Source organism: Alteribacillus sp. JSM 102045 (assembly GCF_041949975.1).
In the GTDB taxonomy this organism is placed as follows: domain Bacteria; phylum Bacillota; class Bacilli; order Bacillales; family Marinococcaceae; genus Alteribacillus.
The window spans coordinates 115,344-172,482 of record NZ_JBHFQG010000001.1 but is presented as its reverse complement, the minus strand read 5'-3'; the positions used below and the strand labels follow the sequence as shown (position 1 = coordinate 172,482).

General features: G+C 40.8%; 60 protein-coding genes and 3 pseudogenes (2 of these 63 only partly in view). 27 read left to right on the top strand and 36 right to left on the bottom strand.

Annotation, left to right across the window (positions count from 1 at the left end):
* Positions 1-87, top strand: partial view of a hypothetical protein gene (locus tag ACE1TI_RS00830; protein WP_375005671.1) — the end only. The gene continues 183 nt to the left of window position 1, outside the view; only the last 87 of its 270 coding nucleotides appear in the window; its start codon lies off the left edge, out of view; the stop codon is at positions 85-87.
* A gap of 332 nt (positions 88-419) precedes the next feature.
* On the opposite strand, the gene ACE1TI_RS00825 is transcribed toward ACE1TI_RS00830, so the two are convergent.
* The 7 genes from ACE1TI_RS00825 to ACE1TI_RS00795 all read right to left on the bottom strand — a co-directional run bounded on the left by ACE1TI_RS00825 (position 420) and on the right by ACE1TI_RS00795 (position 8,277).
* Complete coding sequence (locus ACE1TI_RS00825; protein ID WP_375005670.1) at positions 420-629, bottom strand: hypothetical protein; 210 nt, start codon at positions 627-629, stop codon at positions 420-422.
* A gap of 235 nt (positions 630-864) precedes the next feature.
* Entirely contained in the window at positions 865-2,208 is a 1,344-nt protein-coding gene (locus tag ACE1TI_RS00820; protein ID WP_375005669.1) for a short-chain fatty acid transporter, read from the bottom strand.
* A 74-nt stretch (positions 2,209-2,282) separates the two neighbouring features.
* On the bottom strand, positions 2,283-4,208 hold the full coding sequence (locus ACE1TI_RS00815) for an FAD-dependent oxidoreductase (protein ID WP_375005668.1): 1,926 nt from the start codon (positions 4,206-4,208) through the stop codon (positions 2,283-2,285).
* Between the two features lie 36 nt (positions 4,209-4,244).
* Positions 4,245-5,129, bottom strand: a complete 885-nt coding sequence (locus ACE1TI_RS00810) for a cyclase family protein (RefSeq protein ID WP_375005667.1) — start codon at positions 5,127-5,129, stop codon at positions 4,245-4,247.
* 6 nt (positions 5,130-5,135) lie between these two features.
* The gene (locus tag ACE1TI_RS00805; RefSeq protein ID WP_375005666.1) at positions 5,136-5,561 is read right to left on the bottom strand and encodes a Zn-ribbon domain-containing OB-fold protein; all 426 of its coding nucleotides are present in this window, start codon (positions 5,559-5,561) and stop codon (positions 5,136-5,138) included.
* Positions 5,561-6,715 carry a thiolase C-terminal domain-containing protein gene (locus tag ACE1TI_RS00800; protein ID WP_375005665.1) on the bottom strand — a complete coding sequence of 385 codons (1,155 nt, stop codon included), beginning with the start codon at positions 6,713-6,715 and terminating at the stop codon, positions 5,561-5,563. Before ACE1TI_RS00800 ends, ACE1TI_RS00805 begins: the two co-directional genes overlap by 1 nt.
* Complete coding sequence (locus tag ACE1TI_RS00795) at positions 6,712-8,277, bottom strand: class I adenylate-forming enzyme family protein (protein WP_375005664.1); 1,566 nt, start codon at positions 8,275-8,277, stop codon at positions 6,712-6,714. Before ACE1TI_RS00795 ends, ACE1TI_RS00800 begins: the two co-directional genes overlap by 4 nt.
* Before the next feature lie 156 nt (positions 8,278-8,433).
* On the opposite strand from ACE1TI_RS00795, the gene ACE1TI_RS00790 reads away from it, so the two are divergent.
* From ACE1TI_RS00790 to ACE1TI_RS00780, 3 genes are all read left to right on the top strand, one after another.
* Positions 8,434-9,042 (top strand): TetR/AcrR family transcriptional regulator, encoded by a 609-nt coding sequence (locus ACE1TI_RS00790; protein WP_375005663.1) that lies wholly within the window; start codon positions 8,434-8,436, stop codon positions 9,040-9,042.
* 135 nt (positions 9,043-9,177) lie between these two features.
* A complete protein-coding gene (locus ACE1TI_RS00785) occupies positions 9,178-9,639 on the top strand; it encodes a flavin reductase family protein (protein ID WP_375005662.1) in 462 nt (153 codons plus the stop codon).
* A gap of 37 nt (positions 9,640-9,676) precedes the next feature.
* Positions 9,677-11,476: a XylR N-terminal domain-containing protein gene (locus ACE1TI_RS00780; RefSeq protein ID WP_375005661.1), complete on the top strand. Its 1,800-nt coding sequence runs from the start codon at positions 9,677-9,679 to the stop codon at positions 11,474-11,476.
* 302 nt (positions 11,477-11,778) lie between these two features.
* Here ACE1TI_RS00780 and ACE1TI_RS00775 read toward each other — a convergent pair whose 3' ends face one another.
* A complete protein-coding gene (locus tag ACE1TI_RS00775; RefSeq protein ID WP_375005660.1) occupies positions 11,779-11,916 on the bottom strand; it encodes a hypothetical protein in 138 nt (45 codons plus the stop codon).
* Between the two features lie 67 nt (positions 11,917-11,983).
* On the bottom strand, positions 11,984-12,655 hold the full coding sequence (locus ACE1TI_RS00770; protein WP_375005659.1) for a histidine phosphatase family protein: 672 nt from the start codon (positions 12,653-12,655) through the stop codon (positions 11,984-11,986).
* Positions 12,656-13,587: 932 nt separating this feature from the next.
* Here ACE1TI_RS00770 and ACE1TI_RS00765 point away from each other — a divergent pair.
* On the top strand, positions 13,588-14,661 hold the full coding sequence (locus ACE1TI_RS00765) for a M14 family zinc carboxypeptidase (RefSeq protein WP_375005658.1): 1,074 nt from the start codon (positions 13,588-13,590) through the stop codon (positions 14,659-14,661).
* 33 nt (positions 14,662-14,694) lie between these two features.
* On the opposite strand, the gene ACE1TI_RS00760 is transcribed toward ACE1TI_RS00765, so the two are convergent.
* Entirely contained in the window at positions 14,695-16,149 is a 1,455-nt protein-coding gene (locus ACE1TI_RS00760) for an MDR family MFS transporter (RefSeq protein ID WP_375005657.1), read from the bottom strand.
* Positions 16,150-16,685: 536 nt separating this feature from the next.
* On the opposite strand from ACE1TI_RS00760, the gene ACE1TI_RS00755 reads away from it, so the two are divergent.
* The 9 genes and pseudogenes from ACE1TI_RS00755 to ACE1TI_RS00715 all read left to right on the top strand — a co-directional run bounded on the left by ACE1TI_RS00755 (position 16,686) and on the right by ACE1TI_RS00715 (position 22,438).
* On the top strand, positions 16,686-18,230 hold the full coding sequence (locus tag ACE1TI_RS00755) for a 4-hydroxyphenylacetate 3-hydroxylase N-terminal domain-containing protein (RefSeq protein WP_375005656.1): 1,545 nt from the start codon (positions 16,686-16,688) through the stop codon (positions 18,228-18,230).
* Positions 18,231-18,259: 29 nt separating this feature from the next.
* Positions 18,260-18,808, top strand: a complete 549-nt coding sequence (locus tag ACE1TI_RS00750) for an adenylyltransferase/cytidyltransferase family protein (protein ID WP_375005655.1) — start codon at positions 18,260-18,262, stop codon at positions 18,806-18,808.
* Positions 18,809-18,828: 20 nt separating this feature from the next.
* Entirely contained in the window at positions 18,829-19,611 is a 783-nt protein-coding gene (locus ACE1TI_RS00745; protein WP_375005654.1) for a dioxygenase family protein, read from the top strand.
* Positions 19,612-19,693: 82 nt separating this feature from the next.
* Entirely contained in the window at positions 19,694-19,828 is a 135-nt protein-coding gene (locus ACE1TI_RS00740; RefSeq protein ID WP_375005653.1) for a hypothetical protein, read from the top strand.
* Positions 19,829-19,871: 43 nt separating this feature from the next.
* On the top strand, positions 19,872-20,318 hold the full coding sequence (locus ACE1TI_RS00735) for an enolase C-terminal domain-like protein (RefSeq protein ID WP_375005652.1): 447 nt from the start codon (positions 19,872-19,874) through the stop codon (positions 20,316-20,318).
* Positions 20,315-20,732, top strand: a pseudogene (locus ACE1TI_RS00730) (enolase C-terminal domain-like protein). The gene ACE1TI_RS00735 and the pseudogene ACE1TI_RS00730 overlap by 4 nt, the downstream one beginning before the upstream one ends.
* A gap of 287 nt (positions 20,733-21,019) precedes the next feature.
* Positions 21,020-21,448, top strand: coding sequence for a DUF3237 domain-containing protein (locus tag ACE1TI_RS00725; RefSeq protein WP_375005799.1), 429 nt, complete (start codon positions 21,020-21,022; stop codon positions 21,446-21,448).
* A 21-nt stretch (positions 21,449-21,469) separates the two neighbouring features.
* The gene (locus ACE1TI_RS00720) at positions 21,470-21,601 is read left to right on the top strand and encodes a hypothetical protein (protein WP_375005651.1); all 132 of its coding nucleotides are present in this window, start codon (positions 21,470-21,472) and stop codon (positions 21,599-21,601) included.
* Positions 21,602-21,829: 228 nt separating this feature from the next.
* Positions 21,830-22,438 carry a flavin reductase family protein gene (locus ACE1TI_RS00715; RefSeq protein ID WP_375005650.1) on the top strand — a complete coding sequence of 203 codons (609 nt, stop codon included), beginning with the start codon at positions 21,830-21,832 and terminating at the stop codon, positions 22,436-22,438.
* A 60-nt stretch (positions 22,439-22,498) separates the two neighbouring features.
* On the opposite strand, the gene ACE1TI_RS00710 is transcribed toward ACE1TI_RS00715, so the two are convergent.
* On the bottom strand, positions 22,499-24,277 hold the full coding sequence (locus ACE1TI_RS00710) for a glycoside hydrolase family 3 protein (RefSeq protein WP_375005649.1): 1,779 nt from the start codon (positions 24,275-24,277) through the stop codon (positions 22,499-22,501).
* A 383-nt stretch (positions 24,278-24,660) separates the two neighbouring features.
* Here ACE1TI_RS00710 and ACE1TI_RS00705 point away from each other — a divergent pair, with 383 nt between their 5' ends.
* The 3 genes from ACE1TI_RS00705 to ACE1TI_RS00695 are packed head-to-tail and all read left to right on the top strand — an operon-like array spanning position 24,661 to position 25,981.
* Complete coding sequence (locus ACE1TI_RS00705) at positions 24,661-25,035, top strand: CidA/LrgA family protein (protein WP_375005648.1); 375 nt, start codon at positions 24,661-24,663, stop codon at positions 25,033-25,035.
* Entirely contained in the window at positions 25,025-25,711 is a 687-nt protein-coding gene (locus tag ACE1TI_RS00700) for an LrgB family protein (RefSeq protein ID WP_375005647.1), read from the top strand. Before ACE1TI_RS00705 ends, ACE1TI_RS00700 begins: the two co-directional genes overlap by 11 nt.
* A gap of 30 nt (positions 25,712-25,741) precedes the next feature.
* On the top strand, positions 25,742-25,981 hold the full coding sequence (locus ACE1TI_RS00695) for an HPr family phosphocarrier protein (RefSeq protein WP_375005646.1): 240 nt from the start codon (positions 25,742-25,744) through the stop codon (positions 25,979-25,981).
* Between the two features lie 707 nt (positions 25,982-26,688).
* Here the strand turns inward: ACE1TI_RS00695 and cysQ are convergent.
* Both cysQ and ACE1TI_RS00685 read right to left on the bottom strand, forming a co-directional pair.
* Positions 26,689-27,480, bottom strand: coding sequence for a 3'(2'),5'-bisphosphate nucleotidase CysQ (gene cysQ, locus ACE1TI_RS00690; protein WP_375005645.1), 792 nt, complete (start codon positions 27,478-27,480; stop codon positions 26,689-26,691).
* Positions 27,481-27,733: 253 nt separating this feature from the next.
* Positions 27,734-28,021, bottom strand: coding sequence for a hypothetical protein (locus ACE1TI_RS00685; protein ID WP_375005644.1), 288 nt, complete (start codon positions 28,019-28,021; stop codon positions 27,734-27,736).
* Between the two features lie 175 nt (positions 28,022-28,196).
* Here ACE1TI_RS00685 and ACE1TI_RS00680 point away from each other — a divergent pair, with 175 nt between their 5' ends.
* On the top strand, positions 28,197-28,829 hold the full coding sequence (locus tag ACE1TI_RS00680) for a YkoP family protein (RefSeq protein WP_375005798.1): 633 nt from the start codon (positions 28,197-28,199) through the stop codon (positions 28,827-28,829).
* 35 nt (positions 28,830-28,864) lie between these two features.
* Here ACE1TI_RS00680 and ACE1TI_RS00675 read toward each other — a convergent pair whose 3' ends face one another.
* On the bottom strand, positions 28,865-29,710 hold the full coding sequence (locus ACE1TI_RS00675; RefSeq protein ID WP_375005643.1) for a metallophosphoesterase: 846 nt from the start codon (positions 29,708-29,710) through the stop codon (positions 28,865-28,867).
* A gap of 105 nt (positions 29,711-29,815) precedes the next feature.
* On the opposite strand from ACE1TI_RS00675, the gene ACE1TI_RS00670 reads away from it, so the two are divergent.
* Positions 29,816-30,532, top strand: a complete 717-nt coding sequence (locus tag ACE1TI_RS00670; protein ID WP_375005642.1) for an aspartate/glutamate racemase family protein — start codon at positions 29,816-29,818, stop codon at positions 30,530-30,532.
* Positions 30,533-30,620: 88 nt separating this feature from the next.
* On the opposite strand, the gene ACE1TI_RS00665 is transcribed toward ACE1TI_RS00670, so the two are convergent.
* Positions 30,621-31,199, bottom strand: coding sequence for a class I SAM-dependent methyltransferase (locus ACE1TI_RS00665; RefSeq protein WP_375005641.1), 579 nt, complete (start codon positions 31,197-31,199; stop codon positions 30,621-30,623).
* 484 nt (positions 31,200-31,683) lie between these two features.
* Between ACE1TI_RS00665 and ACE1TI_RS00660 the strand changes: the two genes are divergently transcribed.
* On the top strand, positions 31,684-32,526 hold the full coding sequence (locus ACE1TI_RS00660) for a glycerophosphodiester phosphodiesterase (RefSeq protein WP_375005640.1): 843 nt from the start codon (positions 31,684-31,686) through the stop codon (positions 32,524-32,526).
* 75 nt (positions 32,527-32,601) lie between these two features.
* Here the strand turns inward: ACE1TI_RS00660 and ACE1TI_RS00655 are convergent, their stop codons facing one another.
* Complete coding sequence (locus ACE1TI_RS00655; RefSeq protein WP_375005639.1) at positions 32,602-33,693, bottom strand: LLM class flavin-dependent oxidoreductase; 1,092 nt, start codon at positions 33,691-33,693, stop codon at positions 32,602-32,604.
* 321 nt (positions 33,694-34,014) lie between these two features.
* Between ACE1TI_RS00655 and fbpA the strand changes: the two genes are divergently transcribed.
* The 3 genes from fbpA to ACE1TI_RS00640 all read left to right on the top strand — a co-directional run bounded on the left by fbpA (position 34,015) and on the right by ACE1TI_RS00640 (position 35,738).
* On the top strand, positions 34,015-34,176 hold the full coding sequence (gene fbpA, locus ACE1TI_RS00650) for a Fur-regulated basic protein FbpA (protein ID WP_375005638.1): 162 nt from the start codon (positions 34,015-34,017) through the stop codon (positions 34,174-34,176).
* Between the two features lie 149 nt (positions 34,177-34,325).
* Positions 34,326-35,048, top strand: coding sequence for a poly-gamma-glutamate hydrolase family protein (locus ACE1TI_RS00645; protein WP_375005637.1), 723 nt, complete (start codon positions 34,326-34,328; stop codon positions 35,046-35,048).
* A gap of 78 nt (positions 35,049-35,126) precedes the next feature.
* The gene (locus tag ACE1TI_RS00640) at positions 35,127-35,738 is read left to right on the top strand and encodes a protein kinase family protein (RefSeq protein ID WP_375005636.1); all 612 of its coding nucleotides are present in this window, start codon (positions 35,127-35,129) and stop codon (positions 35,736-35,738) included.
* Between the two features lie 292 nt (positions 35,739-36,030).
* On the opposite strand, the gene ACE1TI_RS00635 is transcribed toward ACE1TI_RS00640, so the two are convergent.
* On the bottom strand, positions 36,031-36,516 hold the full coding sequence (locus tag ACE1TI_RS00635; protein ID WP_375005635.1) for a CvpA family protein: 486 nt from the start codon (positions 36,514-36,516) through the stop codon (positions 36,031-36,033).
* A 107-nt stretch (positions 36,517-36,623) separates the two neighbouring features.
* Here ACE1TI_RS00635 and ACE1TI_RS00630 point away from each other — a divergent pair, with 107 nt between their 5' ends.
* Complete coding sequence (locus tag ACE1TI_RS00630) at positions 36,624-36,893, top strand: hypothetical protein (protein ID WP_375005634.1); 270 nt, start codon at positions 36,624-36,626, stop codon at positions 36,891-36,893.
* 214 nt (positions 36,894-37,107) lie between these two features.
* Here ACE1TI_RS00630 and ACE1TI_RS00625 read toward each other — a convergent pair whose 3' ends face one another.
* Positions 37,108-37,323 carry a hypothetical protein gene (locus tag ACE1TI_RS00625; RefSeq protein ID WP_375005633.1) on the bottom strand — a complete coding sequence of 72 codons (216 nt, stop codon included), beginning with the start codon at positions 37,321-37,323 and terminating at the stop codon, positions 37,108-37,110.
* Positions 37,324-37,784: 461 nt separating this feature from the next.
* On the opposite strand from ACE1TI_RS00625, the gene ACE1TI_RS00620 reads away from it, so the two are divergent.
* The gene (locus ACE1TI_RS00620; RefSeq protein ID WP_375005632.1) at positions 37,785-37,910 is read left to right on the top strand and encodes a hypothetical protein; all 126 of its coding nucleotides are present in this window, start codon (positions 37,785-37,787) and stop codon (positions 37,908-37,910) included.
* A gap of 17 nt (positions 37,911-37,927) precedes the next feature.
* Positions 37,928-38,107, top strand: a complete 180-nt coding sequence (locus tag ACE1TI_RS00615) for an H-type small acid-soluble spore protein (RefSeq protein WP_375005631.1) — start codon at positions 37,928-37,930, stop codon at positions 38,105-38,107.
* A gap of 611 nt (positions 38,108-38,718) precedes the next feature.
* On the opposite strand, the gene ACE1TI_RS00610 is transcribed toward ACE1TI_RS00615, so the two are convergent.
* The 3 genes from ACE1TI_RS00610 to ACE1TI_RS00600 all read right to left on the bottom strand — a co-directional run bounded on the left by ACE1TI_RS00610 (position 38,719) and on the right by ACE1TI_RS00600 (position 40,779).
* On the bottom strand, positions 38,719-38,919 hold the full coding sequence (locus tag ACE1TI_RS00610; protein WP_375005630.1) for a hypothetical protein: 201 nt from the start codon (positions 38,917-38,919) through the stop codon (positions 38,719-38,721).
* A gap of 106 nt (positions 38,920-39,025) precedes the next feature.
* On the bottom strand, positions 39,026-40,219 hold the full coding sequence (locus ACE1TI_RS00605; protein ID WP_375005629.1) for a copper resistance D family protein: 1,194 nt from the start codon (positions 40,217-40,219) through the stop codon (positions 39,026-39,028).
* Positions 40,216-40,779 carry a copper resistance CopC family protein gene (locus tag ACE1TI_RS00600; RefSeq protein WP_375005628.1) on the bottom strand — a complete coding sequence of 188 codons (564 nt, stop codon included), beginning with the start codon at positions 40,777-40,779 and terminating at the stop codon, positions 40,216-40,218. Before ACE1TI_RS00600 ends, ACE1TI_RS00605 begins: the two co-directional genes overlap by 4 nt.
* An 828-nt stretch (positions 40,780-41,607) precedes the next feature.
* Here ACE1TI_RS00600 and ACE1TI_RS00595 point away from each other — a divergent pair.
* A pseudogene (locus tag ACE1TI_RS00595) lies at positions 41,608-42,969 on the top strand (PepSY-associated TM helix domain-containing protein).
* A 61-nt stretch (positions 42,970-43,030) separates the two neighbouring features.
* On the opposite strand, the gene ACE1TI_RS00590 reads toward ACE1TI_RS00595, so the two are convergent.
* The 15 genes and pseudogenes from ACE1TI_RS00590 to nikB form a co-directional block, all read right to left on the bottom strand.
* Positions 43,031-43,597, bottom strand: coding sequence for a nitroreductase family protein (locus ACE1TI_RS00590; protein ID WP_375005627.1), 567 nt, complete (start codon positions 43,595-43,597; stop codon positions 43,031-43,033).
* A 1,051-nt stretch (positions 43,598-44,648) separates the two neighbouring features.
* Positions 44,649-45,416 carry a LamB/YcsF family protein gene (locus ACE1TI_RS00585; RefSeq protein WP_375005626.1) on the bottom strand — a complete coding sequence of 256 codons (768 nt, stop codon included), beginning with the start codon at positions 45,414-45,416 and terminating at the stop codon, positions 44,649-44,651.
* Positions 45,413-46,774 carry an acetyl-CoA carboxylase biotin carboxylase subunit gene (locus ACE1TI_RS00580; protein WP_375005625.1) on the bottom strand — a complete coding sequence of 454 codons (1,362 nt, stop codon included), beginning with the start codon at positions 46,772-46,774 and terminating at the stop codon, positions 45,413-45,415. Before ACE1TI_RS00580 ends, ACE1TI_RS00585 begins: the two co-directional genes overlap by 4 nt.
* Positions 46,775-46,795: 21 nt before the next feature.
* Positions 46,796-47,029 (bottom strand): acetyl-CoA carboxylase, encoded by a 234-nt coding sequence (locus tag ACE1TI_RS00575; protein WP_375005624.1) that lies wholly within the window; start codon positions 47,027-47,029, stop codon positions 46,796-46,798.
* A 23-nt stretch (positions 47,030-47,052) separates the two neighbouring features.
* Positions 47,053-48,030: a 5-oxoprolinase subunit C family protein gene (locus ACE1TI_RS00570; RefSeq protein WP_375005623.1), complete on the bottom strand. Its 978-nt coding sequence runs from the start codon at positions 48,028-48,030 to the stop codon at positions 47,053-47,055.
* Entirely contained in the window at positions 48,023-48,913 is an 891-nt protein-coding gene (locus ACE1TI_RS00565; protein WP_375005622.1) for a 5-oxoprolinase subunit B family protein, read from the bottom strand. The genes ACE1TI_RS00570 and ACE1TI_RS00565 overlap by 8 nt, the downstream gene beginning before the upstream one ends.
* A gap of 54 nt (positions 48,914-48,967) precedes the next feature.
* Positions 48,968-49,129: pseudogene (locus ACE1TI_RS00560) on the bottom strand (aldehyde dehydrogenase family protein); the annotation flags it as partial.
* A 52-nt stretch (positions 49,130-49,181) separates the two neighbouring features.
* Complete coding sequence (locus ACE1TI_RS00555) at positions 49,182-49,541, bottom strand: hypothetical protein (RefSeq protein ID WP_375005621.1); 360 nt, start codon at positions 49,539-49,541, stop codon at positions 49,182-49,184.
* A 233-nt stretch (positions 49,542-49,774) separates the two neighbouring features.
* The gene (gene gabT / locus ACE1TI_RS00550) at positions 49,775-51,133 is read right to left on the bottom strand and encodes a 4-aminobutyrate--2-oxoglutarate transaminase (RefSeq protein WP_375005620.1); all 1,359 of its coding nucleotides are present in this window, start codon (positions 51,131-51,133) and stop codon (positions 49,775-49,777) included.
* A gap of 18 nt (positions 51,134-51,151) precedes the next feature.
* Entirely contained in the window at positions 51,152-51,811 is a 660-nt protein-coding gene (locus ACE1TI_RS00545; protein WP_375005619.1) for a GntR family transcriptional regulator, read from the bottom strand.
* 1,017 nt (positions 51,812-52,828) lie between these two features.
* The gene (locus tag ACE1TI_RS00540) at positions 52,829-53,881 is read right to left on the bottom strand and encodes a metal ABC transporter solute-binding protein, Zn/Mn family (RefSeq protein WP_375005618.1); all 1,053 of its coding nucleotides are present in this window, start codon (positions 53,879-53,881) and stop codon (positions 52,829-52,831) included.
* 123 nt (positions 53,882-54,004) lie between these two features.
* Positions 54,005-54,784 carry an ABC transporter ATP-binding protein gene (locus tag ACE1TI_RS00535; protein ID WP_375005617.1) on the bottom strand — a complete coding sequence of 260 codons (780 nt, stop codon included), beginning with the start codon at positions 54,782-54,784 and terminating at the stop codon, positions 54,005-54,007.
* A complete protein-coding gene (locus ACE1TI_RS00530) occupies positions 54,781-55,572 on the bottom strand; it encodes an ATP-binding cassette domain-containing protein (protein WP_375005616.1) in 792 nt (263 codons plus the stop codon). Before ACE1TI_RS00530 ends, ACE1TI_RS00535 begins: the two co-directional genes overlap by 4 nt.
* Positions 55,565-56,404 carry an ABC transporter permease gene (locus ACE1TI_RS00525; RefSeq protein ID WP_375005615.1) on the bottom strand — a complete coding sequence of 280 codons (840 nt, stop codon included), beginning with the start codon at positions 56,402-56,404 and terminating at the stop codon, positions 55,565-55,567. Before ACE1TI_RS00525 ends, ACE1TI_RS00530 begins: the two co-directional genes overlap by 8 nt.
* 1 nt (position 56,405) lies before the next feature.
* A protein-coding gene (gene nikB, locus ACE1TI_RS00520) for a nickel ABC transporter permease (RefSeq protein ID WP_375005614.1) crosses the window boundary here: on the bottom strand, positions 56,406-57,139 show its 3' portion. 202 nt of this gene lie beyond the right edge of the window; only the last 734 of its 936 coding nucleotides appear in the window; its start codon lies beyond the right edge, outside the window; its stop codon occupies positions 56,406-56,408.

The following is a 57,139-nucleotide window of genomic DNA, read 5'->3' as shown; positions in this document are numbered from 1 at the left end:
TATAAAAAAGGCTGGGCGAATGGCAGATTAAGCGTGAATTATGAGCTCCTTCGTGATGAATTGAAAAAAGATGCAGTAGCTTTATAACGATAGATGAAAAGCCCTTTCCTTCACCGGAAAGAGCTTTTTTGTTCTTAATCAAACGTTTGTTTAACATGCTTAAATGACCTTGAGACCGGGAGGAGCTAAACACTAAAGAAGATATAGAGCGACCTGGAGAAATACTACGACACATGTCAAAATGCTTCTTGATTATTTCCGTTAAGTCTATTTTATAGGTGGCTTCCCCTACTTGTTCTAGCCATTGAGGGAGAAAATACAACAATATTTTGTGGTTTTCTCCCTTTTTTCTTCTATTAAAAGAAAGACAGGCGTTCCTTTCCAGCCATCCAAAAAACTTCTCATTTGGGAGAACCACTTCAACTTTGAATGGGTGAGGTTCTTGACGGCGCCGTGGAATGAAAGCACACCCCCTTTGTTTCTAAATAAGAAAATAGCGTTTGATATTGATCGGCGAGAAAATGAATGCGCCCTGTCGCTGCTACTCGTTTATGAGGTAGAATCACCCCCGTGATGTGATAAACATCTTTCCCTAACCCAATTTTGTCATTTCCCCAATGCACCGCCATACAAAACGTGTCCCCTTTATAAACAGAAAGGGTCTGCGACGTTATCAAGTCAAAACCGAAACAATTTTTTCACTCCCTTCCCCCGAATGCAAGGACGTTAATATATAATTATGAAGGAAGGAAGCTGTATATCATTTGTTACCGCTTTCAAAAATATTAATAATATTAAAGAGTACAAAATTTTATAGGAAGCAATTTTTTCTTAATATTCAAAATATTTATTAAGCACATCTTTCTAACCAAAATAACTCCATAACAATATACTGCATGTAAAAACGATTCCGACCCAAAACATAATAATAACCAAATAACCCATTATATCTCTTAATTTCAAACCTGCTATAGCAAGTACGGCTACGAGCAGAAATGGCTGCACCATGTTATTCCAAGCATCGCCCAGCTGTACCGCCATGGCTATTTGAGCATAAGAAGCACCAATTTCCTGCGCTGACTCTATCATAACCGGTCCCTGAATTGCCCACTGTCCTCCGCCTGAAGGTGCCAGAAAGTTAACAAAATACCCGCTTATTAAACTCCAAAATGGCAGACTTTGTGCTGTGGATATGCTAGTAAACCATTGAGCAATCGTTATGCCAAGGCCAGTACCAGATAGAATACCTATAATACCAGCGTAAAATGGAAACTGTATGATAATACCTGCAATACTGCCAACGCCTCTGCTTAATACGCCGAGATAATTTGCCGGTGTAGCTAATAACAGCATTCCTAAAAACAACATCAGAAAATTTAAAGTGTTTAAATCAAGAGAGTTTCCTGAAATAAAATAGGATCCAACGTAAAGGAGGCCTAATAAGCTGATCCCCATTCCCAGTACTTTACTATTGTTAATTCTGTTAGCAAACGTGATTGGTTCTTCTACTGTTGCCGAAACCTGGGCTTTTGCCTGATTATCAGTCTCTTTTGGTTCTGTACTTATTTCAATAATGTCCTCCTTGTTTTTAGGCTGAAGCATAATATTAATGATTGGTAAAGTGACTAAAATAGCTAAAGAAGTTAATATCATTGGAACGGAAAGAATCGTTTCTGAAATGGGAATTACACCTATTTGCTCTTCTAGAAAATGACCTGGAGTAGAGATAGTTATCGGGACACTTCCCGAAATTCCCGATCCATATAATGAAAACCCGCTATAAGCTGCAGCTATGATTAGCGGGTAATGTACGCCTTTGACTGTAAGAGCTATCTTTCTAGCAATGATAGCTCCTACGATTAAACCAAAACCCCAATTAATTAAGGTACAAATTCCACTAATTACTGTTGCAGCTGCAATTCCTACACTAGGGGATTTTATTTTTGAAATAACCTTATTTAATAATTTATCGACCAAAGGAGTATTAGCAAGTATATAACCAGTTAATAGAATAACAGACATCTGCATCGTAAATTCCAACAAACCCCAAAACCCTTCTCCCCAATAAACAGTCGTCTCTACAAAACCTGTCCCCTGGATGCTTACTGCTAAAAAAATCGTGATAATCGTCAATAAAATTGCAATCGTAAAAGGATCTGGCAAATATTTATGCATCATTCTTGTGAAAAAACTAGTTAACCTCTCCATCTTTTTTTCCTCCTTTTTAATTGGCTTCCCGTAACTAGCTGAAAATGATTTCTAACCCCCCTTTTTTGAAAGCCTTAAGATATTTCACTTATCTCTACATATCCCTCATACACAGCATCTAGAATTTTCCTTGGCTCTTTACAGCTGCCAATTCTATGATAATCCTTATTATGAAACGGATCGTTTGGCTGAAAACCTCTAGCCGATACAATTAAATCAACATCGTAACTGGTGGTGCCTTTTTCGTCAGATGTCAGGAACAGCTTTTTATTTTCGACCTTGTCAACATCGGTATTTGTTAAAAATTCAATAGGAAGCCGTTTTACATGTTTTAAAATGTCTCGTCGATTAATCGGATCTATATTTCTGCCAATTTCTCTTTTTCCAGATCTGCTAATGGCGATTACTTCGTTATTATGTTCTGCAAGGTAGTGGGAAAGTTCCAATCCTGCTCCTCTTGAGCCTAAAACCGCCACTTTTTTATTTCGAATCTCTTCTTTGTTACGAAAAGCTTCTACTACATTAATGATCCGGATAGAATCATCAGTTAAAATGCGGTCTTCTTTTGGAATCATACCAGTGGCTAAAATCACTTCATCAAAATTCATTTGTGATAAATCGTCATCATTAATCTTTCGGTTCAGGTGAACCTCAATGTTTAATTCGTCGACTCTAGTTAACAAGTAATCCAAATACCATTTCCATTTTTCTTTGTGAATGCCTGCACTTGCCACATCAAGCAATCCTCCCAGCTTATCAGAAGCTTCAAAGAGAGTGACAGCATGCCCTCTTTCCTTTGCATTCAAAGCAGCTGCCATCCCCGCAGCTCCCCCTCCAATAACGGCAATATTTAATTTTTTGTTTAATGGGTTGAAAGGAAGAAGTGTCGATTCACGGCCCGTTACAGGATTAATGGAACAACGAACTTCTAAATCAGCCGTCACTCGTTCGGCACAATAACAGCAAGACGTACATTTTATAATAGAATCTGCCTTTCCTTCTTTTGCTTTTTGCGCCCAATATGCATCAGCCAGGAAGCTTCTTCCCATTGCGACAAAATCTACATGATCCTTTTCAATTAATGTATCAGCAAAGTCCGGATCTCTAATAACTCCCACACCGATGACTGGTATCCCTACTGCTTCTTTTATTTTTTTTGCTAATGGGGTTCTCCATCCTTCAGAAAATGACATCGGTTCAACGTTTCGGTCTACCGATTCAAAGATGCCAGTGGACGCATGAATAGCAGCTGCGCCCGCTTCTTCAAAACATTTTGCAAGTAATACGGATTCTTCAATCTCCAATCCTTCTTTTACGAATTCATCGACACTGAATCGTACAGTAACTGGGAAATGTTGATTAACATCTCGGTTGATACCTTGAACAATATTTTTAATCACCCGGGCGCGGTTTTCAATGGAGCCGCCATATTGATCTTTTCTTTTATTGGAATATGGAGACAAGAAATTATTAAGTAAATATCCATGAGCAGCATGGAGCTCCACTCCATCGTATCCTGCCTTATAAGCTCTATGGGCTGCAGTGATAAACTTGTTTTCTAATTCTTTAATTTCTTCTATAGAAAGTTCTTTTGGCGTTTCCTTCATAATTTTACAAGGAATCGGAGACGGAGCCACAGGCTGAGCTCCCGTGATACTTGTTCTCGTCTCTCTTCCAGCATGATGGAGCTGTAAAAAAGCTTTCGTTCCATATTTGTGGATCTCTTCTGCCAATAATTTATGGCCTTCAATAAAAGAGTCATCATCCAGGAGCAGCTGATTTTTTGAGCCGAATCCATGTTTTCTTTCCACGCAAGTAAACTCTATGATAATGGCTCCTGTTCCGCCTTTTGCTCTCTCTGTATAATATTTAATCATTTTATGCGTCATCTCACCTGTTTCAGTCGGCATATTTGTTTCCATAGGTGCCATCAGAATTCGATTATTTAATTCAACGTTACCAATTTTGTACGGTGAAAATAGATGTTTGTAGGTTCTCATTCTTCTGTCCTCCTCAATAAAGTGAAGCTCTAAATATTAATAAATTACAATTGGGTTAATCGGGCTTCCAACCCCTCCCTTAATTTTTAAGGGAGCTGCGACAAAGAAGAATTCATATTCTTTTTCTTGAGCAAATTCATCTAAATGCAGCATCTCCATTAGATACATTCCTAACTCGCGTATCATAAAGACATGCAGAGATTTCTTTGCATTTTCCTCCATTGGCATTGGTTCCACGGTTAAATTATCTGCTCCTAATCCGACAATATCTCTTTCCGCTAAAAAACGGGCAGCTTCTAACCCGATGCCTGGCTGCCTTTCATAAAACAAGCCAGGATTGGATTCAAACACTGACATCCACCCTGTCCGGACTAAAACAATGTCTCCTTGTTGGATTTCAATATTTTGCTTTTTCATGCAATGTTCAATATCCTCCGGGGTAATGACATATTGACTGTCCAGATGATTAACCCCTTTTAACCTGGCCACATCAAGTAATACTCCTCTACCCGCGATCCATTCAATTTTTTCTACCCCGCATTTTTTCGCACCAGTACTGCGGATATTATCCTGACTATATCCGTTGTATATCTGTTCTTCCGTCCACACATGGCCAAGTCCATCTACGTGGGTTGTTCCGTGAGTCGGCATCACAACATAATCATCTGCTATTTTCATTCCACCGGGAGTATTCATTCCTGATTTGTAGTCTCCTCCATCGATTGTCATGAAATGAACAGCCGGTGTCCTCTTCGGAAAGACTGGTACTTTTGTTTGGCGTATTGGGTACGACAGACTTTGAACTTTTCCCTGCTTAATGTGTTCTTTTGCCTTCAGCAAGGTATCCGGTGTTAATAAATTTAGAGCGCCTTTTTCATCTTCTTCACCCCAGCGGTTCCAATTTGTTAAAGAGGTATCCATTTTTTATCACTCCCATCCTGCAGAATCAGTTATTTCAAAAACAGGTAATTTATAAGACTCAAAATCTTTAAAGGCGAGCTTCACTCTTGTACCGATTTGTAATGAACTTTCTTTGTCTAAACCGTTAATAATCCAGGACTCCATCATTACTCCTTCTTCTAATTTCACTAATGAAACGACATAAGGAACAAATGGTTTAAAAAAGGCAGACGGAGGCCGGTGAACCACACTATATGAGTATATCTCTCCTGAACCGTCAGACTCTTTCCATGTGATTTCTTTCGACAAGCAATGCCTGCACAATAAATTCGGAGGATATTGATACCGCTTACAATCATTGCAGTATTGAATTATTAATTTTTCCTTTTTACAGTGCTCCCAGTAGTAGTCGGTTACAATATCTTTGTGCATGTTTTTCGTTTTGTTACTCACTAGCTCTCCCTCCCCATAATTAAAGTGACGTGGGAGGACAAGACTCCGCCGTTCCCATGAACCAACCCAATTTCAGGATTATTTGGCACTTGCCTTTCTCTGCCTTCCATTCTTAATTGTGTCACTGCTTCGGTAACATGTAATATTCCTCCATTAGCACAAGAAAGCATTCCTCCATTTGTATTAGCCGGTAATTCTCCTTCCAAAGATAAATATCCATTTTCTGCCAGGAATCCAGACTCCCCTTTTTCACAAAACCCCAGGTCTTCGAGTTCCATTAAGACCGTTATCGTAAAACAATCATACAGCTGCACCACGTCTATATCTTTGTGAGTTACCCCTGCCATTTCAAAAGCTGTTCTGCCGGATGTAATAGCTCCTGAATACATTAAGTTTTCCGCATTCATAATGTTTTCGTGGGTATGCCCTTCCCCCATTCCGAGCAAGTAAATAGGTGTTTTTTTGGCATCTTTGGCCCTTTTTTTGGAGGTTAGTAACAGGGCACCTCCAAAATCGGATACAATGCAGCAATCCAATAGCCGAAGCGGGCTTGAAATCATTTTTGATTGCAGCACTTCTTCTTGAGTAATAGGCTTTTTCATCATGGCATCCGGGTTTTTTAACGCATGTTCACGAAACGTAACAGCAACTGATGCTAACTGCTCAGGAGTGGTTCCAAATTCATGCATATGTCTTTGTGCTGCCAGTGCGTAATGGGTTGGAATTAAAGGCCCGTAAGGCACTTCGAACTGCTCGCTCCCAACTTCCGATAACTTCGAAACGTAATCATCCCGCATGGCTCCTGACGATCTGTTATCCGCCCAAGCGATCAATACAGTTTCACAATAGCCAGAAGCTATAGCTAAAGCTGCATGTTCAACTAGTGCGCACCCTGTTGCTCCCGACACGGAAAGCATGCTGCTGAACTTCGGAGTAATTCCCAATTCCTGTGATAATCTTGAGCTAAAGTCCAATTCAGAGTCCACGGAGGAATAACCAGTCAATACCCCGTCAATTTGAGATTTATTAAAACCTGAATCTTTTATTGCTTTTTGAGACGCTTCGAGAGCTAAATGGATGGCTCTTCTGCCCATCCTTTTATTTCTTTCTGCTTCTCCGGAGCCCACAATGGCAACTTTTTCGCTTATGTTCAATTGTTCACGCTCCTCTTCTCTCCATAATTTCTTAAAAGCTTTTTTTCAATTTTCCCTACGGCTGTCTTTGGTAGTTTATCCATAAATTCAATATATTCAGGCACTTTAAAATAAGCTAATTTCTGTTCACAGTATTCTCTTATATGTTTTTCTTGTATATTTGGGTCGTTTCGAACGATAAATGCTTTTGGCACTTCCTCTCTTATTTCATCGAAAATGCCAATGACTCCAGCTTCCTTCACAGACGGGTGAGATTCTAATATTGCTTCAATTTCTCTCGCTGATATATTTTCCCCCGCCCGTTTAATAATATCTTTTCTGCGATCAACCATATAAAAATACCAATCCTCATCGTAATACCCTACATCCCCGGTATACAGCCAGCCATCCTTAATCGTTTCCTTTGTCTCTTCCGGTTTATTATAGTAGCCAAGCATAATACCGTGCTTTGAATAGCACTTTAGAATAATTTCCCCGTATTCAAAAGGATTGTTTTCTCTGCCATTTTTATCTACTACTTTGACTTCGTAGCCAAAAGCAGGCAGTCCTAAGCATTGCCTTTTGCGTTTTAAGTGGGGATGATTCACCAGAGGAATCGTTATGGATTCAGTTAACCCGTACAATTCGATTAACACTCGACCAAATATTTTTTCAAACCTGTCATAATGTTCATCCGCCATCTGTAAAGCGAATCCAATAGTTTTAAAAGAAGAATTCCTGTAATTTTCCTCATTTACATGGTTTAATATCATTTTGATATGAGTGGAATTTAAATGAGTAATTGTTGGATGAAATTTTTCAACCCGGTCTGTAAAGACACTTGAGCGGAATCTTTCAAAAAGAAGCAGTTGACACCCTGCTGTTAAAACCCCAAAAAGCTGGCCCAAACCGTTCATATGAAAAAAAGGAAAGTGGTGCATAAACGTATCATTTCTATCCATTGATAAAATATCAGCCATTATTTCGCCGCTAAAAAGATGATTTCCGTGCGTATAAATAACACCTTTAGGTTTTGCTGTTGTCCCTGATGTAAAAATCACAGTAGCTGGATCATCTGGTGAAAGGTTCAACCGAGGTAAAACGTCCTTACCATTGTTCAGGCTAATGCCTTCTTTCATATTGGACACTTTATTACTGTTAAGCTTGATTTTCTGGTTAATTAAAATTCGTTCCACCGGATGCTGATGAAGCACATGGTTTATAAACGCCTCGTCTTCCTCCCCGCCTTCCATTACAAGATATCTGCTATTGGTGTATTCAACAATATAAGAAAGGTCTTCTTTTGTATTAGCTGTATTCGACATAACGGCTACCGCACCAAGCTTATATAACCCAAAGATCATGTAAAGTAGATCCACAGAGGTTCGATACTGAAAAACAACTTTTGTCCCCTTCTTAATCCCCAGTTTCTTGAAATATGAGGCATATAAATGGGTTTTTTCAGCGAACTCCTTCCAAGTAACGCTTTCACCATTTTCCCAAACAATAAAAACTTCAGAAGGCTGGAGTTGTACCTGCCAGTCTACGAGTGAGTTGATATCCCTGTTTCCAATTAAATCCATACCTGCTCCTCCATCACATTAATTCAATATACACCGTTTGAAAGCATTTTAATTGACCAAATTCATTGAATATAGTCAATTGATTAACGTCATTATATGTTATAAAATTGAATTGAGTCAATTGAAAATTTTAGAAAATTTTGAATGGGGTGCCAAATGAAAGATAATAACACTTTAACTAACAGGCAGAAGAAGGCTCTAGAAACAAAAAAAGCATTATTTGAAGCTACCTTAAAACTTATTTTAGAACGAGGATTCGAAAATGTTTCCATTGATGAGATAACGTCTATGGCCGGTACCTCAAAAGGTTCCTTTTACACTTACTTCCGTTCAAAGGATCAAGTGATTGTGGAATACTACAAACAAATAGATAACGTTTATTTAAACGTCTATCAACGCCTTGAAAACAACTTAAAGTCATCCGAAACACTCATTCAAGTGTTAAAAGCAGGTCTTACTTACTCTGAAAAACTTGGAAACGAGGTTATGAGAATCGTATTTATAAACCAATTTGGAAAAACAGAAGACATTCCATATTTAATGGACAGCAATAGAAATATATATAAAATTGTTCGTGAGACAATTGAAGAAGGGCAAATAAACGGTGAGTTTAGAGAGGACCTTCCAGTCAAGGAAATGATGGCTATGATACTTAATTTTTATGCTGGCAACTTTTTTGAATGGTCTTTAATGAACAACGATAATTTTGCTGATAAGGCAGAAAAATTTTTACGGACTTTTATTGAAGGAACCTTTAAGCATTAATCACTTTTATACCATCCCTACCTTTCTGCAAGTAATCGATACTTTCTCTAATGTTTTTTGCGGTATATCATTTAACTCAATATTGTTACAATTTAAACAAATTATAAGAATGATAGATGATAAGGAGTGTTAGGGATGAATCCAAAAGAATTTCGGAACTGTATGGGACATTTTGCAACCGGTGTCACCGTGGTCACCAGTGAAACAGAAACCGGGACGCACGGATTTACGGTTAACTCGTTTACATCTGTGTCGCTTGATCCGATGCTTGTTTTAGTTTCTGTAGATCGAAATACCACGGCCTTAAATGTGTTAAAAGACAATACGTTTATTGTTAATGTCCTTAAAGATGACCAGCAGGATACCGCGATGCACTTTGCAGGACGGGCCCAGGACCCGGAGCCTTTTGCATGGGAAACAGGCCAATTGGGACAGCGTATAAAAAACTCTCTAGCCCATATTGAATGCGAACCCTGGGCGGCTTATGATGGCGGCGATCATGTTCTTTATCTTGGTGAAGTTAAAAATTTTGAGTATAATAGTGGTGATCCATTGCTTTATTTTTGTGGTAAATTTTCTGAAGTTGCAGCCAAATAGCTGCAGCTTCTCTAACACTTTTAGAAAGGGGTATGGAATGCGGGCTCATCAATTGTTATTTGATAACCTAATAGATATTAATCCCCGAACTGGTATGATCACTTTTAACCAAAAACGAATGGCTTTGGTATCTGTAGAAGCCCTCGGGCTTTTGCGACGTGATTTGATCAATACACTTGGCATGGAAAGAGCGAAAGGATTTCTGATGAGATACGGATGGGCCTGGGGAATGAAGGACGGAGAAAGTATCGCTTCTATGTATGAATGGGAAACACAAAAAGAACTAATGCTTGCCGGCCCATCTCTCCATACGCTAGAAGGCGTTGTGACCGTAGAGCCTGATACCATAGAAGCTACCGAATCTTCACTTCATTTTACAGGCTTCTGGAGAAATTCATTTGAAGCAGTCGAACACATAAACCATTACGGTTATTCTGCGGACACTGTCTGCTGGATACTTGTCGGTTATGCAAGTGGCTATCTCACCAGCACCTTCGGAAAAGATGTGGTTGTATATGAGGAAAAGTGCGCTGGTAAAGGAGATGACTACTGCCGATTTGTCGCGAAAACCCTGGAGCACCTGGAGGGAAAACACAAAAAGGACATGCGCTATTATAAAGCAGAGTCACTAGCTACAGAACTCGACCGCGCCTATAATGAGCTTCACGAAATAAACAAAAACATTATGGAATCAGACAAAATACAAGAAGAATTAACTAATTTATTTCTAGAAGACAAGGATTTTTCCGACACGATCGACTTTGTGGCCAAAGCATTAAATAAAAGCATTGTCGTCGATTACTATAATCAAATAATTGAAAGCGCTTTCTTACAAGAAAAAGATAAAGTTATTTATGATAACTGGGCAGGCAAATCCATCTATACAGAAGAAAAACAAAATGATATATCGACCTTTCCTATTCGTGCAAATAATGTTAATTTGGGCCGCATGGTTATTATCGGACATGAAAAAATGACCAATAAAGATCAATTAATTATCAAACGAGCATTAGGCGTTTTTACCATTCAATTATTTCATCAATGGAAAATAACAAAATCGCTCTGGAGAAAAAAAGAAGAATTCTTCGAAGAAATGCTTAATAATGTCGATAGAGAAGTCTTTGAAAAACGGTCTCACTTATTTAACTTTAAGCCGGACTCCTTAAATCGGGTGCTGTCTATTAAGATAGATCCCAAGTCGATCAGCAAAGAAGTTTTACAGTTTTTGAATACAACGTATGCCGACAAAGATGTTTTTTCCAAAGAGCAGTATATTGTTATGATCTTATCTAACAAAGATGCAGAAAATTCCAACGATATCGCTTCAGAAATCGCCGCTTCCCTGCACCAAAAATTCCCTTCTGCTACTGTTTATATTGGAGTCGGCAGATCGTCTAAAAGCTTGCAGAATTTAACGAAAAGTTACCAGGATGCTTGTACCATCAGCGATTTTATTCAGCTTACCCAGCCTTCAGACAGCCGTATTTCTTTCTTTGAAGATATAGAACCAGTCATTATGTTTTTAAAAGGAACGGATCAAAAAGAGCTGATTGATTTTTATCAAAAAACGATTGGAGAATTGGTCGAATATGACCAAACCAGTCAAACCAATTTATTACTCACCTTAAAATCCTACCTTGATAACAACGGCAATCTGCAGCAAACCGCTGATGACCTGCACCTCTCTATTGCAGGGGTTCGCTATCGTTTAGAACGAATTGAGAAATTGTGCGAGGTTGATTTAAAATCCGGTCCGGGCCGCTTTCAATGCCAATTAGCGATTCAAATTTATTTTGCGGTTAAAATAAATAATAAACAACGAGCAGCTTCCCGTTAAAAAATAAGCCATAATATATTTTGCAACTTTATATTATGGCTACCCTTTCACTCATCGTTTTATATTTATCACAGTTTAGGGTAATCACACAAACCTGATTTCTTCAAATCCCGTTTCCTCTAATATGGTTTTGATCTCTTCTCCACTGGCACCTGTTGATATGGAATTGCTATCGTTCATCCTCGTTTAAACAGTTATCAGCTGACTCACTGCTTTTCGTACATATTGTCTTAAAAATGGCGATCGGCCCACGAGCTGCGGGGCCGTCAAAGTTCTTCTGAAAGACAAAGTAAGTAATATTGCTAGTTCATTCGTTGTAACTGCTGTCCTGTTTCCCTATTTTCTATAATAGATATAAAACAGTGATACATCGACACCGTTTCTTGCACAAGCTCCTCAAACACAGTCTGTTGTTGATCAGAATAAACTCGCCGCTCCAATTTGCTCAGCCTCTCCTCCTTTTCGTCAACAAAGTTGTCAAATTAGATTGTAAAAAAGAGATAAGAATCAATTTATTCGATTCCTATCTCCGCTAATAAATTCTAAAGAAAGTTGAGCGACAACTTCGTGCCCATTTCCAGGACCATGAGGTTTTACAATCACGGTTCCCATGTTGGGAATTGGGCCAAAACCCACCCCTGCAGGGAAACTGTGAGCAACAATGACCCTATTACTTCCCGGCTGCGGCTGGATTTCCAGAAATAAGTGGAGAGTGTTTAGTATTCTTGCCTGTTCTACTGGACTTAAATCACTGCTTAGCTTATATACTTCAAACCAAAATGTATTAACCAGCACATTGTCTCCTCCGAAAGCCAATCCAGCCGTCTCTCTTGTTCTGCAAAAAGGACTGGCGAGAACCGGATACTCAATAGGAATTCCTAAACGGCGAAAAGATTCACCATAGGTTACAGCCTGGCTTCTTCCAACATCAGATAGGTTTCTTTGCGCAGAACAATCAAAGAAGTTAAAATTCGTCTGATCTTCTCCCACAGTTGCTTCTGCGTGTCTCGTATAAAAAATATACCCGCCTTCTCGAAGCGAATTCAACAGCGCAGGGTTCATTCTTATCATATAGGAAGTTGCTGAACCTGCTGACGTTTCTTTAACATTATTACAGAATTCCTTTTTCAGACGCTCCAAATGCTCTGCCTGTGTAAATGTCGTGTGTTCGGGACTCATTAAAGTTTTCTCCCTCTAGATTAATAGACACTGAATCTGAATAATATATGCCAGTAACGCTTTAACTGTTAATCCAAAGAGCAGGTGTAAAAGTTTAAATAACGCAGTTGGCTTGAGCCAAGGGATTTTAAAGAGGAACCAATTAGGACTTCCAGGACCTGGCTGCTTACCGTTCAAGCTCAAGGCTCTCCCTTGCTGACCATTCGTTTTCTCTTTTTTATGTTTTGTGTTCTAAGCATCTCTCTTCGTGACCGTTTCCCTTCTTTTGCTCCAGCTCCGGACTCCAAGATCCTCTCTTGGCTACCGTTTCTCTTCTTTTGTTCCTGCTTCGGACTTCATGAGCTGTAAAGTCCATATAATTGTGTAAAAAGAAAGGTCATCATCAAGCAGTTAATAGAGCCGTTTTTTCGAGTGGCCTTAGAGGGATGTATATCCATAAATATATCCTGCAACTATGTTATGACTGACAGCCAAATACCCCTCAAAATTTGGATACATAGAATAACGCTTAAATAGATTCTTCATTGCTGTTGGATCTGCCCCAAATATAGAACAATAATTTAATCGTCTTGGTAAAATAAGGACCTTCTACTTGAAACGGAACGATTTTCATGTTTCTTCACAGCCTCCCAAAGCGAACATGCCTCCATGGATGTTGTTTCCCTTAACTCGCTTTATATTATTCTATGGACCTACATGACAAAAAGCACTTCCCGTATGAAAGGAAAATGCTTAATTATTTCTTTTTGAGGATTATAAAGAGAGTACCAATTTTTATAGTACTAAGACTTTACATCCAACTCTTTCTCCCTTTTTCTCGCTTAAAAAAGAAAAATCAGCCAATTGATCGATTTTTACAAATATAGAAGGGATTTTCATTTTTATGTTCGAATTCATTTAAAGAATTGTACCAAAAAATGGGAGGGATTATTATGTTAAGAAAAATGGTGCAAACAGGCGTTATCGCAGCATTATTTGTATCCCTATTGGTCACGCCGTCTTTCTATGAATCTGTAGACGCTTCTGGAAAAAGTGATGAGGATCTTTTAAGAGTCGAGAGTTTAACAAGCTATGAAGAAATGTCAGAATTTCTTGAGGACGTTGACCGAGAAGCAGATCACATTGCTGTAGAAGTGATTGGCGAATCTGTAAAAGGACGAGAGCTTCACTTTGTAAAAATTGGAAAGGACCTGGATGATTCTGATAAGCCAACTCTATTATTTTTAACCCAGCAGCATGGGAATGAACCATTGGTTACAGAATCTGCTCTTAAAGTTATTGATCAGTTTTCAACCAATAGCAGGAAAGTAAGAGACTTGATGGAGAAAGTGAATATCCTTGTTGTACCGCGCCTAAACCTTGATGGGGCAGAAGGAGATGTGGATTGGGATACATCTAATTTGTATCGAGGAGGAGTGCAGACCCGTAATAACGCGAACGGAATTAACCTAAACCGGACCCACAATTCATTATCCCAACCAGAAACAAGGGCGCTGCACGAAGAAGTACTTCAACAATATAACATTGATTACGCCATTGATTTTCACCACCAAATAGCAAATCGAGCCACTGAGGATGGAGAGCTTGTTTCAGGTGCCATGCTTTACCCGACAAACGATGGCGTAACCGAGGAAGTGCTAGAACGTTCCAAGAAATTAGGAGCTGTTGTGTATGAGTCACTAGAGCCAAAAGATTACAGTAATATAGCACACTATCGCAGTGATAACACGTATACTTCTATTGCCAGAAATAATTTTGCGGCGAATTACAACATTCCAACTCTTCTTTTTGAAAATAGAGGACTTTCTGATTCCCTTAATAAATCTTCTATTTTAGAACAGTGTTATAGTGATATGTTAATAGAACAAGGGGAAGACGCGATGATGGGCGCCATAGAAGCAATAGCTGACCAATCAATTGAAACGGCTGATACAAGCATTTGGGAATCCCTGCCCGAACAGCATGACGTAGAGACAGAAGAGACAGAGTGTCAAAAAAGTGAATAAGTTAAAAGAAAAGGAGGCTGGCCCAACGTAGGGTCAGCCTTCGTTTACAGCTTTATTTTCGCCTACTTCTTCAACATCAGGAGAAACGGCTTTTCTGATGAAAAGCGCGATAATGAAAGTGGTAATACAAAGCGCAAGAGCAAACCAATAGGCATGGTGAACGCCTGCTGTCATCGCTTTATCCACTACTTCTTCTGTTAACGGACCCGTCTGTTTATCCAGATAACTTTGTTGGCCCTGGGTCATGATACTGACGAAAATCGATACGCCAAGCGCACCGCCGATTGGCTGCAATGTATTGGCAATGGCGGTTCCATGTGGATAGAGATGCTTTGGCAGTTCATTCAGCGCATTCGTTTGTGATGGCATTAACGTGGCTGAAATGGATAACATTAATACCATATAAACGAGGATAAACGACCAGATTGGTACGGACGGGGAAATGCTGCTGAAGAAAATCATGACACCAACCAAAACCAGCGTCGCCGGAATAATCAGCTTTCTGGGGCCGAGCTTATCAAACAGTGTTCCCATCACTGGAGACATCAACCCATTTAATAATGCACCAGGAAGCAGCAGCAACCCTGCAATTTTGGCCGAATATCCCAATGGCCCTTGTAAATACATCGGCATGACTATTTCTGATGCAAACATCGCCATGATCACAATCACAAAGATGGATACTCCCCGAGCATAATTTTTATAGGCAAATACTCGGACATCGAGCAGAGGTTCCTCGATTTTCAATTGACGTATTACAAAAACAATCAAACTGAATAGGCTGATTCCAATTATTACAAGAATTTTTATTGATGAAAATCCTCCCCCGCTTTCCCCGGCACTGCTGAAGCCATAGACAAGACCACCGATTCCGATGGAAGAAAGAATAATGGACAAGACGTCCGCTTTAGGACGTGTAACCTCTCCTACATTTTCCAAATATTTCAATGCGAAGAGAATCGAGAACGCTGCAAAAGGAATCACCGTAATAAATAACCAGCGCCATCCTAAAAAGTCCACGATCACACCAGATAGCGTCGGGCCAATTGCCGGGGCGAACATGATGACCAAACCGAACGTTCCCATAATCCGACCGCGTACCTCTGGCGGGTAAAGCAAAAGCAGTGCATTCATAATAACGGGGATCAACAGCCCCGTACCGATCGCCTGGATCATCCGGCCAGTAAGCAGCATCGGAAAGTTCAAGGCACAGGCTGCAATTACTGTTCCCGTCAAAAAGATGGACATCACTCCAATAAACATCTGCCTTGTCGTAAACCACTGAATCAACAAGGCAGAAATCGGCATCAGAACCCCCATCACAAGCATGAAACCTGTCGCCATCCACTGAACCGTCGCCGCACTGATGTCAAAAACGTTCATCAGTTCTGTTAACGCAATATTGAGAAGCGTTTCATTCAAAATGGCAAAAAAAGCACCGATCATAAAGGTAACCATTATAATTTTTGTATTTAATTTTGTTTCCATGTTATCCCTCAAGACTTTATATAAGAATTAATCCCTTATCCATTATTCTTTATTCTGCTTGCGAATTTCAAACGTTTAGCATCACGCAATGTAAAAACCTCCTATCCATTTCTGAATAGGAGGCACAGCAGTCAAGAAATAAAACAATCTTTTCTTATCGACCATATCGTGATATCAATAAGTACAGGTTTATCCTATTCCCAACGAATTTTTTCTACACGAATAGGATTAATAAATCATGTACTATTTCAGCCTTCCGATTGTTTAATAACTTAATGATAAGGTCAAAAACTGGAAAAGTCAATGAGTATTATGTATATCTCACATTCCTTCACCTGCAGCTTCTTTTGTTCACCCTTCTAATTACCCATAAAAACACACCAGTCCGTAAAGTTATTTCAAAACCACAAAAAGAGAAAGAAATCGGTAAAATATCAATGTTATTTTACAGTTCAAATAATTCTGAAAACAAACCATAATAAAAGTACCAATTGAAAGCGCTTAAATTGGCAAAAGTTTTGAAGGAGGTTTCTTTAATGCTTCAACAACAACAAAAAACCGAACGACCGCTTACAGGAAAAGAGTATTTAGAAAGCTTAAAAGATAACCGCGAAGTTTGGATCAACGGCGAAAAAGTGAAAGACGTCACCACTCATCCTGCCTTTCGAAATGCTGCTAGATCTATAGCGAAGCAATACGATGCACTGCATGATGAAAAAACCAAAAATATTATCACCACAAAAACAGATACAGGCAATAACGGATATACTCATAAATTTTTCACCTTTGACAAATCGGCAGAAGATCTTCGTCATTCTAGAGACGCTATCGCCGAATGGGCCAAAATCACATACGGACAAATGGGCAGATCACCTGATTATAAAGCTTCTTTTTTAGCAACATTAGGCGCCGATCCAGATTACTATGCCCCTTACGCTGATAATGCAAGGTTTTGGTATAAAGAAGCACAAGAGAATAACTGGTTTTTTAACCACGCAATTATTAATCCTCCGGTAGACCGGAACAAGCCAATGGAAGCTGTAAACGACGTTTTTGTCCGGGCGGAAGAAGAAACAGATGAAGGTGTTATCGTCAGCGGCGCAAAAATGGTAGCTACCGGTTCGGCTTTAACCAATTATAATTTTGTCGCTCACTACGGAGCTGTTCCCGTTGGATCAGAAGACATGGCTTTAGTGTTTGTGGCACCAATGGATACCCCAGGAGTCAAGCTTATCTGCCGCCAGTCCTATGAAATGCAAGCTTCCGTAATGGGCAGTCCATTTGATTATCCATTAAGCAGCCGTTTTGACGAAAACGATGCCGTACTTATATTCGACCGGGCGTTAATTCCTTGGGAAAACATTCTTATTTATAAAGACGTTGATAAAGCAAACAACTTCTTCCCAGAAAGCGGATTTCTTCATCGCTTCACCTTTCATGGAGTGACAAGACTGGCAGTAAAATTGGATTTCATTTCCGGATTGTTGATTAAAGCCGTCAAAACGAATGGAACCGATCAATTCCGCGGAGTACAGGCGAACGTTGGGGAAGTGTTAGCCTGGAAAAATATGTTCTGGTCGATGAGTGACGCGATGGCGCTAAATCCAGATGAAGGGCGTAATGGCACGGTCCTCCCTAATCTTAAATACGGCCTTTCCTACCGTGTCTTCATGTCGGAGGGCTGGCCTAAGATTAAAGAAATTATTGAAAACGTTGTTGCCGGCAACTTAATCGTACAGCCATCCAGCGCTGCTGATTTTAAAAATCCTGAGCTGCGGCCGCTGATTGACCGTCTTTACCGGGGGTCCAATGATATTGCATCTCTTGAAAAAATCAAATTAATCAAAATGCTTTGGGAAGTTGTGGGTACTGAATACGGCGGCCGTCATGAGTTATATGAACGAAACTATTCCGGAAACCATGAAAACATCCGTTTAGAAAACCTGGTCTCTGCTCAAGAATCAGGCGAGGCCAGCACGTATGAGGCGTTTGCTGAAAAATGCATGGCTGATTATGACCTGGATGGCTGGGTAAACGATACGTGGATCAACCCAGATGACGTAAATTATTTCAAACAATAACTTTCTGTTGGCAAGAGGAGGAAGCAATCGTGAATATATACAAAAACAATCAACTCACCTTAACGTCTTCGGTTGTTTCCATAGGAGCGTTTGATGGTCTGCACCGCGGCCATCAAACCCTCATAAAAGAAGCAGCAAAAAGAGCGCGTGAATGGGGGGTTCCCTCTGTCGTATACACTTTTAATCCTCCTCCCCGCGCTTATTTTCAAAACACCAAAGTGTTAACGAGTGAAGAAGAAAAAATAGAACTTATTAAACAACTTGGAATTGATTATGTTGTAATGGCCGATTTCAACGAAGCATATGCTTCCAGGGAAGCAGAGGAATTCCTGTTAGAGCTTGAATTTCTTTGTCCCAGAGAAATTTGGGTTGGCCCTAACTTCCAATTTGGAAAAGGAAAAAAAGGCGATGTCACCTTGCTTTCTAACTATCTTCCCGTAAAGGTTCACCCTCTTGTAAGGTGTGAAAAAGGAGAAATTATTTCTTCTACCAGAATAAGAGAATTACTTCAAAAAGATAAAAGAAAACAAGCCTATCACCTGCTGGGAAGACCTCAAATGGAATCGTTAAATATTTGAATTTTTAAGGAGGAGAAAATATGCAAAAACAAGCTGCCAAAAAAAATGAACGTGTCGAAGAGGTTTTTGATTTATTCCTTAAACACATGCAGGCGTTTTTAAAAGAAGCAAACTTAAATCATGAAGAATACACAAATTTCGTGAAGTGGGCAGACCGGTTAGGCCGAGCTGGAGAGCTTCCTCTATTCGCAGATGTATTTCTCGAAACGCATGTGCTGCAAGCGATGTATACAAAAATGCCAGGCACCCAGCCTTCTCTATTAGGTCCGTATTTCATTGAGGGGTCTCCTTACATTGAAAAAGAACCGGGGAAACCACACGTTCTGACGCAGCGGCCGAACGAACCGGGAGAAGTTTTATATTTTTCCGGAAACGTGAGCAATACAGAAGGGAAACCGCTGACGAACACAAAAGTAGAAATGTGGCAGAACGATCACTCCGGTAAATATTCTGCTTTTGATTCGGATGCACCAAGATACAACTTAAGAGGACATTTTTATACGGATGAAAACGGCAATTTTGAAGTGCAGACGATTGTGCCGGTCCCCTACTCCATCCCAACCGAAGGTCCTACTGGAGAATTTCTAAATTATTTGGACCAGCATTCTATGCGCCCTGCCCACCTGCATATTATGTTTGAAGCAGAAGGTCATGAAACCTTAATTACCCAGGTGTTCTTTGAAGGGGATGAATGGCTGGAAACCGATGTGGCAGAAGGGGTTAGAGAAGAGCTTATAACAAAGCTGAAAGATAAAGGTGATCATAAAGAAGCTTCTTTGAACTTTGTTATGCGTCCGGAGTAAGTAAGGTACAAGCACTGATTGAAAAGGGGCATGGATGAATGCCCCTTTTCAGATTTCGGAAGAACGGAGGATTCGACCTGTTATGGTGATGATTAAAAACATTTCTACAGAACTGTTAGATATTCCGATCAAACGCCCGCATCAATTTTCAACCGTGAAAGTGCACGGCATTGGAGAAGGACCACTCCGGGGATCTGGTGGAACGGCGAAAGTGTAGAAACAATGAAGCTTGTCATTGATCAATATGCAAACCGTTGCTTTTGGACGAGGATCCAGGCAGGGTTGAGCGGCTTCTGCAAAAACTAAACCGGCAAATCCGCGGGAATGCTTTTGCGAAGGCAGCTGTTGAAATGGCGCTCTTTGATGCTTTAGGAAAGACCTATAAGGTTCCAGTTCATCAACTGTTAGGCGGACTGCACCGCGCAGAAGGTGATATTCAAGAAGCCAAGAATTGTGTGTCGTCAGGGCAGTATGCCAATTTCAAAACGAAATCAGGAAAAGAAGCGCCGGAAGATGATGCGAAGTGCTCGATCCGCATCGCAGAAGGTATTAAGGGTTACTCCACCATCGGAATGGATCCAAATGGGTTGTGGGACCGGATAACCACGATGAAATGGATGGATGCCTTTTTCGACGTTGGCATAGACTTTCTCGAACAGCCCCTCCCCCCTGAAGATGTGGAAGGATTAGCACATCTTTCTGAATGAAAAAAGTTCCGATTATGGCAGACGAAAGCCTGGCTTCCGTACAAGATGCGATGCGTCTTGCCAAAGAAAACGCAGCTGCCATCTTTTCGTTAAAGATTCATAAATCCGGCCGTATGAAAAACACGGTAAAAATTGCTGGTATTGCGGAATCGGCCGGTATCTCCTGCTTTGGGGGGGACGTCGCTGGAAAGTTCAATCGGAACCTCTGCCTGCCTGCATGCCTATGGTTCCATCCCTAACCTCGACTGCGGAAGCGAACTGTTCGGACCGGACTGGCTCGCCGATGACCTTGTAAAAGAACCGCTTGTATTGAAAGATGGATGTATAGAAGTGCCAGAAAAACCGGGGCTTGGTGTAGAGCTGGATGAAGAAAAAGTTTCTGCTTATCAAAGGAAAGCTGCAGTTTCTAAGTAATGGGATATTGTAATGAATCGGTCGGAGGATGTACTGCATTAGTATCGCCGCGTTGATGCTTTGACTCAAATAGCTGAAATTCCGACTCTTACTGCTGAGTTTTGCGCAATTAGAGCTGAACATCTTGCTCTTACCGCTGAACCTTGCACGATTAGAGCTGAATCTCTTTCTCTTAGTGCTGAAACTACCGGGGAGAACCTGATGACACTCCAATTGATCCTTTTAATTAAAATACCTCAAAGGAGGCATAACCACGATGAAACATTTAGCTCCCCCCCTCCCTATCTATCTTATGTGATATGAAACTTACAGTGGAGGGTGCCCATTTACCCGGCAAAACCCCAATCGGGAACCGGAGAATCATTCGAGTAACCGGCGGGAAGCTGCGCGGGGAACAGTTAAACGCCGATGTTATACCCGGCGGGGACGACTGGATTACAGTTCGGGAAGACGGAACGATTATCCAGGATGTACGCATTCTACTGCAAACCAACGATGATGCTTTGATAATGATGACATACCGGGGAATTAGAACAGGAACGCCTGATGTGCTGAAGCGTCTTGATAATAATGAAGACGTAGACCCGAACGAATATTATTTTCGCACCTCCGAAACAGCTTCTCCAGCATATGACTGGCTGAACCGCCGAATTTTCGTCTCTAGAGGAGTACGTCTGCCGGGAAAAGTAATCTACTCTATTTACACTATAGAATAGGCAGGAAAGGAGCCAAGAGTGATGGGACAACATATAACGACGAATACCGGCCATACATTATACGTCCATGAAACGCCTGTTGATGTGGGCACTATTATAGCTGCATATGGTTTAACGGGCAATCATAAACAGTTTCACTATTATCAAGAATAACTGTCAGGCCGCTACCGCTTTATCAGCTATGATCTTCGCGGTCGCGGCAGCAGTGATCCAGCTGACCCACAAACCTCTATTTTCACTCATGCCGACGACTTAATAGATTTAAATGAAATCCCTGATACAGCTTCCTATCACGTTAGTGAACAGCTGCTTCAAAAAGTAAATCAACGATAAAAGAGAAGTCTCGCAAAGCGGGGCTTCGTCTCTATAGGAGGTTTAAGCATGCCAAATAAAAATACATGCACGTTTCAACCAGAAGACCTTAAAACAAAAGAGATGTACAAGCTATTAATAGGCTCTGTCGTTCCGCGCCCAATAGCATGGGTCTCCTCTGAGAGCCAAGACGGCATTCTAAACCTGGCTCCTTTCAGCTTTTTTACCGTAGCATCACCTTCTCCGCCTACACTTGCTATTTCCATTGCACCAGCACAAAACAAAGAAGCCAAAGATACACTGACCAATATTCGGACCCTGAAAGAATACGTGATCAACATCGTACCCGAGGATTTGGGAAATCCCATGTATACATCTTCTCAAGCCTTTCCGCCCGATGTCGATGAATTTCAACAAGCCGGTCTGACACCAGAACCTTCTATTAAAGTGAAACCGCCAATGGTTAAAGAATCACCTATCGCTTTTGAGATGCAGCTCGATCAAATTCTTCCTATCGGCGTTTCTCACCTGGTGCTTGGCAGAATCATTCATATTCATATTCAAAAAGATATTTATATCGATTCCTATAAAACAGATATTGAGACGTGGAAGCCTTTAGCGCGTCTCGCGGGCAACTATGCCTCTATCTCTTCTCCTTATTCGCTTCCAAAGGAATAAGTTCTTTTTAGTCATAAAAGCTGCAAGTTCCCTCTACCCAGGAAACTTGCAGCTTACTGTTTAATAATTCAACCCGTGTCCAAATTCATAATGATCTTCAATGGATACCGGGAGTTTTCCTCCGGGTTCGGCGCCGAAGATGATGTCAACCGCTGCTTCCCAGGAAATCTGTATCGGAGAACCCCACCGTTCAATAGCGTAGGAAGAGATATGAGCATCGACTTCCGGATAATCTTTTATGTCATATGGCAGACCTAAGGACACTGTCACTACTGGTTTTCCGGTATCCTGCATTGCTTTCACCAAGTCGCTTTGCCCTTCCGGCAGCTCATCAGCGGAGAAGGTTGGAATGATGATTCGGTCTGCATTTTCTGCTTGTTCGGCTGCTTCATCGATTTCATCACTAGTTGGATTCTCTGACGTAATATATCTTTCTACGTCTCCATTTGTAGTATCAGAAACGGCCTCAGCAATATCTTCGATGTAGTAGCTTTGATTATAAATTTCTGGACCGGCAACGAAAGTAATCTCGTTGGTATTCTTGTCAAATGGCAAGGCGTCATTATCATTTTTAACTAATGTTATGGATTCTTGGCCGATGTCGGAAGCGAACTCTTTATGGCTGCCTGTGTTCGCTATATTAACAGCTTCTGTTGGATCGACAAAACGATTTTCAAACAGATTATACTCGAATTTTTTCGTTAAAATACGTTTTAAGGACTCGTCCAATCGTTTATTCGAGAGTTCTCCAGATTTATAGGCTTCTAAAAGTGCTTCAAAGGTTTCTTTTTGCTGATCCAGCGTCCCCGTTGCCATGACAATATCTCCTCCGGCCTGAACGGTCATTATGGCCGCTTCTCCTGCACCCCATTCTTCATCAATGGCATCCATAGACATTGCATCTGTGACGATAATTCCGTCAAAGTTCATTTCTTCTCGCAGCAACCCAGTCAGAACTTTTTCCGATAAGGTGGCCGGCAGTTCCGGGTCCACTGCTTCAACGATAACGTGGGCCGTCATGATTGAATCAGCACCTGCATCAATGGCTGCTTGAAACGGCGGCAGATGTATTTCTTCGAGAGTGTTACGATCATAGGTTACGGTGGGAAGGTCATAGTGTGAGTCTTCATCTGTGTCGCCATGGCCAGGAAAATGCTTAGGTGTAGATAAGACACCGTTTTTCTGATATCCCTTAACATGCGCTACCGTCATGTCTGAAACAAGTTCGGTGTTTTCTCCAAACGAACGAACACCGATGACAGGGTTAGCCGGATTGGTGTTTACATCAGCTACTGGAGAGTAATTCCAATTAAACCCTGCGGCCTTTGCTTCTTGAGCCGTTACACTTGCTATCTCTTCCGCAGCTTTTACGTTTTGGGTCGCTGCAATGCCCATCTGACGTGGAAATGCCGTGGCATCTTCTACATGCTGGCTCGTCCCATATTCCAGGTCGGCCGATGAAAATAACGGCACATTACTTCGAGTTTCAGAGGCCCATTCTTGCAGCTGATTGTTATAAGCTGCTGTTGTGGCAGCATCCCGGTTTCCGTAAATAATGACAGAACCTGCTTTGTATTCTTTAATTAACTCTTTTGTGTCCTCATTTGGCATTTGATCTTCGTTATCATGAGTGGAGGGCATAACAAGCTGTCCTATTTTCTCTTCAGGTGTCATTTGCGCAATGATGCGCTGAACCATCCCCTTGTTTGCCTTTTCTGTGGGAACATTAGGGTGTTTCATTTGAGGCTGGGACAAATAGGTTTGGGCAAACGTTGAAGCTGGAGCTGCAAAAACGACAGCGGCCAACAAGGTACTCAGCAGCGGTACAAACTTCTTCATTTTCTTTTCCCCTTCCATTTTTGTAATCCCTTTCAATGTAAAAATACTACCAACAAATAGATGTGGTTGTCTATACCAGAATGAAAAGAAAGGAATATGTTCTTATTTTATTTCGCAGGTCAAAAGAAACTCCTGAGTGTATTTCATACATAATTTTTTTCCTAATAAAACTTAAACTTCTCTTTCATCCTGCTTCATATTCCTTGTTTACAGTGTTAGTTGAAATCCTTAGGACAGAAAGCAAATCTGACAACCTTATTTTCTAAAAAACAATTTCTGTGAAAAATTATCTTACGAAGTTGCAGAAAGATAGAAATTTCTTTTATATACTGGTTTTAAATTAACAAATGGAATATTTACCTGGCTGAGGTGGTGAGTGTTCCATGTTTCCTAAAATGGTACAGTGGTCGATTCTTATTGGGGTGTATTTTATAGGAATGAAGCTGTCAAGCTTATTGCATCTTCCACTGCCAGGAAGTATCGTCGGAATGCTGTTACTCTTTGTTCTTTTATCAACTGACATTATAAAACTGCAGTGGATAGAAAATGTAACAAGCCTCCACTTGCAGCACATGACTTTATTGTTTATTCCGTTTATTGTCGGTATATTTCTTTCGTTGGATATTTTCCGAGTACAAGGTTGGAAATTGTTATTCGTGTTAGTGATCACAAGCTTGATTGTGCTGCTCGGTACCGCGTATACGGTTCAAGGCTATGAATGGTTCAAATCAAGGAGGATGAAAGAAAATGATGACTAACTTGATGTTTAGCACCGTTTTGACTGTAAGCAGTTATGCGGCTGGATTAAAAGTGTTTCAACGGTTTCATAAACCTTGGCTGAATCCTCTGTACACCGTAACTCTCTTTTTAGTGCTTGTACTTTCTTTTGTCCCCTCTGTCGATTATGAGTCTTATTTACAAATAACCGATATATTTTCCTTTTTTCTCGGCCTTGCGACGATTTCACTAGCTGTTCCTTTGTATAAGCAGCTGCTAGTTTTGAAAAAGCATGCAAAAAAAATTTGTCTGGGGGTGATGTTAGGCAGTGCCGGCGGCATCCTGTCCGGATTAGTGCTGGCAAAGTGGCTGTTGTTTCAAGATGAAATTCTCTTTTCTCTCGTTTCAAAATCGGTGACCATTCCTGTTGCTTTATCTGTAACTGATGTATTGGGAGGTGTTCCTTCGCTAACGGTGCTATTTGCATTAAGCTCAGCGATGTTTTCTTTGACGTTCGGCCCGAAAATCCTACAAATTGCCGGGATTAAAAGTAAGGTTGCAAAGGGAATGGCATTAGGGGCTTCCGCACAAGCCCTTGGGGTCAACAGAGCTTTGCAATGGGGCGAAGAAGAAGGGTCGATGGGCAGTGTTGCGATGTGTACCTCTGCCGTGTTTCTATCCATTTTAGTCCCTGTTCTTGGGTTTATGGTTCATTAATTTTTTAAATTTAGAAAGGAGAATGTGAAAATGGAAGTAAAAGAATCTTTTCACATCGATCGGAACGGATCTCATCAAATGCTGAACCTTGTGCGGCAAGCCAATCAATTCCAAAGTTATATTGTGCTGGAGGCCAACAACAAAGTGGTCAACTGCAAAAGCCTGATCAGCATCAGCGCCTTTTTAACACCTTCGGAAAATATAACATTAAAAGCTGTTGGTGATGATGCAAAAGTAGCAGTGACCACGCTTCAGCGTTTATTTAAATAAGAACTCCCTCTCTCACTCCTTTATACAGTCCTCGGACGTCTGCACAGACGGCCGGGGGTTTTTCTTTGCCGAGGAGGTTGGGAGTTGGGGTAGGGTTAGCTACTGAAAATTATGCTTTTTGCGTTATTTTTGAGGGGATATGCTGTGCTTTTCTTTGTTTATGAGCCGCTTTTTACGATTTTTGAACAACTTTAGGTATGTTTTGAACATTTCCGTTTTGGGGTCTGGCCCAACATATTTGATGGGGCTGCTGACTCTTAGCGTGATGGACCAATCTTTCTCGTTAATGCGCTGCTTTCTCTGAATCATGCACAATATCTTCACTAATTATGAGCCACTTTTCTTCGGTTATGCACAACTTTCATTCTGATATGAACCAAATGCTTTTTAGAGATAACACACTCTTTTCAAAAACGTATTACCTTCTTTTTCTTATGCACCAATCTCCGCCTCTTATGAACAACTACCCAATTTTTATCAACCACTTTCTATCTTTTATGCACAACAAAAATCCAACAGACTTCGGTTCTCTTCTCAGGGTCCGGCTCCCACAATATGCTCTACTTTTTATGATTTATGCGCTGCTTTTCACCGGTTTAGATCAAGACTTCTTCTTTTATGCACCACTTCCAGCCTTTTATGCACCGAGAACCTCGATATTTACAAACAAAACGCCTGGAGATCCACCAGGGGCTTTTGTGATTCGCTTATTTCTCTCTACAAGCTAAAAACCAGGGATTTTTCAATTCTTTTTTATTATATAAAATCGGCTTGCCATCTTCGGCTGTTGTGACTTTTCCACCCGCTGCTTCGACGATCGCATGACCGGCGGCTGTGTCCCATTCCATAGTGGGGGCATACCGTGGGTAAAAGTCAGCCTTTCCTTCTGCGATCAAGCATAGCTTTAACGAGCTGCCGGCCGAAATGGTTTCCACCTCGTCATATTCCTTTGTCAACTTTTGAATAAATTGCTTTGTTTCCTCAGACATATGAGAGCGACTTGCTATTACACGAATATTGTTGTCATTTTGTGCTGGAACCGGCAGCTTTGTGCCGTTCTCGAACACCTTATTCAAATTATCGACCTGACTTGCTTTTTCTATTTTTACAGCGCCTTTGTTTTTTTCTCCCACATATAACACGTCCAGGGCCGGAGCGTAGATCACGCCAAATACCGGGCTTTCCCCTTCAATAAGAGCGATATTCACAGTAAATTCTCCGTTTTTCTTTATGAATTCTTTCGTTCCATCAAGCGGATCAACGAGCCAGAATTTGTCCCAGGATGCTCGGTTATCATAGGAAAGGTGATTGCCTTCTTCGCTCAAAATTGAAATATCAGGAAAAGACCGTTCCAGTTTCGCTTTTATAACAGTATGAGCACGCTTATCAGCTGTTGTTAGCGGTGACTCATCTTCTTTATAAGCTACATCAAAGTCGGTTTTATAAATGGTCATTATTTCTTTTCCAGCTTCAATTGCAGCATCAATAGTCGTTTGCATGTTCGATTCCTCCTGCACCTTTTCATTGATCTTATGTACAGCTTTCGCTTAAGGAAAGACTGCTCTTTTCTAGCATAGCATCTTATCTACTTGATGTGGGAGCGAACAGAACGGTTAATCAAACGTTTGATTTATTTCTTTTTTGAACTGATTTTGCGGTTTTATGTACAAATTTCAACGGAAAATGAACGAGAATCCCCATCCTATGAAAAAAAGGAGACGGGGATCCGTTCCCCATTCTCCTTTTTCCTACTTAATTTGTCTGGTCGCTGTTGTTAAATCCTGTTGTTAATTCTTCCGAAAAAGCGGTTTCTGTGTTAGGCATAGCACGCTGAACATTAGAAAGCATATTTCTCACAGGCTGTCTTCCGTTGTTGCGTCCCTGTGCCAGACCAGCCCAAGCAGCTCCTGCTCCTATTCCGATCAGCGTCAGTACCATCCCTGTGCCCATTCCGCCGCGGTTATTGCCTCGATTCCAGCCCATAAATCTTCGTCTTCGCCCCATGTTCAAGAAAGGTGCTAACCAGCGAAAATTATTCATCCCTAGATTCCCCTTCTCTCCAAAAAAGTCGGGATAAAGAATATCCCACGACTTATTTTTAACCGTTTTTGTTCACATTATCAGTAAGAATTTCACCCCTTTTATTACCATAAATATTATTAGTTTAAATTTGTACACTATGTAGTGTTCACCACACATGAGGGAATGAAAGATGATGAGAAATTTTTTCGTTTATACTTGGACTGTTTTGGATCCTTTTTATTTTAAATTGACCCGATTAACAGACCTTTATGATTCCAGCGATAGATTTAATAACATCTTTCGAGTAAGGCTCACTTCTTACAAGGGTACTGATGTTACACTCTCTGATGGAACAAAAATTAACAAAAACGATACTCTCTTAAAAATTCACTTACACAATATCCGTTTAATCAATGAAATGAACTCTTTGCAAAGCGATATTCATAAAGTTCTGTATCTTTATAAAATGGTTCAGCAATCGCTTCCTGGCCTTGCTGCTTATATCCAAAATCTTGAAAATAATGACCAAATAAAAGGAATTATGGGCATTACTCTTTTAAATAAAGGCTGTGCCAGACTTGGTTTTGAATCATTTGATATTACCAATCCATTTTATAAATGTTTTAAGCTGTTGCCCTCCCTGGCGATCAGTATGTTAGCCACTCCGACTGCATCCCTTTCTTCTTTAAGAAAGAAACAGCCTAAATACATTTTTATGTCCAAAGAAAAGCTCTTTGCTTCTTGTAACAAAACTCACCAACACCAGATCCTTAAACAGAACCTCTCTTCGAATACTGCGTTTCCAAGCGGTCATGAGAAAACGTAGAAAAGCCAAAACCCTTATCTCAAGGGTTTTGGCTTTTAGCTTATTTTCTCATTTGCTACGTCTTTAGCAACAGACAAGGTATGAAGCGTAATTTCCGGCCGGCAGCCGATTCGAATATTTAGACCTGTCTGCCCTAAACCTTCACTAATATAAAATGGCTTACCATCGTAGCGCTGCAATCCTTTAATCATTTTCATCCGAGCAAGCTTACCCATTTTTACCAAGTGATAAGCTTTCGGGTACAGCAATTGCCCTCCGTGAAAATGTCCCGAGAGAAGATAATCAAAATCATAGTTCTTCATATCAAGCACCACGTTAGGATCATGCGTCAGCACTAAGTTATATCCGTCTTTTACATGTTGATAAGAAGTAACGAGGTCGCTTCTTTTCGTACTGTGATCATCAATACCAATAATATTAACAGGGTGACCATTTATATTAAGAAGACGATGCTCATTTTGAAGAGTCTTACAGCCATGCTCTTCTAACGTTTTCTTTAACGTAGCAAAATCCTTCTCCTTCAGCACATAATCATGATTTCCAAAAACGGCGTATGTGCCGTAACGCGGATTTAATTTATTTAACGCATCCAAATAGGGAACAAGCTTTGGAAGCGTACGTTTTCGATCGAGAAAATCACCTGTAATAGCGATAAAATCGATAGGTTCGTCCTTTAATTTCTCATACAGCTGAGCTGGCGTAATGGAGATATTTTCAAGATGCAGATCCGACAGATGCAGAACATGAAGAAACGAATCAGAAGTCTCGTCCGTCTCGTCTGTTTGGTTTATTTTCACTTTATTAATAACGATTTGTTTTGTATTGTCATATGCTTTGTAACCAATAATAACAAACAAAAGCACAACAAATAACCAAATCATTCAGCAACACCTCCAATGCTTGATTATACAGGAAAAAAAGCAAATTTTACTTAGTAATTCTTGGAGGTATTGCCATGTCATACTGATGCATTGGAGGCTCTTATAATGATTTACTATGCAAAAACAGGTCAAGTCAACTACGGTGACACAATAGGCATTCTTATGCTTGATACCCACATTCCATTTATCCCCGGTGATATTGGAAATTCTGCTACCTTCCCGTTTCCTGTCCGCCATAAAAAAGTGAGAGGATTAAGCGTTGCCCAAATGTATGAAAAGAAAGAAGCCGCTCTTCCAAGTATAATTTCAGCCGGTAAACAGCTTATAGAGGAAAGCGGCGTCCAAGCCATCACTGGAAACTGCGGCTACTTATTACTTTTCCAGCAAGAACTAGCGAAAAACCTTGGGGTTCCCGTATTTATGTCGAGCTTGCTTCAGCTTTCCATGATAGAAAAAATGTTTGACACCTCAATGGAAAAAATAGGAATTATTACGGCAGAGTCGTATCGTTTAAACACTAATCTACTGCTGGCTGCAGGCACTACGCCCAAAAATGTTTACATAAAAGGATTAGAAAATAAACCACACTTTGCTGAAGCTGCCATACAGGAAACAGGAATGCTGGATACACAAAAAATAGAACAAGAAGTAGTAGAGGCCGCAGAAGAAATGATGATTTCTGACCCTGAAACGTCCGTATTCTTACTGGAATGCAGCCTTCTCTCTCCTTACTCCAAGGCGGTGCAAGAAAAAGTGCAGTGTCCTGTTTTTGATTACGTAACTCTTGTACATTGGGTTTTTGAATCAATCATTAGAAAATGATGGAGAAAGAGTTACCACTGATCGTACCAAAAGTTCATTTTTTCAAAAATTCTAAGATCCCTTCACGTATCAATTATTGCTTACCTGATTAATATGCAATAAAAAACAATTCGTTGTAAAAACAGCATTTGCTGTATCTTTTTAGTACCTTGCATTGAAAACCTTCATTTAAAAAAAAGTTTAAATAAGCTTCTTCGTCCTGAATATAGTTTCCATTATCATTTTTATCCATAAACCAATTACTGACCGGTGTATTTTCAAAAAAACATGGTTCTATAACGACAATTTTTCCGCCATCCGGGTTTAGAGCTTTTCGAAACTCTTTAATATAAGAGTTTACTTTCTTTGGAGGGATATGATGGAGAACAGCAATTATCATAATGACATCAAATGATTGCTCCATAACAGGAAGGGTAAATCCATTAATAACATCAAAACGATAATCGGGATAGGTTCGTTTAGCAAATTCAATTCTTTTTTTACTTAGGTCTAATCCTAGATAGCCTGAAGGTTCACAAATTACAGAGTTAGCACCTGTTCCAGCTCCAAAATCCAACACGCATTTCTTAGAAAAATGGACATGCTCTGTCAATAGATTATGTATGTACTTTTGAGTAATCCACTTTGGACGAATGAACCAGTGATATAGATGGGGAGTTAATTCCATAGACAAACTTTCTCCTTTGGCACTTAATTCTTCAAAGAACCCTACTTGATTGCTCTTCTTGTATACTCCCCTGTGCTCTTCCCTTTATACCTGCTCATAATGAGTTTTGTACTTTACAATTAGATACTTTATATTCCAAGCTATTGTTTTAAAAAGAGACTTCTTTCATTTTTTATCACTAAGAAAAAATTGGGCCTAACAATCAATTGAAAGTTTCCGCCTCACATTAAAATATGTCAGAGGAGCTGGTCTAAAAAGGAGCAGCTCCTTTCTAATTTGGTTAAAAATAAACCGCTATCTTTTCCAAAAATTAAGTCAAAGTTTGACTATAAAAAATAAATTAAATCTCGAATAATTAATCGTAAACAAATAATAAATTTCCATACATTAACATTCTCCTTACAAAGTTTAAACTGTGGCTTTAAACCTCCTTTATAATCTTTCGATAGAGTAATAGGTGAAATAAAGGAAGGGAGAGTGACAAATGAAAAAGTGTTTAGGGTGCATTTTAATGGCGGTTCTTTTTTTCACCATGTTTTTTCCAAGCGGAATGGCGTTAGCTGATGATGAGGTGTCAACCAAGGATCAAAAGCAAATCCTCAACATTTCTCACCGTGGCGCTTCTGGTTATGCCCCTGAAAATACGATGGCAGCCTTTGAAAAAGCGGTGGATATGAAATCAGAAATGTTTGAGCTGGATGTACAGATGAGTAAGGACGGAGAATTGGTTGTGATTCATGATACCACTGTAGACAGAACGACAGACGGTACGGGCGAAGTAAAAGATCTAACATATGACGAAATCGCTGAGCTGGATGCAGGGAGCTTCTTTAGTGAAGAATTTGAGGGTGAAAAAATCCCGACACTTGGAGAAGTGCTTGACCAGTTCAAAGGAAGATCCGGTATACTTATTGAGTTGAAATCTCATTCGAAATACCCAGGAATCGAGCAGAAAGTAGCGGATGAACTAACCTCCCGCAATATGGACAAGCCAAATAACAACAAAATTATTGTTCAGTCTTTTGACCATGAATCCATGGAAACCTTCCACTCCATTCTTCCTTCTGTTCCAGTAGGTGTTTTGTTAAATTACAGCCCGGATGGTATTTCTGAAGCAGAACTTTCGGATTTCGCTCAATATGCAGACTATGTAAATCCTAATAAAGACATGATCGATGCTGACCTGCTGGAGCGTATTCATGATTTTGAAATGGAAACACATCCATGGACAGTTAGAGACCAGGAATCAGCTGATTATTTATTAAATTTGGGGGTAGATGGTATTATTACCGATTATCCTGATTATGTGGATCCTCATAAACAATAATTTTTTATATTTACTATTTATAAAAATTATAGAGCAGAAAGCGGGTCTTACCCACTTCTGCTCTTTCTTATATTATTACCTCTTTACTTTTGTTATTTTCTTTTCTACCCGAGGCAGAACTTCTTCTTTCATTAACCGCATCGACTTTTTCCACACCTCAGGGTTTTCGCTGTAATCATAACCTGTGATAAGCAAGTGACCAAATCCTCCTACCTTTTCATATAGATTGGCTAATTTATCCGCAACTGTTTCTGGAGAACCAACAAACCAGTTATGTTTCGCCACATATTCGGTGGTAACGTCGTTATCGTCCACCGATTCTTCATGTTTGAAGACAGATATAGCACCCAGCTTTTTAAAGAGAGGAAGCCAGTATTCTCGGTGCTGTCTTCCCATCATGGAATATAAGCTTCCTTCCATAGCTTCTTCGTCTGTATCTGCGACAAACACATCACGGGTAATTCTCCAAACATCCCGCTGCGGATTTTTGCCGCTTCTTTTTGCCCCTTCTTCTACAGAATTCCAGTGACTCGCTATATAGTCCAGATTAGCTCCAAGGCTCATCGGGATAAACCCTTTTTCCCCTGCCATTTTCAGCGTTTCTGACCCTGGACTTAATCCAGTGACGCCAATAGTTGGATGTGGTTTCTGATAAGGCTCTATATGTGGCTTTAAATATTCATCGCCTTCTATTTGATTCGCATTCCAATAGGTTCCCCGGTATTGAAAAGGCTCTTTTTCCTTCCAAAACTTCAGCATGATTTCTAATGCTTCTGCTGTCATTTTTCTATTTTCTCCATTGGCTCCGTCTACATCGAAGGTTTCATAATCACTGGGAAGTCCCCCTGCCCCAATACCGAGCATTAAACGGCCCTGTGACAGATGATCCAGATAGGCAACCCGGTGACCTAGTTCGACAGGATGATGGTAAGGAAGCAAGTGGGCTCCAGGTGCAAGTTTAATTTGCTTTGTCGCTTTCAGCGCCTGCGCAATTATTAAGTCTGGTGCCGGAATCGGTTCCCATGGTGCTGTGAAATGTTCTCCAATCCACGCTTCGCCGTAATCGAGCTGATCAGCATATTGAATCATCTCTATGTCCCATTCCGTGGCGTCATAAAGACTTCTTTCAGGTGGATGTGTCGGCATTAAGAACAATCCTATTTTCACAAAACCATCTCCTTTTTCAGTTTTTAAAAAATTACTAGTACCCGCACAGCTGCAAAAAACACCCCTTCTAAGTAAACGTTTTCATAGATGGTATCAACAAAATTTTATTATTAGTGTCGAGTGCTCTTGGGGTAAGAGAAGGGGCATAAAGCAGAACGGCCGGTAAACAGAGGTGACAGATGAATAGATAGTTATTTAATTATGATTCCATGTGCTTTTTAAAATTCCTTCAGACTTTTCAAATTCATTTTAGTTGACATTTCCATCTATTAACTTTAAAATTATATTTGAAAGCGCTTACAAATAAAAGGAGCGGGTATTATGTCTACGAGTACTTTAATCATTGAAAAGGATAAAGACCAACTCATTGCTGCCCTTTTAGATCTCAATATGTATAAAATGCCGGACGGCCGGCAATTTTATGAAGCCACGGAAAAAGAATTGAAAAAGCAATTTTTGCTAAAGAAATCCTACATTTCCTGATTTTTCATAAAAATTTTTAAGAAACATTACTTTAAATGAATACCCAATTCAAAACCATCAGCCTAAAACGCAGGTTGATGGTTTTTTTCGTGTCAAATCACTAATCCATTTCATGCAACCATCATAGACTAGGAAAAAGGATGTTTGACATGAATAATACAGTGATTGGGATATCTGTTTTTTTTATCTCTGTCTCTCTTTTCTTCTTTGTTTTCACCTTCTGGACCCACGCGAACACAAATTACTACAACTCCTATGAAGAATTAGCCGAAAATGAAGTATTAAATGAAGATTATGAGATTAACTATGAACAAAGAAACAGCGATATATCCATTCTCGCGATCCACGGAGGGGGAATTGAACCTGGAACATCAGAAGTGGCAAAAGGTTTGGCCCACCAAATAAATGATTCATACTACCTCTTTGAAGGAATAAAGCCAACAAACAACCTGATTTTGCATATTAATTCAAAGAATTTTGACGAGCCGATAGGACGAGAAATAGCACAAAATTCTGTAAGCGCTTTATCTATTCATGGGTACCATGGAGATGAGACCATCATTTATGTAGGCGGACGGAATCGAGAATATAAAGAAATGATAAGGTCCTCTCTTCAAAAACGCGGTTTTCAAGTGGAAGATGCACCAGATGAAATCGCGGGAACGAGTAAAAATAACATTGTAAACGATAATCAGTTAAAAAAAGGGGCCCAGTTAGAGTTAACTGCTGGATTGCGAAAATCTTTTTTTGAAAACCATGATTGGTCACGAAAAAACCGAGAAAATACAACGGATATTTATGATCAATTTATTGACGGACTGAAAGAAGCTACAGAAGCTTACGATGTTATGCTTAAACAATCCAACCGTTAAAACAAACGTTTGACATAATTTAGACACAGGAGAGTGATATAATGTGAAAATGACAAGGTAAGAAGGGAGATAGAAGAAGTGAGTCCATATCGAGAACTTGCTGAAAGTGTTCGCATGACTGGCAAGGGCTCCTGTCCATGGCTTGCAGCAAAGGGTGACAAGCTAGAGCTCATTGGAAAAGGCCGAAGTGCTTATGTTTTTAAAATCCTTCGATCACAAAAAGTACTAAAAGTGTTCTTTCCCGATTTCACAAACATAGCAGCAGAGGAAGCTGGCATTTACCGTGATCTGGAGGGATTGGAATTTTTCCCGGCCTTATATGAGGCCGGCTCCAACTATCTCGTGCTCGATTTTATAGAAGGCCATACGTTATTTGAATGTCTGCAGCAAGGCATTCCGGTTTCAGAACAAAACATGAAAGAGGTCGATCAAGCATTGAACCTCGCACGAAACAAAGGATTGAATCCATCAGATATTCATCTGCGAAATATTATGGTGACCCAGCACGGTAAGATAAAAATTATAGATGTCGCGCGCTATCGGCAAACAAAGCATTGTACTCAATGGGAGGATTTAAAACGAGCCTTTTATCGTTTTTATAAGAAGCCTTATTTCCCAAAAAGACTTCCAATATTTATTCTAAATATGATTGCTGCATTGTATAAAAAAAAATGGCTGCCGGAATTTTAGTGTAATAGGAGACCTGTTATGCTGCAGTCGATTACCACAGGAAGAATTGCTGCAAAGTTTCTTGGAGATGCGGCGCGGATCCTCATTTCGCTATTTCACCTAAAAAGGGCTCTATGATCGTAGTTGCGGACACTCTGGACCTCTGTCCGCAAACACCTTCAAATCATAGGAATTCATAGAAATAAAGGAACCAGTGTCCTTTACTTTTCCCCCTCTGCTTTATTGCCTCCTCCACCTCTTTTTTATGAGGCACAAAAAAAGACTGAACCTACGTCCAGCCTTTACACATGTATTAATAAAAATCCGAAATGAACGGCGTTTTCTCCATCATAATTGTTGCCACCGAAGATTGATCAATAGCTGCTTGTACCGATTCTATCGGGAAGAATGAAACCCCAATCAAGAGAATCAGGATCACCACATACGTTTTGACTACGCCAAATACACCGCCAAGCCCCTTGTTGATCGTGCGGAGTATAGGTAAAGAGGCAAAGACTTGCAGTATTTTGCCAAGCCAAAGAACCATCAAGTTGGTTATAATAAATGCACTGAAAAAACCTAGAACGGTGTAGAAAATCCCTTCATAACCCACTCCAAGGAATTCCGGGTATGGCACCCAAGTACGGAGCCAGGAAGCAATAGAGTTATAAAAGAAAAACCCTGCAGCAAGCGCTAGTAAAAAACTCGATAATCGGACGAATTTAGAAACAAACCCTTGGCGAAGACCGATGAAAAAGCTTCCGATCAACAGCAGGATAATGATAATGTTTACGAGCATAGTAAGTACCTCCTTCGTGGTGAGAAAATGGCAGCTCGTTGAAGTAAATATATCATGGTTCATTGCAATAAAGAAACTATCTTTTGGATTAGTCCATGAGGAAATTAATGGAACACCAGGGCCATTTGTATGAGAAAGAAATAAAGCTGCGTCTATCACAGCTCAGCAAGTTAACCTTGATTGTCATTTTTCTAACGCACTTTGTTATTACTATTACTAACCGTATAAAAAAGATGGGTCACACCGGGGGGATTCGATCACCCTCACTGCTTCTAACTCCATTCTCATATCAGCTGCTTGATCAAATAGCCGGACGCCCTTCCCGAGCAGTACCGGTACCAAATGAAGGTGAAGTCATCAACAAGTCCTGCCTGTAAACATTGGCGAGCTGTACTCGCTCTCGCCACCCCTACGTTTTTGCTACCAGCAGCTTCTTTTGCTTGTTCCACAGCACTCTCGATACCGTCGGTCACGAAAGTAAAAGTCGTTGAACCTTGGGGTACTTTATTTGGAACATGGTGAGTCCATACATATACAGGAACTCCGTGAACCCGCCCCATCCACCTACCACATCAAATGTCCGTCTTCCCGTCACCAAGGCACCAGTACTGATAAACGAGGTATTAAACACTTCTCTGCTGCTGTTTGATAGATGGAAAAATCATTAAACTTACTGGGGGTTTCACCGCTGAAAAGCCAGTCATGGAGAATGTCTCCTCTTTCTCCCAGCGGCTGTTCCGCGTTGTCGTTGGGACCTGCAACAAATCCATCCAGTGACATAGACATATCAACGATAACTTTTCCCATAATTATTGCTCCCCTCTAAATCAACATTTTTCAGAATGTTTACACATTCCTATTTTAGCATGTAGCTTTATTATTGATTTCTTATGGTTAAAAAAACTTAAATAGACCAGCTCCTTTTTTCTAGCTGGTCTTCTTCATTTTATTTCGGGGTGTTTGTGGCACAGGCATCTTAGGATTAGAGAAATATGAAAAGTTAACCCGCCACCTTAGGCAAAGTTATCACGACTCCTTAATTCTCAGGCGGGCTTGGGAACAGCTGAACAACTCGCACTATGACAGATTAACAAAGCTTCTTCAGCATCCCAGAGTCATAAATTTATTAAATAGCAGGTTTAACGCTTTAAAATTTGGAGCGAAAGTGTTTAAAACAAAAAAGTCTCATGAACAGAAGTACATAAAACTGTCTGCAGGCGTAAAAAATATTATTGATCCAACGATACAACAAGGAGAGAGATGAGCCTATGAGTAAACGCTCCAAATCGAAACGCAACATTATAAAAGGAAAAGATGCTGTACAACCGAGTACTGGAGAAGATCGAATTACGATTTCCAAAGTCAGCAGAGAATTAGAGGATAGAAAAAAATAAAAAAAGGAGAATGACAAATGGATGCACAACGAGCACAAGAAATTTCATCTTCCACTGAGATGGCAAATGTGATGTATCAAGGAGAACCTGTTTATATTGAACATGTTGATCAACAAGTTGGAGTAGCTACTATTCATTCCCTGAATGATCCAAACAAAATTCAAAGTGTTTCCGTGACCAGTCTGGAAGAAAAGTAAAGCAAGGAGCTGTCTCATAAGTTAGTTCTCAGTAAATGCAACTGGAATATACTTGCTTTCACCCTCAGGGCACAAGTGCGGCATCTACTCCAGCTCGCTTTTCTCGTTCTCTAGTGTCTTCTTTGCCGCGGGCGGCGGTTTAGTCACTTCGTGAGCAAAAAACGTTCACAGCGGGGGCTTCACACCATCGCTTGTTTCGTAGGAGTCTCGCATATTCCAATTGCAAATGTCCACCATACCCTAATCTAACCTTTAGAGACAGCTCCTTCTCTAATGTATATAAACTGAGAAAAAATTTGACAAGCTCCCAAAAAGACAGTAAAATAAATTGATTACTTACCCACCCTCTTACCGTGAGTAATTTTCCACAAATAAACCCTCTCCTCATTCATTTCCAATTGCTGGCAACCCCCTTAAATGAATGCAGTATCAAAAGAAGAATATAGTTTTAGATCAATTCACACTGGAGCGGTCATCGGAGCCGCAAGGACGAAAGAGCAGGAAGGGCTTTTGTTGTTTTATGTATCATTACTATGTTTGAATATCCCTACTGATAGGTGGAAATAGAACAAAACCAGCAGATGCAATATTTGCTGGTTTTGTTGATGAAATCAAGCTTTTTTGACGGCTGTCCAAACCGTCCACCGATCTTTTTCTTCTAGCTTCCCTTTTTCGGTCACTTGATGATTGATATAGGTAATCAGTTCTTCAATCTCTGCATTCGATAGCTCATGAAGAATAGAGCGGCCGGCTCTTGAACGGATCTCGTTCAGCATCTGTTTTTTGATGTATACTTTTGTCTCGTTTCCCATAATTTTATCTCTTTTACCTCTGTAAAGCCGGCTGCCTTTAGTTCCCTTATAACAACTTACCAGGGTATCTTCTTTTCGTCTCCACTTCCGCTATACGAGGAAATAATTAAGATTCTATATGCTTCGGAAAAACAGGATTCACCTTCCTATTAAAAAAGAGCACTCCATAAGAAACTGTTTCTTGTAGTGCTTCCATACGAAATTCTGGCTCTACATTATTTATAATACCTAAATACATACTACTAACAGCCAGTATACCGGATATAACGGCTCCAATTGGTGAAAAACCCTGATTAAATGCATAAATAACTAAGAGTAAAAACACAATACCTACCACTAAAAATATTAGACTTAACCAATCTGGCTGAAAAAATAATTCTGTATCTGGGCCAATTGGAAACGATACGAGCGATTGAAATAGAACGGACGAATCTTCTCTGTTTAGGGTGTGAGCTATATTATGAGGTGGTTCCTGCTCACTCATAAAACCAGTAACTACAAATATGGTCAATATAATAATACTCTCGGCCCGCCACCAGCGGCGCGGAGACAAATTTGGCATTTGTTTTATTTTTTTCCTTATGAAAAAGCCGTTTATACTTGCAAATACTAATAACGGTATAAATAATAAATGCTTTAATAATAAAGCTTGCCCATAGGTCAGCATCCAGGAATTAAAGATACTCTCCGTTAGAAAAAATGTCATGAACACACCTGAAAAACTAACGGTTATAACACATGTAAACGCAACTGGAGTGAACCAATCAATAAAATGGTGCCAGTTATCATCATTGTTAGAAAACCAGCTTACAACGAATAGGGCACCCACCCAACAGCTGACCGCTAATAAATGCAGAATATGAGAAGTTGCTCCCGGATAGCTTCCCATGTTCGCCGAATGTCCGACAACTCCCTGTGTCACAATCATTCCAAAGGCAAGTAATAAACCGAAAAGATAAACATTTGAAGAAGATAATTGTTTACACATCATCCATATTAAGACCAAAAAGATAATGGAAAAAAACAATAAGGCCGTCCAGGCTCTTCCTGCTTCTATATGCTGCAATACGTAAAAAAAGCTAGCAAGTATGAACTCTTCTCGATACCCGTTTACACTAAAGGCTAAATCCAGAACTGGTATGATGGCTAAAACTGGTATACACAAGACACTGCCCGCCAGCCATTTTTTTGGCAGAACAAGCTTGGGTTTTTTATCTTCTGGAACAAGAGAAAGTAAACATATTCCGATGACGATAGCAAAGCAAACATACAATAAACTATTGCTTATTGCATAAATCATGTCCTTTTTTTCCTGAATAAAAATATGATAAATCCTACCGCAATGACAATTAACCCAACAGCAGCCGGTAAGAGAATTCCATTATCATTATTATCTGATTCCTGTGGTTGTGCAGTTTGTTCCTGCTCTTCAGAATCTGCGCCTTCCTCTAAATCAGTTTCTTCCTCTGCAGCAGAATCCTCTGTTTCATTCATAGATTCTTCGTCGGTCCCTTCATAGGAGTAAGATAGCTCTTCTTCCATCACATGCCCATCTTCCCCAACAATACTATAAAACAAAGTATAATCACCGTCCTCTAACTTCTCAGGAAGGTGGATGACAATCGTGTCTTCCGGGTCGTGATTTACTTCCTCCAAATCTATTTCTGCCCCATTTTCATCGGTAAGTGTTACAGTGTTTGGTTCCTGAACCATGGAATCAAAGGAAAGCGTAATTGTAGAAGTTTCTTCTCCAAGGACCGCTCCTTCTTCTGGTTCGGATCTTTCAAGATGGGTATGAGCTCCAGCTGAAATTGGAAATGCAAACAAACCTACAAGAAAACAAATCATTATTCTTTTCACAAGAAGCACCCTCTCTTAAAGATACACTTAAAACTATAGTAACATAATAGATCATGGATGATGTTAATGTTCAACATTTTTTCAAACATTTTATCAATAATTTGCTTGTATCTAACGTTCTTTTAGCCTACCGTTAAATGAAGAAGCATAAGGAAAGGGTGATTTTAATGCTGCCAGCAGAAAGGCAAAAACAAATTTTAACATGGTTAGAACAAGAAGAAACGCTCCGTGTCTCTGAGATCAGCAAAAATGACAATTTACCGGGATCTAAGGCCTTTAATTGAGCAACAAAAAATCCATAAAACATCCAATGGTATTATGCTTCGTCCTCAACCCCACCATTCTTCTAATCATTGTACGTATTGCTATAAACCGTCTGATTCACGTTTATCTGTACAGCTCCTAAAATTGAATCATAATGTTGAAAAAACCTGCTGTCCTCATTGCGGGTTACTTCGTTACCATGATATAAAAAATGATATTTCCCAAATTATTTGTCAGGATTTCTTAAAAGACACAACAATAAGTGCAAAAATGGCAGTATATTTCTAATAAACCCAGATTTGAATCTGAATTGCTGCCAGCCACAAGTCATTGCTTTTGAGTCCAGGAAACAAGCGAAACAGTTTCAGTTAGGTTTTGGCGGCAGCATCTATGACTTTGATGCGGCTATTCAAGAGATTCAAAAAAAATGAACGGTTCTGCCTGTTGTGTTTCCCAAAATAAAGGGAGTGAGTAGTGATTATAGATAAAGTACTCATTTTCGAGAAGTGGGTGTAAGACGAATGATTTTAAATTAATTGATTGACTAGAAAGGTAAGATATTTTATGAATTCTACTAAACACAAAAGACCATCAAATTTTCCTTTCAACTCAAAGAATATATATAAAGCTGTTTGGCGCTGGCATTTTTATGCTGGATTGATTTTTATGCCCTTTCTCCTTGTATTATCTATTACTGGCGGCATTTATCTATTTAAACCACAAATAGAACAAGTAAATTACCAGGACATATACCAAGTAAAAGCACAGGAAAACACCATTCCTCCTTCTAAACAGATTGAAAGCGTGTTGAATAAACATCCTGAAGCAAAAGTTGACCGATACCGCCCAGTGGAGAATAAAAATCGTTCAGCAGAAGTGGGAATTAGCAATGGATCCTCTTCGTTAACTGTTTTTGTAAACCCTTATAATGGAGAAATTGTTGGAGAACTTAATGAGGATAAACGTCTTATGAATAAATTAGAAAAACTGCACGGCGAGTTAATGGCTGGTAAGATAGGAGACCGAATCGTGCTTGCTGGGGGCTTATCCTTGTAGCTAGTGAGATATATTTATGGTGGCCAAGGGGGGATAGAAAATTTGGGGGGCATAATACTTCCCAGGTTTTCAAATGGAAAATCCATATTAAGACGTGACTTTCATGCGGTCCTTGGATTTTGGGTATCAGCCGGTATGGTTTTTCTAATTTTAAGAGGGCTGCCTTGGTCAGGTTTTTGTGGTAATGCCGTACAAACTCTAGCAACTAATTCAGGCTTAGGCTACCCTCCTTCTATATGGGTGGGTAATCCCCCCACATCTGAGAAAAATACAGAAGATGTTGCAGATGTGCCATGGGCAGCTGAAAAACTTAATCTTCTTTCTTCTGAAAAACAGAATAATGGAAGAGCATCAATTGACGAAGTTATAAGAACTGCAGATGACCTTGAAATACATTCAAGTTACGATGTGTTTTTTCCAAGTGAATTGGACGGAGTTTATACGATATCTGTATTTCCTCCTAAAGCCCAAGACGAAGCTACTTTACATATTGATCAATATTCAGGAGCTGTATTAGCAGATTACCGCTTTGAAAATTATGGCATTGCCGGAAAAATGATTGCAATGGGCATCACTTTACATAAAGGCTCACAATTCGGCCTGCTCAACCAGATTGCCGGACTCCTCATTTATATAGGTATTGCAGGAGTTGTTGTTACTGGCTTCATTTTGTGGAGAAAAAGAAAACCAAACAGTGGGTTAGGGGCACCTAAATCACCACCTATACGAACCTTAAAAATTGTTACAGCTATTATTGTATGTTTTGGTGTTGTATTTCCTTTAGTAGGCATCTCACTCATTGTCATATGGCTTTTGGATTTTTTCTTTATTCAAAAGGTCCAACGATTAAAGCAATTTTTTAATGTGTAGTACTCATAGAATATTCCGGTGCAATAATGCACCGGAATGTTTGTTAAAAATATGTAAGGTATTAAAGCCATACGGTTTTTTCTTCAAATGCCGTTCTTTTTTTCTCTTTCATATTTTCTAATTCTTTTGCTTCTGGATAGCCTAAACAAACGGTACCAACAACCTTTTTTCCTTCAGGTGATCCTATAAATTCATAAGATCGCTCGTCATGGACTAATCCTATTCCTCTTGTTCTCCACACAAACCCAAGGTCTAATTCCTGAGCAGCCAGCCACATGGAGTGAATGGCGCAGCATACGGCATATTCATTATCCTTTGTATCGGCTTCTGTGGAAGCAATGTCAGAAGTCACTATAATAATAACCGGTGTCTTTTTTACAACTTCCATAGAGCTGTCTACTAATTTCTGTTTTGCTGGAAAACGTTCCTGTAAATAATCATAAGCTACTTCTTCGTACCTTTTTTTGGCTTCTCCTTGAACCACATAGAAACTCCATGGCTCTCGCATACGATCATTAGGAGCAAGGGTTGCCGCTTTTAATAATTCTTGGATTTTTTCTTGTTCTACCTCGCGTTGATCGAAGTTTCGAACAGCTCTTCTCGAATGCAGTGCCTCTAATATACTCAAATTACTTTCTCTCCTTTCACTTTTCTGTCCACGATAAACCAGCTGTTATCTCTTTTCAAGGGAATATTCGGCTGAATTTCAGGAGTTATTATAAAAATCCAGCCATGTTACGCTGGATAAATTTCCATATTAGTCATGATTGTGCTCATATTTTACCACTTTTACATCTCTTTCCTTCCGGGAAAATGGAGAAGACATTTCCCTTATTAATGATTTCTAACGACCAAGCGAACCGGACGAATGACATACCGTTATGCCAGTCACAGGTATAGCATAAAGCGTTGCACAATCATGTTAAAATTCAGTTCAGGATGAATTGAATAAATGAAGCTTAAAAATGTTCAATTATGGAGTATGGAGTAGATATTCACCGATTCAGCCCTTATCACATGGATACAGAATTTACAACTGGTTATCCGTAGGCAAGCCGAATAAAACCTTGTTATTATTTGTCGAAAAAATTAATGAGGTTCTTAAGGCTGGTTATCATTGGTGAGCATTTCACCACCGTGTTCACGGTTTTTTTGCATGGAAACGGTTTGGAAAAATGTTTCACCTGTTATTTTCGTGTTTCCATCCACAACTGAAACCCTTGTTAGGTCATTTTAGAGGCGATGGACTCTGGTCTCCCGGTTGTTTGTAGCAGCTAACTGGGGCCCAACCGTCGAGTAATTTTCTGAAGGTGAGACCGGTTTATTATTTAATGCTGATATAAAAGGAAATTTAGGTCTAGTGGTCTCTAAGTTGCGGGATGAAAGATTGAGAAAGACGATTGGAACTAGGGAAAACCAAACACACAAGCATTTAGCTAGGCTCAGCCGAGTGAAGAATTGTTAGGATATTACCAGCAGTTACTGGCAGAGCAGCAGAGTTATTCCCTCCCCATGCATACAAGTGAATTGGGGAGGTTATCCCTGTTACCCAACCCCAAAATCCCCCGTATCACCCAAGAAAGTGGTAAGGGGGGATTGTTTATAGGGCAACTGGATCAGTTCGGTATATAAAAAGGCAGACCGAGTGAGAGATCAGGGTGCTGCCTTTTTTCTAGCAATTATTTTCCGAGGATATCCTGGATTGGTGTGACTTTGATTTGATTTTTGGTCAATGAATCACAAATTGTTTTCGCCAATTTCACTGCACCCGGGGTATCGCCATGGATGCAAACGGTCTCGGCAGTGACATTTGCGTCGTTACCGGTGTGAGCTTTCACTTTTCCTTCTTTCACCATACGTACAACACGCTCTGCCATTGCGTTGTAGTCATCAATAGTTGAACCTTTTCGGGTGAGGATAATCGATCCTGTTTCTGTGTGTTCTCGGTCGGCGTAGGTTTCCTTCGCCACCCGAACCCCCATTTTTTCTCCTAACTCCGCGACAGCTGAATTGTTCATGGCAAAAACGATAATGTTTTCATCCACTTCTGCAATTGCTTCAAGGATTGCTCTTGCAATCGTTTCATCTTCCATAGCCATCATGTATAATGCGCCGTGGGGCTTGCAATGGGCGATCGGCAAGCTGTAGCAGCTCGCAAACTCTCGCAGGGACCCTAATTGGTAAGTGACATAGTCTTTGATTTCTGAAGGAGTACAGTTCATATGCCTGCGCCCGAATCCCATAAGATCTGGGAAAGAAGGATGTGCACCGACCTGGACGTTGTGTTCTTTCGCTAGCTCTACGGTCTTTCGCATGGTACTAGGATCCCCTGCATGATAACCGCATGCGATGTTGGCTGAAGTAATATACTGTATCATTTCTTCATCGTTGCCCAACTGATACATACCAAAGCTTTCTCCCATGTCACAGTTTAAATCAACTTTCATTTTCCAGCCTCCTTTCCGGCGTTTCTAGTTTGCAAGTAATCGGTCGTATATTTACCTTCACGAAAGTCGGGCTCCTTTAGCAGCTCTTTGAATAGCGATAGATTCGTAGTAACGCCATCGATTTCAAACTGATCTAATATTATCTCAAGTTTATCCAGCGTCTCGCTTCTATCCTTTCCATGTACAATGATTTTTCCAACCATTGGGTCATAAAACGGGGAAATCGTATTTCCTTCTTCATAGGCAAAATCGAATCTTCCTACATCTTCTGGGAATTTCAATGTTTTTAGCTTGCCTGGGGAAGGGAAATAAGTTGTTGGGTCTTCGGCGTATACACGACCTTCGATGGCGTAGCCATTTTTCGTAATATCCTCTTGGGTCAGCTCCAGGCTTTTATTGGCTGCAATTTTCAGCTGCAGCTCGACAAGATCCAATCCAGTGATTTCTTCAGTGACAGGGTGCTCGACTTGCAGGCGTGTATTCATCTCAAGGAAGTAGAAGTCACCGGAATCATCATCAAAGATGAATTCCATGGTGCCGACGTTGGTATACCCTATTTCCTTGACTCCTGTGACCGCCGTTTCGCAAAGCTTCTTTCGCAAATCCTCATTTAAAAAAGGAGATGGGCTTTCTTCAATGACTTTTTGGTTCCTTCTTTGGATGGTGCATTCACGTTCAAATAAATGGAGGGCATTTCCTTCCTTATCGGCAACGACTTGGACTTCTATATGACGTGCGTTTCGAATAAAACGTTCCAAAAAGACCGTATCATCCCCAAAGGAAGAGCTTGCAGTTTGTTTCGCGGAGGAAAAACATTTTTTCAATTCCTCCTCATCCTTGATGATATGCATGCCAATGCCGCCACCGCCGGCGCTTGCCTTCAACATGAGCGGATAACCGAGGTCTCCAGCGATCGATACGGCATGTTCGACCGATTCTAACTGGCCATCCCATCCGGGAACGACCGGAACACCTGCTTTTTTCATATGACGACGAGCCTCGATTTTATTTCCCATCAAATTGATCATGTCAGCATCTGGCCCGATGAAGGTAATGCCCGCTTCTTGACAACGTCTTGCCAAAGCTGGATTTTCTGATAAAAATCCGTACCCTGGGTGAATGGCTTCAGCTCCAGTTTCCTTGGCGACCTCCAATATATTATTGATATTCAAATAGCTCTTATTTGCTTGTGAGGCTCCGATTGGGTAAGCTTCACTGGCCTCTTTGACGAAGGGGGTTTCTGCATCTGCGTCAGAATATACTGCAACTGTCTGTATCCCATTTTTGTTGCATGTCCGTATGATTCGACGAGCAATCTCCCCACGATTTGCAATCAGAATTTTTTTAAAATAAGTCATATTTCCACTCCCTAATTGTTTTTATTCTAGTTCTACGAGAATTTGTCCAGCTTCCACAATATCTCCATCCCCGACGTTGATGCTTGTGATGATACCGTCTTCTTCTGCCTGAATCTCTTGAAAGCTTTTCATGACCTCAACCAGCCCAATGACATCTCCGGATTTGATGCTTTGTCCTTCTTCGACATACATCGGTTTCTCTGGTGCCGGCCTCCGGTAAAACACTCCAGGGAGAGGGGATGCGATTGTCTTCATTTTATTTTCTCCTTTCATACCAATTATTTTGATTCGATCAAACTTTTGATCTCTTTTAAATTTCGATTCACGTCTTGGCGCGCTTGTAACGCTTCATCCAATGAGACGGACACGAACTTGATTTTCTCATTCGTTTTTGCTTGAGCAATACGGTTCAGATCGGTACTGATGATGGTGGCAATCGTTGCATATCCTCCACCAGTAACGGCGTCATTTAATAACGCAATCGGCTCGACACCGTCCGGAATTTGAATCGATCCAATAGGGTAACCCAGGTCGACTACGTTAGACGGGTTACTTCCTGCACCGAATGGCTGATCGCGTGGCACGAAGTCCAGACGCTCCCCTTTTAAGCGATAGCCAACGCGGTTAGCTTCAGGGGGCACGGTCCACTCAATATCGAGGAAGCGCTGTTTGCTTTCTTCCGTCAGACGATAACTGCACAATCCAATGATCACTCGGATCTCATGCCGATTTGACAATTCGGGAATGAATTGTTCCGTGACATATGCTCCAGCTTTTATGTCAGTTTCTTTTAAATCACCGATAATAAGGGTGTCACCTTCTTGTAAAGCACGACCTTCGAGTCCACCGATCCCACATAAGGTATAGGTGGATCGGGAGCCCATGATTTCCGGGACTTCAATACCACCTGCAACTGCGAGGTAGGACCTAGCCCCTTGTTTCACAAAATCAAAAGATAAAATATCTCCTGACTTGACCCTCAGTGTTTCCCACATGGGAACAGGATCGCCATTTATTTTTGGAGGAATGTTTCCCCCCGTCAATGCTATAGTGGCATCCTGTTGGAATGCCAACTCGGGCCCCATATAAGTAATTTCCAGTAAAGCAGCGCCCTTGGCATTCCCCGTCAATAGATTGGCAACAGAATAAGAGTACTGATCGACTGCTCCTGAAGGAGGCATGCCTGTTTCGTAATAACCAACCCTTCCGTCATCCTGCACCGTTGTCTGTAAACCAGGCTTTAACACTTTAATCATGGTATAACCTCCTCAAGACCTTTTCGGAAAATGCCCGCGGGTCCTTCAGCACATCATCTGGCTTGAAGGTGAAGTCTTTCTTATGGTATTCGAAGATGCCGGCCTCAACCTCTTCCCTAATAGCGTCATATTCTTCACGTGTGACATCCCGATATCTAAAAATGTCTCCTTGACGTGGGAAAACCATTGACTCTTTAAAATCAGGAAGCTTCTGCTCTTTATCAAAAACTGGAGCTGCAGCAATTCCAAACATCTGATAGCCTCCAGCACCTTGGGCAGGATAGATGACGGAGAATCCTCCACCGAATCCGAAGCATCGTTCCGGAGTGAATGTGCGCGGGCGCACATACTTCGGTACTTCGATCTGCTCTTCTCTTGGAACGATTTGAAAGCAGAACGGCAGACCTGGCACAAAACCGATCATTGACACTAAAAATGGGGCACCTGTTATGGCCTTGATGAAATCTGCCTTGGAATCATAGCCATTGATGCTGGCAGCATATTCAATATCGGTGGAATCAGGGTCTTGATGTCGATCCCTGAACTGCATGACTGCTTCATGAGTCCATGGGTCTTCGAATAAAATGGGCACATCGACGAGGCGCGAGTTAATAACGACATCATCCAGATTTTCAACTGAACTCTCGAGCTGCTTCAATTCTTCGATCAAGTCATTAGCGTCCAGTTGATCCGGATTGTAGCGCACCATGTAGGACGCATTGGACGGGCAGACATCAAGAATTCCGGGTATGTTTTTCTCTTTCATCTTTTTCGTAATTGCCATTGCTTGAAAATTGACGTCCAAGCTCATCTCTTCACTAAGTTCGACGAATATGAATTCATCTCCGCCATAACTGTAACGGGTTTTAAAATCGTTCAACATCAATCACCTCACTCTAGTTATTGAAAATAGTTATGTTTCTTGTGCAGACAAGCATTACAAACCAATAGAAATGTATTTCGTTTCCAAATAATCATCGATCCCATGGCGACCCCCTTCCCTTCCGAGGCCGTTTTCTTTGAAGCCACCGAAAGGAGCTTGCGCAGCGGAAGGGGCCCCATCATTCAGTCCGACAATTCCGTAGTCAAGTGCTTCGGAAAAGCTTGGCCTCTTTTTCTCTGTATCTGGTACCGAATCGAGGCGCTCCTGATTAATGGGATTCAACATATCGAAGTTTGAATCCGAACGGAAGGGTTTCCATTGATAAACATATCCACCGTGCATCCTCCTTTTTATAACGATTCTCTTTCCTTTCATACTGACGACACCGGTAATGCCGGCATTCCCGGTAAATACGGCGCCAGCATTGATTAGTGAAGGTGTTCCAGCTTGTAATGATCCCCGCCACATCACCAATCATTAATAGTTGAGCGCATAATGCAGACCCGAACAAACTAGCCATCACATCTGCAGCAGTCAACTCCGTTCCAGCCGGTTGTTTTTCGTTCAGCCCCGATGAAATATGGATTGCCGTGTTGATAAGATCTCCCCCGCTCCCCATCAATACCAAATGCAATGCACCTTTCAGCAATTGTCCAAATGTACCCAGCCTTATAATTGGACAGTGCTATTCCATCCCAGCAAGCAAAGCGAATGCTCCAAATGAGTCAGCAGAAGTGATTTATGTAACGGATAACGCGATTCATATCCAGGAAATTTCGCTCCCGAAGCTGAGACCAGTAGGTCGATACCAAATAAACATTTTTTTAATTTTCTTTCTTTTTTATGGGAAATTTCCACGGTTTAAACTGAAGTATAAGTACTATTTTGCCAAACGGTGCGTATCGAATTTTCCATAATTAATAATCCCTCTTTCAGTTCTTCATTCGTAATAACAAGGGGCATCAAAAAGCGGATAACATTCCCGTATACACCAGCCCCCAATACGAGCAGGCCCTGTTGTTGAGCTGTGGAAATTATTTTGGCGGCGAGACCTTTAGCTGGTGTTTTATTTTCTTTATCGCTCACAATTTCTACTGCTACCATTGCTCCTAAACCACGAACATCACCAATACAATCCAATTGCTCTGCTAAATGATGAAAAGTGTCCTTCACCTTTTGTCCAATCACATTTGCTCGTTGATTCAATCCTTCTTCCTCAATGATGTCAATGGCAGCAAGTGCAGCCCGACACCCCATCGGGTTTCCACTATAAGTACCGCCTAATTCCCCAGGATTCGCAGCATCCATAATTTCTTGTCTGCCAATAACCCCACTGATAGGGGTGCCAGCACCTAGTGATTTGGAAACGGTGATGAGATCAGGGATGATTTCATAATATTCCGACGTAAAATACCTCCCTGTTCGCCCGAAGCCAGTTTGAATTTCGTCAGCCACAAAAAGGATGCCGTGTTGTTCACAAAGATTTTTCACTGCTTGGACAAAGGATTTATCAGGTACTATGAATCCCCCTTCTCCTTGGATAGGTTCCATGACAACGGCTGCAATCGTTTCTGGTGCGACTTCCTTCAATAGAAAATCCTTGAATTGTTCGATAATAAAATTATTGTACTCTTCCTCACTCATGCTTTGTGGTCTTCGATAAGCATAAGGGAAGGGGGCCTTATATACTTCCGGGGCGAAAGGACCAAATTCAAATTTGTAAGGCTTCACCTTGCTGGTCATCGACATAGTCATTAACGTCCGCCCGTGGAAACCGTTCGCAAAAGTGACAATTGCTTGTCTACCTGTGTATTTTCTAGCTACCTTCACAGCATTTTCGACTGCTTCAGCACCGCTGTTTTGTAGAAGAACTTTTTTGTTATGATGACCTGGGGCTAGTTCGGCCAATTTTTCAGCCAGGGCGATATATGGCTCGTACATCATGATATTGAAGCCTGTATGAATATATTTTTCCACTTGATCATGCAATGCTTCCTTCACTTTAGGATGGCAATGACCGACGTTAATGGTACCGATTGCCCCGGCAAAGTCGATAAAGGTGTTGCCATCCACATCGGTAACCTTTGCACCTTCAGCTTCCTTAGCGAAAGTCGGGATGCCATAACTTACAGCTTCAGGTACAATCCTATGACGACGTTTCAGTAATTCACTTGCTAGAGGTCCAGGTAAACTTGTGTTGATTAAAGTATGTTTTGACATCTAAATTTCCCCCTTCACTTAGTTAAAAATGGATGTGCGTTCTGACAAATCACTTAATGTAGATAGTAAATGAGCTTTAATAGCTTTACGCACCCCCTCTTCATCCCTTTTTCGAAACTCAGCTACAACGTTTTGATGCTCTGGAATCGACTTCACCTCTTTCAATGGAGTTGTATAAAATTCATCTTTTAAAATCAGATAGCAATCAGACCATTGGTTAAGCGTTTCAATCTGCTGTAATAGAAACTTATTTCCTGAGATTTTTGCTGGATAAGTGTGGATAAGACCATTTACCCGCATGAATGCTTCAAAATCTTTTGCTTGATAGGCTTCAACCTCTTGTTCTAAAAATTTTTCCATGAAATCGATGTCCTGTTCGGACATGTTAGCCACAACTAATCCCGCTGCATAACTTTCCAGTACAACCCGAAGCTGGAAGACATCCTCCAGTTCTTTGTCCGAAGGGTTGCATACAAACGCACCCTTATGAGGGACTAACTCAATGAGTCCTTCATTCTCCATCCGTTTGAATGCAGTTCGAATAGGGGTCCTGCTCATTTGCAATTCTTGACTGACCCAATCCTCGGTCACCCGTTGACCGGGACTCAGTCTCTTGAGCATGATTGCCCGTTTCACCTTTTCATAGGCTAATTCTTCGTTTCTTTTCTTGTTTATCATAAGCGAACCCACCAATGTATTCATAAATTGTATACAATATAACCTTATTATTTATCACTCTATCACAAACACATTCTTTTTACTAGTTATTTTCTGAAAAAAAGAATTATTAAAAAAATTGAGAAGGGTTCCTGTATTGAGTTTTGAACAAAAAAGAGTCCCCTTGGTTTAATACGGGCATAAAACCAAGGAGGACCCACAATGAATTATACGCAAAATGAAACAACAAAAGGCCTACATAAATGTCGGGATGGAGACGACTGGTCATTACTATAACGTTGGTTTACCAACAGGTAAAGGACCGGCGATACTCTGTACCCAATCTTAAGAGAACAGCTCCGGCCTTTATAAGGGGGAATTGACCACTAGTAAGCGAGGAGACGAAGACGATTACGCCGTATTCCGTCCTCTCGCCGCTCTCAATGACACGTTTAGTGACCTTCATTACGAACTCATACAACGTTCGGACCGACCGTTAAAAAGACACAATCTATAGCTCTGTGCGAAAAAATTCTTAAAGTATTGTTTGTCATCGGTCAGCGAGAAAGTGACTTTGATGGAGCGAAGCTTCTCGGGGATCGTCAATGTTCCCGAGTTCAAGCAGCATAATTTTCAAGTGTTATACTACCTTGTTTCTAGTTTCTACTTGCCTATGAATAAACACCAACATTGCCGAGGGCGTTCAATTTTCCATTCGGGCGTTAACCCAGCAAAGGAGCAAAGCCGCCCCCAACACATGAATACGGCGGACGGGGGAATGTGTAGACATCCATCTAGTGATATAGGAGGGTTAGCGACCATCTGCCATGTGGGTGACTCTATACAGAGTAAATAATTCACAAATATCCCTTTTGGAATAATTGGATGGAAACCGAACTGGATATAAACAGTATCCATAAATGTATTGAAAACCAGTAGGTAAGAAATTCTAAAGTAAACAGATGTATCTGAAAGAATATTTAAAGAGGGAGGAAAAAGAAGATACAAACGCTGCTGAAATTTACTATGGCCTTCATGTTAGTTTCTTCCATGTTCCTCTTCATGGTCATCAGAAGATTCTTGTGATGGTGCAGTTTCATCTGAAAGCTGCAATGCCTTTTCGAGATTATCGATATTTTGTTTCATTAAGCTGAAATAATCTTCCCCGCTGTCTCTTTCTTCTTGAATGAGTGATGCCAAGTTTTGTACATGTAAGGCCTCGGCTCCAACTTCATCTTGAACTACTTCTGTAACTTTAGAGGAAACGTTCTTTTCCAGCATCACATGCTGTATCCCGGAATCTTCCACTGTTTCAATGATTTCTCGCAGCTGTTTTTGTGAAGGCTCATCAGACGGTGCAAGACCTGCAACACCAATTTGTTCTAATCCGTATCGATCTTCCCAATATCCATAGGCGGAGTGAGACACAATAAACTGATTACCTTCCGCAGCATTAACCATTTCAGAAAACTCTTTATCTAAATCTAATAATTGTTCTTTAAGATCTGCAAAATTTTCTTCAAATGTTTCTTTTTGCTCGGGTCTTAATTCGATAAGCGCATCTTTTATATTTTCCGCTGCTTCTGCTGCTATTACAGGATCTAACCATATATGCGGGTCAACCTCTCCATGGCCATGGTCGTGTTCTTCAGAAGACTCTTCTGACTCCTCGTGATGGTCATGTTCGTGAGTATGCTCGTCTGCAAAATTTTTTAAGTCTATATCTTCTGTAACTTCTATGGAAAGGACGCCTTCTTCTTGAGCCATTTTATTGATTTCTTCTGCGAATCCTTCCATTCCCGCTCCGTTAAACATAAACGCGTCTGCTTCTACGACATCTACCATCGTTTGTGAAGTTGGCTCAAAACTGTGAGCGTCCCCTCCGTCAGGGACGAGATTGACAACTTCTACTTCATCTCCTCCGATTTTGTTAGCAAAGTCTTCCCAGGCAAACAAAGTGGTATAAATGTGTAAGGGCTGTTCCTCGCTTTCTGCACTCCCCGTTTCATGATCTTCTTCCGTGCCGCAAGCACTGCCCATCCCTAAAAAAATAAATCCCAAAAATAATACCGTCATTACATTCTTTTTCATAAATTACCTTCCCTTTCGTAACCACTACGATTTATCCTTTAGCATTATATCGTAATGATTACGATTTGTAAATAAGAATTATTCTTTTTATACGCTATCATTCAAAATAAAGTCGTGGAATGATTAAGCTAACCCATCCCACACACTCACTTCCATTAACAATTTGGTATAGCTGTGCCGGTCGTTCGTCCACATGTTATTTTTATAAAAGGTATCCACTATTTTTCCTTCTTTCATCACGATAAAACGTTCTGCAAGCTGAGAGACGACAGCGATATCATGGCCGATAAATAGAGTCCCCCGATCAGGATCTCCTATCTTTCGTTGTAATAATTCCAGCACCGTTGCCTGGGATAGAACATCAAGATTCGAGGTAGGTTCATCCAGCATTAGAAAAGAAGGATTAATGCTTAGCGCTCTGGCAATATGTACCCGCTGCTGCTGGCCGCCGGACAACGTATCCGGTTTCCTATCAAGCAAGGCTGGACTCAGACCTACCCGCTCCATCCACTTTTCAGCAAATTCCCTCTCATTGTTTTGTGTCAAGTGCCGTCTCTTTTTATCCGGCATATTACGCACAGGCTCTAAAAAGGTGCGGCTTACGTTCTGCCTGGGGATAAAACTTCTTTGGTTATGCTGAAGCACGGCTTGTGTTTCTTGTCTAAAGAATCCTCTTTCCTTAGCAGAAAGTTTCTTTAAACTCCTTCCTTTCATTTCCATGCCGCCTTTTTGTGCTTGCAGCAAATAGAGACATAACTGAACAACTGTACTTTTCCCTGAGCCGCTTTCTCCTACTATTCCTACACACTCCCCGGGATAAAGAGAAAAACTGATATCACGTACCCCTTTGTTCGTTTTCGGATAATAATAGGAAACATTTTTCATAGAAAATAAAGGTTTCAATGCACTCTCTCCTCCATTTTCGGTCGTTTTAATAATGGAATGGCACGACAAAGTTGCTTGGTTACCGTAGATTGGGGGGAATGTAGAACGGATGCTGCATGGCCCTGCTCGATAATGTGTCCGTCTGCAAGAATAGAAACGGTATCGGCATAATGGAGCACCTCTCTTATATCGTGAGAAATCATTAATATGCTGCATTCTGTTTCTTTTTGTAAAGCTTCCAACAGCTGCATAATATGCTGAGATGTTACCGCGTCAAGCGCTGAAGTTGGCTCATCTGCAATAATTAATTTTGGCTTCATGAGCCAGGCTGCTGCTAAAGCCACGCGCTGAATCTGTCCGCCGCTTAATTCAGACGGATAACTTTTAAGAAGGGAAGCAGGGAGTTTCACAGCATCCAGAGCATTAAACATTTCCACTTTTCTTTCTTTTTTAGACAACATAGGATATTGGATTTTCACCATGTCATCCCACTGCTTATACATCGAAAGAAAAGGAAAAAACGAATTCCTAGGGTCTTGAAAAATATAGGCGATGCTGCGGCTTGCTAATGCGTTCAGCCTCTTTTTCTCCATTTTTGTTAGATCTTCACCTTGAAATATGACAGACCCGGAGATCAGTTTCATCCTTTTTGGCAGCAAGGAACAAATGGCCTGAGCCGTTAAGCTCTTGCCTGCTCCGCTTGGCCCAGCTATGGCGTGCCATTCCTTTTTATCTGCTTTTAAAGTAATGTTTTTTAAAAGAAAAACATCTTCCTTTCTGACCGTTAAATGACGGATATCAAGCATAGCGTCTATCCTCCTCTGTTTCTTTTTTTTCTATTCGCCCGTCTTTCAGCAAACGATCTCTGCATTTATCACCTGCTATGTAAAAAAGAAGAGATGTGAATACTATCGCCAGTCCAGGAAAGAAAAGCAGGTGCGGGTGGCCTTCTAAATAGGCCCTCGACTCGTTCAGCATCGCTCCCCATTCCGGTACAGGCGGCTGCGCCCCCAGCCCAATGTAGGATAAAGAAGCAATCAGAAGCATCACTTTCCCAATATCGGTGGTGCAAAGAACGAGAACGTGACCTGCAATAGCAGGGGAAACGTGATAACGAACAATCGAAAAAAAAGAACTGCCGTTTATACGTGAAATCATCACCGCCTGTCCTTGCATGACCTCTCTAGTGATCCCTCGCACGAGGTAGCTGTATTGAATCCATTTCACAAAAATGACCGCTAAAATGACATTAAACAGCCCTGGTCCGAGAACAGCACTTAATAGTAAAGCTAAAAGAAAGTCAGGAAACGCAAGAAAAGCATCACCAATACGCATGAGTAATTTATCTATTCCTTTTCCTTTTACACCTGCTAAAATTCCTGCCGGCACACCAATGAATGCGGTGATTAATATAGAAAGGACACTAAAACCAACCGTATAACCAGCTCCATGTATAATTCTTGAAAAAATATCCCGTCCTAAATGATCCGTGCCAAACCAATGAGCCAAAGAAGGTCCTTGCAGACGGTCTGCTACCGAAATAGAAAAAGGGCTGACCTGCCCTATGAGCGGAAGGATAAAAATCCCAACTAAAAAAACTCCCACAACAATGAAATAGATTTTATCAGGAATTTTCATATTAATGACCTCCTTCCCCATAATGGCCTGGTCCTAGAAGACGCAGCATAACATCACTGATTAGCTGAATAAACGTTACACCGGCAACCATTAATATGGTATAGCACTGAATAACCGGAATATCTCGCCGAGTAATGGAATCGACGATAAGAGACCCTACTCCAGGGAAACCAAATACTACTTCAATCACGACCGTTCCGCCAATTAAACTGCTGATACTTACGCCAAGGACAGAAAATACAGGGACCAGCGCTGCTCGAAAAATATAGCCCCATCTTATTCGTCTTTTTGAAACGCCTCGCAATGATACAGCGATAAGAGAAGGTTCAGCCATTGATTCTAAGAAGCTGGATCGAATCAGCCTGATGTAAAAAGAAGACATTCCTATTCCAAGGGTCAAAGAGGGAAGAACGATATGCCCCCACGTTCCGCTCCCCATAGAAGGAAACCACCCTAGTTGAACCGCAAACAGCTGAATGAAGAAAAGACCTAATAAAAAATTAGGAACGGAAGCTCCGCTTACCGATAATAGTCTAGCTCCAGAATCCACCCATGTTCCACGGTGAATAGCACTAAACACTCCAAGGGGGACCGCAACTCCCATTGCTACGATGAATGCCCCGGCACTCAAGTAGAGAGTTGCCGGAAATGCCTGTAAAAGCATTTCCAGGGCCGGTTCCTGTGTCACATATGACTCTCCCCAATCCAGCAGCAAAAAACTTACCAGCCATTGAA

Bases quoted from the DNA above. Each gene is read 5' to 3' on its own strand.
- ACE1TI_RS00825 (WP_375005670.1), bottom strand. From the start codon at position 629: ATGGCGGTGCATTGGGGAAATGACAAAATTGGGTTAGGGAAAGATGTT.
- ACE1TI_RS00820 (WP_375005669.1), bottom strand. From the start codon at position 2,208: ATGGAGAGGTTAACTAGTTTTTTCACAAGAATGATGCATAAATATTTG.
- ACE1TI_RS00815 (WP_375005668.1), bottom strand. From the start codon at position 4,208: ATGAGAACCTACAAACATCTATTTTCACCGTACAAAATTGGTAACGTT.
- ACE1TI_RS00810 (WP_375005667.1), bottom strand. From the start codon at position 5,129: ATGGATACCTCTTTAACAAATTGGAACCGCTGGGGTGAAGAAGATGAA.
- ACE1TI_RS00795 (WP_375005664.1), bottom strand. From the start codon at position 8,277: ATGGATTTAATTGGAAACAGGGATATCAACTCACTCGTAGACTGGCAG.
- ACE1TI_RS00790 (WP_375005663.1), top strand. From the start codon at position 8,434: ATGAAAGATAATAACACTTTAACTAACAGGCAGAAGAAGGCTCTAGAA.
- ACE1TI_RS00785 (WP_375005662.1), top strand. From the start codon at position 9,178: ATGAATCCAAAAGAATTTCGGAACTGTATGGGACATTTTGCAACCGGT.
- ACE1TI_RS00780 (WP_375005661.1), top strand. From the start codon at position 9,677: ATGCGGGCTCATCAATTGTTATTTGATAACCTAATAGATATTAATCCC.
- ACE1TI_RS00770 (WP_375005659.1), bottom strand. From the start codon at position 12,655: ATGAGTCCCGAACACACGACATTTACACAGGCAGAGCATTTGGAGCGT.
- ACE1TI_RS00765 (WP_375005658.1), top strand. From the start codon at position 13,588: ATGTTAAGAAAAATGGTGCAAACAGGCGTTATCGCAGCATTATTTGTA.
- ACE1TI_RS00760 (WP_375005657.1), bottom strand. From the start codon at position 16,149: ATGGAAACAAAATTAAATACAAAAATTATAATGGTTACCTTTATGATC.
- ACE1TI_RS00755 (WP_375005656.1), top strand. From the start codon at position 16,686: ATGCTTCAACAACAACAAAAAACCGAACGACCGCTTACAGGAAAAGAG.
- ACE1TI_RS00745 (WP_375005654.1), top strand. From the start codon at position 18,829: ATGCAAAAACAAGCTGCCAAAAAAAATGAACGTGTCGAAGAGGTTTTT.
- ACE1TI_RS00740 (WP_375005653.1), top strand. From the start codon at position 19,694: ATGGTGATGATTAAAAACATTTCTACAGAACTGTTAGATATTCCGATC.
- ACE1TI_RS00720 (WP_375005651.1), top strand. From the start codon at position 21,470: ATGGGACAACATATAACGACGAATACCGGCCATACATTATACGTCCAT.
- ACE1TI_RS00715 (WP_375005650.1), top strand. From the start codon at position 21,830: ATGCCAAATAAAAATACATGCACGTTTCAACCAGAAGACCTTAAAACA.
- ACE1TI_RS00710 (WP_375005649.1), bottom strand. From the start codon at position 24,277: ATGAAGAAGTTTGTACCGCTGCTGAGTACCTTGTTGGCCGCTGTCGTT.
- ACE1TI_RS00705 (WP_375005648.1), top strand. From the start codon at position 24,661: ATGTTTCCTAAAATGGTACAGTGGTCGATTCTTATTGGGGTGTATTTT.
- ACE1TI_RS00700 (WP_375005647.1), top strand. From the start codon at position 25,025: ATGATGACTAACTTGATGTTTAGCACCGTTTTGACTGTAAGCAGTTAT.
- ACE1TI_RS00695 (WP_375005646.1), top strand. From the start codon at position 25,742: ATGGAAGTAAAAGAATCTTTTCACATCGATCGGAACGGATCTCATCAA.
- cysQ (WP_375005645.1), bottom strand. From the start codon at position 27,480: ATGCAAACGACTATTGATGCTGCAATTGAAGCTGGAAAAGAAATAATG.
- ACE1TI_RS00685 (WP_375005644.1), bottom strand. From the start codon at position 28,021: ATGAATAATTTTCGCTGGTTAGCACCTTTCTTGAACATGGGGCGAAGA.
- ACE1TI_RS00680 (WP_375005798.1), top strand. From the start codon at position 28,197: ATGAGAAATTTTTTCGTTTATACTTGGACTGTTTTGGATCCTTTTTAT.
- ACE1TI_RS00675 (WP_375005643.1), bottom strand. From the start codon at position 29,710: ATGATTTGGTTATTTGTTGTGCTTTTGTTTGTTATTATTGGTTACAAA.
- ACE1TI_RS00670 (WP_375005642.1), top strand. From the start codon at position 29,816: ATGATTTACTATGCAAAAACAGGTCAAGTCAACTACGGTGACACAATA.
- ACE1TI_RS00665 (WP_375005641.1), bottom strand. From the start codon at position 31,199: ATGGAATTAACTCCCCATCTATATCACTGGTTCATTCGTCCAAAGTGG.
- ACE1TI_RS00660 (WP_375005640.1), top strand. From the start codon at position 31,684: ATGAAAAAGTGTTTAGGGTGCATTTTAATGGCGGTTCTTTTTTTCACC.
- fbpA (WP_375005638.1), top strand. From the start codon at position 34,015: ATGTCTACGAGTACTTTAATCATTGAAAAGGATAAAGACCAACTCATT.
- ACE1TI_RS00645 (WP_375005637.1), top strand. From the start codon at position 34,326: ATGAATAATACAGTGATTGGGATATCTGTTTTTTTTATCTCTGTCTCT.
- ACE1TI_RS00635 (WP_375005635.1), bottom strand. From the start codon at position 36,516: ATGCTCGTAAACATTATCATTATCCTGCTGTTGATCGGAAGCTTTTTC.
- ACE1TI_RS00630 (WP_375005634.1), top strand. From the start codon at position 36,624: ATGGAACACCAGGGCCATTTGTATGAGAAAGAAATAAAGCTGCGTCTA.
- ACE1TI_RS00625 (WP_375005633.1), bottom strand. From the start codon at position 37,323: ATGGGAAAAGTTATCGTTGATATGTCTATGTCACTGGATGGATTTGTT.
- ACE1TI_RS00620 (WP_375005632.1), top strand. From the start codon at position 37,785: ATGAGTAAACGCTCCAAATCGAAACGCAACATTATAAAAGGAAAAGAT.
- ACE1TI_RS00615 (WP_375005631.1), top strand. From the start codon at position 37,928: ATGGATGCACAACGAGCACAAGAAATTTCATCTTCCACTGAGATGGCA.
- ACE1TI_RS00610 (WP_375005630.1), bottom strand. From the start codon at position 38,919: ATGGGAAACGAGACAAAAGTATACATCAAAAAACAGATGCTGAACGAG.
- ACE1TI_RS00605 (WP_375005629.1), bottom strand. From the start codon at position 40,219: ATGATTTATGCAATAAGCAATAGTTTATTGTATGTTTGCTTTGCTATC.
- ACE1TI_RS00585 (WP_375005626.1), bottom strand. From the start codon at position 45,416: ATGAAAGTTGATTTAAACTGTGACATGGGAGAAAGCTTTGGTATGTAT.
- ACE1TI_RS00580 (WP_375005625.1), bottom strand. From the start codon at position 46,774: ATGACTTATTTTAAAAAAATTCTGATTGCAAATCGTGGGGAGATTGCT.
- ACE1TI_RS00575 (WP_375005624.1), bottom strand. From the start codon at position 47,029: ATGAAGACAATCGCATCCCCTCTCCCTGGAGTGTTTTACCGGAGGCCG.
- ACE1TI_RS00570 (WP_375005623.1), bottom strand. From the start codon at position 48,030: ATGATTAAAGTGTTAAAGCCTGGTTTACAGACAACGGTGCAGGATGAC.
- ACE1TI_RS00565 (WP_375005622.1), bottom strand. From the start codon at position 48,913: ATGTTGAACGATTTTAAAACCCGTTACAGTTATGGCGGAGATGAATTC.
- gabT (WP_375005620.1), bottom strand. From the start codon at position 51,133: ATGTCAAAACATACTTTAATCAACACAAGTTTACCTGGACCTCTAGCA.
- ACE1TI_RS00545 (WP_375005619.1), bottom strand. From the start codon at position 51,811: ATGATAAACAAGAAAAGAAACGAAGAATTAGCCTATGAAAAGGTGAAA.
- ACE1TI_RS00540 (WP_375005618.1), bottom strand. From the start codon at position 53,881: ATGAAAAAGAATGTAATGACGGTATTATTTTTGGGATTTATTTTTTTA.
- ACE1TI_RS00530 (WP_375005616.1), bottom strand. From the start codon at position 55,572: ATGCTTGATATCCGTCATTTAACGGTCAGAAAGGAAGATGTTTTTCTT.
- ACE1TI_RS00525 (WP_375005615.1), bottom strand. From the start codon at position 56,404: ATGAAAATTCCTGATAAAATCTATTTCATTGTTGTGGGAGTTTTTTTA.